A 40424-nucleotide genomic window follows, 5' to 3' on the forward strand; every position below is an offset into this window, starting at 1 on the left:
AAAAGCAGACTAGGGATGGTCTGCTTTTCTTATTTTTGGATATTTCAGAATCATTCAAATTACTATTCGAGGATTTTCACATGCGAATTATTGGATTTATATGGATTGTTGAAACATGAAAAATCTGTTCTTCTTACTAATTCTGATCCTCGGTATTACTTCTTGCTCCAACTACGAACCAGATGCACATTTTTTCGATCCCGGCATTTCTTTAGAGCTTGCTCAATTCAGAAAAAAACAAATTTCAGATATTCATTATGACTTGAATTTTTCAATCCCAAAAGAAAAAGACGCAGGAATTCATTCAATTTTAAAATTGGACTTAATTCTATCCACCATTGAGCATCCACTTATCCTAGATTTTAATGAAAAGTCTGAAAACATAAAATCAATCCAGGTAAATGGAAAAAGTATAGAAATTAGACATGAATCAGAACATATCATTATTGACCAAAACTATCTCGACAAAGGCTCTAATAACATAGAAATTGACTTCACCGCTGGAGATCTATCCTTAAATAGAAATAACGATTTTCTTTATACACTTTTAGTTCCTGATAGAGCAAGCACTCTATTTCCTTGTTTAGATCAACCCAATTTAAAGGCCAAATACACCTTAACTATTACTGCACCAAAAGAGTGGAAAGTACTGGCGGGTGCACCTGAAATTAATTCATTTTCCAAAGGGGATTTTACAACTCATGAATTTGAAAAATCAGATCTGATGAGCACCTACCTATTCTCTTTTGTTGTCGGAGATTTCAAAGAAGCAACTTCAGACAATGTCTTCACACAAAGAATGCTTTACAGAGAAACAAACTCAGATAAAATAGAGGCAAGTATCCCGGAAGTATTTTCACTTCACAGGAAATCAATAGCGTATTTAGAAAAATATACGAACTATCCCTTTCCTTTTAAAAAGTTAGATTTCGCTACCATACCGATTTTCCAATATGGTGGAATGGAACATGTGGGAGCAATTCAGTATCGAGAATCAGCTTTGTTATTAGATGGAAATGCAACTGATTCAGAGCTATTAAGTAGAGCAAAATTGATAGGACATGAAACTGCCCATATGTGGTTTGGGGATTTAGTTTCTATAGAATGGTTTAGTGATGTATGGATGAAAGAAGTATTTGCAGGTTTTATGGCCAGTAAAATTGTCAATCCAAACTATCCTGAAATTAATCATGAACTAGCTTTTTTGACTTCAAATTATCCTTCTGCCTATGGAGAAGACAGAACTCCAGGAACAAATCCTATTAGACAAAACCTTCCTAATCTAAAAGACGCCGGGTCTTTATACGGAAGTATCATCTATAATAAAGCACCAATTATGATGAGGCAACTGGAAACCACAATAGGAGAAGAGGCTTTTAGAAAAGGAATCCAGAATTACATCAAGAAATTTGCGAATGGGAATGCCAATTGGAATGATTTAGTAGAGATTTTGGACCAGGAAAGTTCAATTGATCTACAGAAATGGAGCTCGGTTTGGGTTAATCAAACGGGTAGGCCCATAATTTCGGAGGAGATCATAACAGATCAAGAAGGAAACATAACTTCCTTCACAATTTCTCAAGAAGCGGAAGATGGCTCAGATAAGATTTGGCCTCAGCTATTTGAAATCACTTTATTCTATCCGAACCATCAAGAAACTTTCTCTATTAATTTAAACGAACCTAGGATTTCCATTGAGGAAGTATTAGGAAAGGAAACACCTGAGTCAATTCTTTACAATAGCAATGGATTGGGGTATGGCGTTTTTCCTATTAAGGAAGATTATTTAAACCAAATTCCACTATTGGATAATGAGGTAATGCGGGGCCAAAGTTATATTAACCTTTATGAAAATACGCTACTAGGAAATATTTCAGCAGCAGAAGCCATTAAGATATATAGAAATGGGTTAGCCTCTGAAAGCAATGAGATTTTAGTAAGATTATTGGCTTCAGAAATCAATAATCTATTTTGGACATACCTAGATGAAAATAGCCGAAATAAAATTCTCCCTGAATTGGAAAATCAACTTTGGGAAAAATTAAATACAGATTTACCGACTAATATCAAGAAGAGTTTATTTTCATTATACAGCGGAATCGCTTACTCAGAAAAAGGCCAAGAAAGACTTTTTGATGTTTGGTCCAAAAAATACGAGGTGAAAGATCTAAAACTAAATCCTGATAATTTCACAAGTTTGGCGATGACTTTGGCTCTTTATGGCCATCCTGATTCAGAAGGAATCCTCGATAAAGAAAGAGAAAGAATTACTAATCCAGACAAACTAAACCGATTTGATTTCTTAAGGCCTGCACTTTCACAAAATGAAAGTGATCGAAATTCCTTATTCGAGTCTTTTAAAGAAGCCTCAAATCGAGAAAAAGAGTCATGGGTATTAGCAGCCTGCGGTTATATACATCACCCACTTCATCAAAAGAACAGCATCAAGCTGGTTCCACTTTCTTTGACTCTTCTGGAAGAGATACAAAAGACAGGAGACATTTTCTTCCCAAAACGATGGATAAGCTCAACGGTAGGCCAATATACTTCTAAAGAAGCCGCAGATCAGGTAATTAAATTCCTGAACGATAATCCAGATTTTAATCCTATTCTTAAGAACAAAATATTACAAGGTACAGATGACCTAATGCGGATTCAAAAAATTTCTCAAGATGAATCCTAATCAAAAATCTAATGGGTCTAAATGCTTGAAATGTCCATTTTGACGGATTTTCTCCTTCGCTTTTTCTATTGCTTTAATAGCTGGAATCATCCTCTTGAAATAATTTATCAAAAACTCCACCCTTAATGTTTCGGATGGCATCCTTAAAAGTTCAATCTCTTCCTCAAACTTTAATCCGATTTTATGGGCATAAGTAAAGGATGTGGTCTCATCAGGAATAACTTCTACCCGGTGACCAAGTAAGTAAAGCATTTCCTTTAAGTGAAGCAGAAATTCGAAATGCATAACATTTGAAAGAGTTAAATCATCTTCTAATAATTCTACTTCTCCTCCTGCATATAACTTTCCTTCCAGCGGATTTTCAAAGTTTTTGATTTCAAAGACTCTAACACCTTTTGTTCTGATATCCACAGTTCCATCCTCATATCTTTTATGGACTGCATCTAACCTTACTTCCGTCCCAAAACCCGTCAATTTCTCATTATAGACACAGATTCCAAAAGTCATCCCACTCGCTTCAACATCCTGAATCAACTGCTTATATCTTGGCTCAAAAATATGGAGATTGAGTTCCTCTCCAGGAAAAGCAACTAGTTTGAGTGGAAAGAATGGTATTTTCATGACATTTTCTGTTTACAGAATAAACGTAATCTAAACCCTAACTAGTTTTATCAATGATCTTTAAAAAAAAATAGCCGGTCTAAAACCGGCTATTTCTATTATTTATTTTTTGGCAATAAAGGCCAATAAATCAACTACTTTGTTGGAATACCCCCACTCGTTATCGTACCAAGAAACAACTTTCACAAAAGTTTCAGAAAGTTGAATTCCTGCTCCAGCATCAAAAATGGATGTTCTTGGGTCTCCAATAAAATCATTAGAAACGACAGCATCTTCAGTATAACCTAGAACTCCCTTCATGGTAGTTTCTGAAGCTTCTTTCATTTTTGCACATATTTCGGTGTAAGAAGCTGGCTTCTTCAATCTAACTGTTAAATCAACTACAGAAACGTCTGGAGTCGGAACTCTAAACGCCATACCAGTTAATTTACCATTCAATTCAGGGATTACTTTACCTACAGCCTTGGCAGCTCCTGTAGATGATGGAATGATATTTTGGCCAGCTCCACGTCCACCTCTCCAATCTTTTGCAGACGGACCATCTACCGTTTTCTGAGTTGCGGTAGTAGCATGAACTGTAGTCATCAAGCCTTCTTCAATTCCAAAGTTATCGTTTAATACTTTTGCAATCGGAGCTAAGCAGTTTGTTGTACAAGATGCATTAGATACAAATACCATGTCAGAAGTGTAAGAACTTTCGTTTACACCCATTACAAACATTGGAGTGTCATCCTTAGAAGGAGCTGACATGATCACTTTCTTCGCACCTGCGTCGATATGCCCCTGAGCTGTTTCTTTGGTTAAAAACAAGCCTGTTGATTCTACAATATATTCAGCACCAACATCACCCCATTTAAGATTTGCTGGGCTTCTTTCAGAAGTAACTCTGATAGCATTGCCATTGACTACCAACATACCGTCTTTTACCTCCACAGTACCTTTGAATTGGCCATGTGTAGAATCATATTTTAGCATATATGCCATATAATCTACATCGATCAAGTCATTGATACCCACCACTTGGATATCTTCTCTTTCTTGGGCCACTCTAAAAACTAGTCGACCGATTCTTCCGAATCCATTAATTCCAACTTTAATTTTGCTCATAATAATTATTGATTAGCGTATAGGTTTGAATTTTCAAACTTCTCCTTCAGGCATGCCTCTTTTGGCTAAAAATGGCTGAGGGAGGGCTAAGTTATTATAAATATTTGGCTAGCCCAAACAGATTGCATCTCAAGGAAAACAGAATGCCCAGATTTTAAAAATCAATCGATTTCGAATTCAGAATAAATTTTATTCAAAATTGTCTAAAATCTCTTTTTCATTGGAAATGGCTATTTTGGGATAAAAAAAATTAAATGTTTGCAAAAGCAATTCAAGAAGTAGCGGGTTTTACCCGTGCCATTCATACGATATCTAGAAATTTTGAAGCCCAACATGTACAAAGAGGTTCTGCTACTTTATTTTTTGTGAATGATGATGGTTATGCATTAACCTGCAAGCATGTCGCTCAATGGCTTTCTCAAGCAGACAAAATCAATAAAGTTTATTCTCAATATTTGAAAGGAAATCGGGAGGGAAACCAACCAAACCAACTCGCTTATCAACTTAATTTAAATTCGGATACGATTTCCGAGATGCGAGTAACCTTTGTGGACTGTGTTGATCAAATCAAAAATCTTAAAATCCATACGCATCCCGATTACGATCTTGCTCTTATTAAATTTGAAGGGTTCACTAAAAAACTTTATCCCAATATTCCAAGATTTCTAAAAAATTCAAGTTCTATTCATCCAGGTGAAATGCTTTGTCGACTGGGATTCCCTTTTCCTGAATTTTCCAACTTTCATCTAAATCTTGAAAAAAATGTATTGGAATGGATTCCAAAAGGAAATGCAAGATCTCCCCGCTTTCCTATTGAAGGTATGCTTACCAGGTTTCTAGGCGATAAAAGTGGGAAAGTATACGGGATCGAAATGAGTACCCCAGGCTTAAGAGGTCAAAGCGGTGGGCCATTATTTGACTCTGAAGGTAAAGTTATCGGCATGCAAAGCCGAACCAAACATCTTCATTTGGGATTTGATATAGAGGAAAAATCAATTATCGCCCACGGGAAAGAAAAAAAAGTAAATGATTACTCCTTTATCCATTTAGGTGAATGTATTCATGTTGCTGTGATTAAGGAATTTTTAAAGCAACATCAGGTATCATTTGAGGAGGAATAAAAAAAGCCCTGAACCAAAGTTGGATTCAGGGCTTCTCTAATAAATTAACTTTACTTCAAGCTTGCCAGAGTAGCATTTAAAGTAGCACTAGGTCTCATAGCAGTCGAAACCAGTTCCTCATTCAATTTATAATATCCACCGATATTTTGAGGAGTTCCTTGGCTTCCATTAAGTTCTGTCACAATCTGCTCCTCATTCTTAGTTAAGGCTTTTGCAAGTGGAGTAAATTTAGCCTTCAAGTCAGCATCTTTATTTTGATCGGCCAAAGCTTGTGCCCAATATAGAGCCAAATAAAAATGACTTCCTCTATTATCTAATTTACCTACAACTCTTGCTGGCGATTTATCATTTTCCAAAAACTTCCCAGTTGCCACATCAAGTGTTTCTCCTAGTAATAAGGCTTTATCATTATGGAACGTTCGACCTAAATGTTCCAAAGAAACAGCCAAAGCCAAGAATTCACCCAGTGAATCCCAACGCAAGTGACCTTCCTTCACAAATTGCTCTACATGTTTAGGAGCGGATCCGCCAGCACCGGTTTCAAATAAACCTCCACCATTCATTAGAGGCACAATAGAAAGCATTTTGGCACTTGTTCCTACTTCTAAGATTGGGAATAAGTCGGTAAGATAATCTCTTAATACATTTCCAGTGACAGAAATGGTATCCAAACCTTCTTTGATTCTTGCCAATGAGAAATTCGTAGCTTCTATAGGAGACATGATACGAATATCCAATCCTTCTGTATCATGATCCAATAAATAAGTATTTACTTTTTTGATTAACTCTTGATCATGCCCTCTTTTAGGATCTAACCAGAAAACTGCAGGTGTATTAGACAATCTAGCTCTTGTCACTGCAAGCTTTACCCAATCTTGAATTGGGGCATCCTTGGTCTGACACATTCTCCAGATATCACCTTTTTCAACAGGATGAGAAAGAATTACAACTCCATTTTCGTCAATCACTTCCACTACACCATCACCAGAAATTTCAAAAGTTTTATCATGAGAGCCATACTCCTCAGCTTTTTGAGCCATCAAGCCTACGTTTGGAACACTCCCCATAGTTGAGGGGTCAAAAGCTCCATGCTTCTTACAGAAATCAATAGTAGCTTGATAAACGCCCGCATAGCTTCTGTCAGGAATCACTGCTTTGGTATCTTGGGATTTCCCTTCTTTATTCCACATTTGGCCTGAAGTACGAATCATAGCAGGCATAGAGGCATCAATGATTACATCACTAGGTACATGTAGGTTTGTGATTCCTCGATCAGAGTTCACCATCGCCAAATCAGGACTATCTGCATAGCAAGCATCAATATCCGCAAGAATTTCTACTTTCTTCTCAGCGGGTAGTTTTTCAATATTTGCAAGCAAATCACCAAAACCATTATTTACATCAACTCCAAGCTGCTCAAATGTCGCAGAATGTTTTGTGAATACAGGTTCGAAGAATACTTTCACTGCATGTCCAAAAATAATCGGATCAGAAACCTTCATCATAGTTGCTTTCATGTGAATTGAAAACAACACACCCTTGGCTTTTGCATCAGCTTTTGCCTTTTTGAGGAAAGTTTTCAACGCAGAAACACTTAAAGTAGAGGCATCAATCACTTCTCCTTCCAATAACTTTAAACCTGATTTTAAAATCTCTTTTTTTCCATCTTTCCTTGTCAGTTCTATGGAAACTGTTGCAGGATTAGTCATTGTATGAGACTTTTCACTTCCATAGAAATCTCCTTCAGACATGCTATCTACATGAGATTTGGAGTCTGCAGTCCATTTACCCATAGAATGTGGGTGCTTTCTGGCATAAGCCTTAACCGCTTGAGGAGCTCTTCTATCAGAGTTTCCTTCTCTCAGAACTGGGTTAACTGCAGAGCCTTTAACCTTATCATATTTTGTCTTGATTGATTTTTCTTCTTCAGTTTTTGGCTCTTCTGGATAGTCAGGAAGTGCATAGCCCTTTTCTTGGAGTTCTTTAATTGCAGCTTTCAACTGAGGAACTGATGCGGAAATATTTGGGAGCTTTACAATATTAGCTTCTGGTGTTTTTGCGATATCACCTAATTCAGCCAATGCATCATTTATCCTTTGTTCAGGCTTGAGATATTCCGGAAAACTTGAAATAATTCTTCCCGAAAGGGAAATGTCTCTGGTTTCGACTTGAACACCAGCAGAACTAGTGAATGCCTGAACGATGGGAAGTAAAGAATACGTGGCTAAAGCTGGTGCCTCGTCTGTCAGGGTGTAAAGGATTTTTGGAGTTTGATTACTCATGGTTTGATCTGGATTCTTAAAAAGAGTGCTAAGACCCCAATTTAAAGAAATGGCATAAATTTCCATTTCATAATCTCAATTTTCAAAACAGGAAACTCAAGAAAAACAGGGTCAGAAAATATTGCGGCTAAATTACAGAAAATATCCTTGTTTCAAATCCGATTCATATAATGTGTTAAGCCCTTCATCACTTGAATTTACCGGATTTTAAAAGCATCAGCATCCCGCCAGGCAGGAAATTTTTGTCTGTAGGACTCAAGAACAGCTGCTTCCAACTGAAAAATTTCGGTTTTTTCAACTTCTTTCTCAGTTTGAGAAAGCTCAATCCCTTTAAAATCGAAAACTCCTGAATGACCTAAATAATCAATCCCGTTCCCATCTTTTCCAACCCTATTCACTCCAGCTACATAGCACAGATTTTCTATTGCTCTAGCCGGTAAGAGTGCATCCCAAGCTGAGGTTCTAACAGCAGGCCAAGAGGCCACAAAAAACATAAAATCGTAAGTTGCCTCCCCTCCCTCCCAAGTGTTTCTAGAAAATACGGGGAAACGCAAATCATAACATATTTGAGGAAAGATTTTCCAGCCTTTTAAGTTGAATATGGGACGTTCCTTACCAGATGAAAAAGTTTCATCCTCCTTAGCCATTCTAAATAAATGTCTTTTATCATAATGCAGAATCTGGCCAAGAGGAGTCGCCCAAAGTAGTCTGTTAAAATAATTCCCTTTCTCGGTAATTATAGCACTTCCCGTAATGACTGATCCTGTTTGAGCTGCCATTTGTTTCATCCATTTACAGATGCCAAGATTCATCGGCTCAGCAAGCTCACTCGCATCCATACTAAATCCAGTCGGAAACATTTCCGGAAGGATGATAAGGTCAACAGATTCTTTTATCTCCCAGATTTTCTCTTCGAGCATAGCAAGATTAGCCGTCTTATCTTTCCAATAAAGATCGGATTGTATCAGGGCGATTTTTAACTGGGGAGATTTGCTCATCTGAGCGGATATATCATTCTATAATCTGTGGATACTTTACCTTTGCTGACATCTATTAGCTTTGACTGAACCAATCGCTTTTTCAAGCCTTTCAGGTAATCAACAAACAAGATCCCTTCCAAATGATCATATTCATGTTGTATCACGCGGGCAGTCATACCGGAAAACTCTTCTTCATGTAACTTCCAATTTTCATCAAAATATTCGATGGTAAGTTTTTCAGGCCGGGTAATCTCCGCTCTTACTTCAGGTATACTTAAGCAGCCTTCTTCAAAGCTATAATCATCACCATATTCATCTAAAATAATCGGATTTATAAAGGCTTTCCGAATTCCTTTTTCTTCATCTTCTTCATCCAACATTAGGGTACTGTCTATTACAAAAAGTCTTACTCCTTGATTGATCTGGGGTGCAGCCAAACCAACTCCACTAGCATTATCCATTGTGGCGAACATGTCTTTGATCATGCCATCTAACGCTGTTCCCTCGTTTATTTCCTCTGCCTCCTTTTTCAAAATAGGATTTCCGTAGGCTACTATAGGATAAATCATTGTCTTTCTAAATACGATTGTAAAATAATTGCTGCACTAACCTTGTCGAGATTACCGGACTTTTCCCGCCTATCCTTCTTTTTACTTCCCATAGCTATCAAACTTTGCATTGCCATTTTAGAAGTAAATCTTTCATCAATTAGTTCAATTTTTTGAGCTGGAAAAGATTTCTCCAAGGTCTCTTTCATCGCCAAGACTTTTGGAGTCATTTCATTATCTTTTCCATTCAGTCTGGTTGGAAATCCTAAAACTATTGTGTCTACTTCTTCTTTTAGAATATAAGTCTTGATGTACTCTAATAGTCTAGGTGTTTCGATTGTCTCCAATGGATTTGCCAACATCTTGAGCGGATCAGTAACAGCCAAACCTGTTCGTTTGGTTCCTAAGTCAATTGCTAATATTCTTGGCATCAGTTTGTCCTGATTTTATTGCGGATTTTGCGAAGAGCTTCACGTTCCAACTGAATAGCTTTCGGAAAAAGTAATTCATCCTCAATTTGAGCATGTATAGTGAGTTCAGTTTCAAAATTCTGAAGCTCGTGATACAACACCTTCATCGTTAAAGGCGCCTCTTGGGGTAGGGTATAATCAGTAGTCAGTTTGCGGATCCCCTCCATTTCATCATCGTGTACTTCATGCGCATCTGCCAATAAATGAACAGGATCTCGCTCTAAAATTTTCAAGGCATCGACCAAACTATAGCTCCCTGCCTCCACATCCTGAAGTAATTCAATTCTTTTGAAAAGTCTATTTTCTTCCTCATGAATGTGATGAATGAAATCTTCAACGAATAGCGGAAACATGATTCGTAAATCTGCCATCAAAGCAGAATATTCAGGCTCGGGGTTGATACCAGAAATAATGTTCGCTAAAAAAGGAAGCTCCTGCCTTACAAAATAATAATGCTTCCTTTTAAGATATGCTACCAAAACTTCTATAGGATTAAGATATAATTCCTCATTGGTAGGCTCTTTCCTTAGTGCCCAAGACTCCAGCTCTGCAATGAGTTGGTTTGGATGAACTTTATGTTTTTTACAAACCTCTTCTAATGATTGAGTTTGATATTGATAGAAACTGATCCCAAAGTAGTGCAACACAGATGCGAAAACATAGTTTTCGGACACTAAATCACCTACTAAAGCTTTGTTATATTCACTTTCAGCTCCCATATCACAAAAATAATTTTTTTTAACATAAAAAAGGATAATAAAATGATTCATTATCGTATCCCCTCGTATAAACATTCGTTAACTTTATAAAAAGACTCTTTTAAACACTAACCAATTGCGCTAGTTTACATTTAATTAGCAATAAATAAAGATAGGAAAAGACGTGAGCGATACTAAAAACACAAAGGCACAAATCAGGCTTCCAATTATTCTCGCACTGGCTATTTCAGCGGGCATCTGGATTGGAGCTACATTTGCTGAGCCTAAAAGCAATCAAAATGATCTAAGAGCCGCACTTTACAAGATGCAGGAAATCATGACATATATCAACAGGGATTACGTTGATAGTGTCAATACCAATGAATTAGTAGAGTATGGAATCACGAAGATGCTTGAAAATCTGGACCCCCATTCAAGTTATATTCCGGCCAGGGATGCTTCTTTAGCACAATCGCAACTTGATGGAGAATTTGATGGTATTGGAGTAGAATTTGGAATCATACGAGATACAATTTATGTGGTGGCGCCACTAACAGGCGGACCATCCGAGGCATTAGGTATTCAATCAGGAGATCAAATAATCGCAGTTGATGGTAAAACAGTTGCTGGAATTGGTGTTACAAACAGAGATGTTTTTGATTTATTGAGAGGCCCTAAAGGGTCAAAAGTAAAAGTTGATATCAAAAGGAAAAATCAAGACGAATTGATTCCTTATGAAATTACCAGAGACAAAATCCCTCAGTATAGCATTAATGCTTCCTACATGGTAAATAATGAAATTGGGTATATAAAAGTCACTCGATTTGCAGCAACTACCTATGATGAGTTTAAGTCTTCCATTGAGGATTTAAAATCGAAAGGAATGAAAAAACTGATTGTTGACCTGCAGGGAAATCCCGGTGGATATATGGGCGCTGCCATTAATATGGCAGACGAACTTTTAGGGCAAAGAGCTCTAATTGTTTCACAAGAAGGAAAAGTAGATCAATACAGTCAAAAAGCATTTGCTTATAAACCAGGGTTGTTTGAAGAAGGTCCGGTAATTGTCCTGATAAACGAAGGAAGTGCTTCTGCTTCTGAAATTCTTGCTGGAGCAATTCAAGATAATGATCGAGGGTTAATCGTAGGAAGAAGGTCATTCGGAAAAGGTTTGGTCCAATTACCAATTGATCTTTCTGACGGAGGAGAACTTAGATTAACCATCGCAAGATACTATACTCCTTCAGGTAGATCCATTCAAAAGCCTTATGGTGCCAATTATGAGGACTACGAAAGGGATTTTACCAAGAGGTATGAGCATGGTGAATTTTTCTCTGCAGATAGTATCAAGTTTAATGATAGTTTGAAGTATGAAACACTGAAAGGCAGAGCTGTCTATGGTGGTGGTGGAATAATGCCTGATTACTTCGTGCCATTGGATACAACTATGAGCAGCGCCTATATAAATAGATTATTCAATTCAGATTCTAATAGAGAGTTTGTTCTTGAATATGCTAATGATAACAAATCAAAGTTTGAGAATATGCCTGTAGAGGAATACCGGGGAAATTTTGAAGTTTCAGACGCGATGCTTAAAGAATTGATTGCCATTGGTGAGAAAAACAAGGTGAAGTTTGACGAAGCAGATTTTGAAAAATCCAAGGAGTATTTAAAAATCTTAGTTAAGGCACATCTTGGTCGTCAATTATATGATGATAGTGCATTCTACATGGTCGTTAACGATATCAATGAAGTGTATGTTCAAGCTTTAAAACTCTTTGATCAAGCAGAGCAAATTGCATTAGCAAAAGATCTCAGTAACGTAAAGGAAGAAGAATAAATTCCATTAAATTTTAAGAATCAGAGCAATTCGAAAGAGTTGCTCTTTTTTTATATCCGATTTTACTTTCAATCTTTTTATAAAAACATGACCTTGGAAATATATCAGCTATATAATTGAGTAAATACCGTATTATCATAAATCCAAAATCCAATGAAACATCTTTTAACCTTCCTTTTATTTTCGGGAATTATTATGAGCACAGCAGCCCAGATTAAAGTCAATCATATCGCAGCGCATGTTTCCAATCTTGAAACAAGTAAAGAATTTTATAAAAATATAGTTGGGCTCAAGGAAATTGAAGAACCATTTAAAGATGGCTTACATGCTTGGTATGACATAGGTGGTGGAGCAGCTCTACATATTATTGAAGCTCCAAATGTACCTACCCAAATATCCAAAGTAAATCACCTTTGCTTTAGCATGGAAGACATGGATTCATTTATCAAAACGCTTCAAGAAACTAATTATCCTTTCGAAAGCTGGGTAGGCGAAAAAGGGAAGGTTACCATCCGCGTAGACGGCATCAGACAGATTTATATTCAAGATCCTGATGGCATGTGGCTAGAAATAAATGATGATTATTGATTCTACTTATTAAAAAAGAAAGCCCGGAATTAATCAATCCCGGGCTTTTGAGTTTAGTTATCATAGATTTTTTGCGGCCAACTATCATTTGCAATATTTATATCCGGAGTGATTTTTTCTGGATCTATCACTACCGCCTTTACTTTTTTGGTCGTCTTGATTAAGTAATTCCATGTATCACCTCTTTGCCAGATTTCTACGGGCAAAGTGAATTGCTCTTTAGAATCATCTTCATAAGTGACCTCAAGTAATACAGGCATTGGCATGTCCCCTTTATTGGATAGACTCACCAAATAATTTCCTGCATAAGGGAATACACCATTTATGCCTATATCAATATTTCCATTTCCATAAAACCATCCTTGCCAAAACCAAGAAAGATTCTCCCCTCCTACATTCTCCATATGATTGAAAAAATCAGTCGGCTGTGGATGTTTATATGCCCAAGTTTTGATGTAAGATTTGAAAGCATTGTCAAATCTCTCTGGACCTAAAATATACTCTCTCAACATGTACAAACCGAAAGCCGGCTTATTGTACGCTACCATTCCCAAATTAGAGGTATTGGCTACATCGGGATACGTATTAATTCCTTCTCTTGTCTCGCTATTAAAATAGTTTAAATACCTTCTGCTTTGATTAAGATTGGAAGGATATTCCCCATTGTTAAATTCAAGCGTACTGTAATGGTTTATGAATGTATTAAACCCTTCATCCATCCAGGCATATCTTCTTTCATTAGAACCAACAATCATAGGGAACCAATTATGTCCAAATTCATGATCGGTTACTCCCCAAAGGCTAGCACCTTTTGATCTGTAATGACAAAAATTTAATCCGGGGTATTCCATTCCACCAATTTCAGCAGCAACATTAGTTGCCGTTGCATATGGGAACTCAAACCATTTTTGAGAGTAGTGTTCAATTGAAGCTTTAGAATATTCGGTAGACCTCGACCAAGCTTCTTGTCCATTAGACTCTTTTGGATAAACTGATTGAGCTAAGACTTTATTCCCACTTGGCAGATTGATTTTTGCAGCATCCCAAATAAAGGCCTTTGAAGAAGCAAATGCTATATCTCTACTATTTTGAATAGAAAAATGCCAAGTCACAACTCCATCTTGCTTAGGTCTTGTCAACTCAGTATTCCCTATTTCCTCAGGTGAAACCAAATAAACTGTTTCATCACTTTCTTTTGCCTTAGCATAGCGTTCCTGAAGTTCTTTACTCAATACCTCTTTAGGGTTTAGTAACTCCCCAGACCCCACAACAATGTGATCATAAGGAACTGTAATTTTATAATCGAAATCCCCGTATTCTAAATAGAATTCTCCAGCTCCCAAATATGGCTCCACATTCCATCCCTCGATCTGATCAAATACTGCAACTTTCGGGTACCATTGCGCCAAGGCATATATTGTTCCATCTTCCACGTCCAACCTTCCCATTCTATCCATTCCTTTTTCCGGAATCTTAAAAGAAAAATTCATAGAAACGGTAGCTTTCCCACCTTTTGAAGGAATAGGTTCTGGAAACCAAACCTGCATTCTGGTGTCAGAGATAATATATTTGTTTGAAGCAGTTCCTTTTGAACCAACTTTTGCTTCCAGATTACTGATATCAAAGCCGCCATCAGTATCGCCATTGTAGCGATTACCTTGAATCGGAGTGGTTAAAGTACCTCTTGAATCTTCTGTAAATCTGTTTTGCTCCAACTGCATCCAAATAAAATCCAGTTGTTCCGGACTATTATTTGTATAAGTCATGGTGACTTTCCCTGTGAGCGTGTGTGCTTGATCATCTAAGGTGGCTTCGATTTCATAATCGGCAGCATTTTGCCAATATCCGACACCCGGTTTTCCTGAGGCTGTTCTGGAAAAAGTCCCTCGACGGTCAGTAAACTCACCAAATTCTTTTTGATTATTTTCTTTTACTTCCTGGGCAAATAAATTTGTCACCTCTGCAAAACCGAGCCCTGCAATAAGAAGTGATACTATAATTTTTCTTTTCATACTAATTTTAAATAACAGGCGCCTAAATTAGGAATAACCTTTGGTTATGCCAGTTTGTTTTTTCAGGACAAACTCTCGTTTAACTTACTTTCACAGTAAATGAAAGTTGTAATTCGCCTATTTTCACCTGTTCTTTGGGTTGGGTTTTTAAAAATTCATATGAAAAAAATACTCTTATGTATTTTGGTTTTTGGGATTTTTTTAAGTCTCAAAGCTCAAAATGACACCATCACCCAAAATCTTGATGAGGTAATTATTCAAGAAAACAGGATCCAAATTCCATTTTCAAAGCAAAGTAGAAAAATCACACTGATAGATAAGCAAGAGCTAGAAACTACTCCTGCGAGGAGTTTACAAGAGGTTCTATCTTTTGTGCCTGGAGTAAATGTAAGGCAAAGAGGCGTGACTGGAGTATAGGCAGACATTGGGATCCGAGGAGGATCGTTTGCCCAAACACTTATGCTTCTCAACGGTATCAAATTAACAGATCCTCAAACAGGCCATCACATGATGAATATCCCTGTTCCATTGGTAAATGTGGATAGAGTAGAAGTTCTAAAAGGTCCAGGCTCCAGGATTTTTGGTCAGAATGCCTACGCTGGAGCCATAAATGTTATTACGGCTTTGAATGATGAACAGTATCTAAGATTGCAAGGTTATGCAGGTGACTTTGGGATGAAAGGTGTCAATTTTGCGGGTTCACTCCCAATGGGAAAATACAGGCAAAACCTTGCCCTTTCCTACGATGATTCAAATGGCTATCAATACAATTCAGCCAATAAAGTCAGTAATATATTTTACGAGGGAGGAATTGACATCAATAACAATAGTGCAATTCGTGGAATGCTGGCTTATACGGACAGAACTTTTAGCGCTAATGGGTTTTATTCAAGCTCCTTTCCTGATCAATGGGAAAGTATACAGACGACTTTGGCTTCATTTACTCACACACTAAACCTTTCAAGTTTTTACCTCAACACCAGAACTTATTACAGGCATAATACAGATGAATATCGTCTGAGACGAAATGAAACTGAATTTTACCAAAACAATCATACCTCTGAAGTCTTTGCTTTGGAAGCAAATGGGAATTTAAAAAGCTCCCTAGGGACCACAGGATTTGGTTTGAAAACAAGAAAGAAATCTCTGGTAAGTAACAACCTTGGAAATAGAGAAAGAAATCTCAGTGGAATTTTTCTAGAGCACTTAGTGAATTTGGGATCAAAAGTAGACCTGAGAGCAGGTGTTTATTCAATTACAATTCAGGATATGGCTGGAAGCATTTCCCTGTAGCATAAATTGGTTTTCAGGCGAATGATGAAGCCTTGTGCTTTTTTTCCGGTTATGGAGTCAGTTATAGAACCCCAAGTTTTACAGACCTTTATTATGTTGGTCCAACGAATATTGGAAATGATCAACTAAAACCAGAAGAAGCCCAAAACTTTGAAGTAGGAGCCAAGTGGGCCAAATCAGGATTTAGAGTTGAACTGGTTTATTTCCTAAGAAATACTGACAATTTGATTGAATGGACTAGGCCAGATAAAAGTACACCTTGGCAACCTCAAAACTTCAATGAAGTCAAATTTAATGGAATTGAAGCATCTCTTTTTTACAGAGTAAACCCAAGCAATTGGCTGGTTCAGGTAAGAGAATTTAGCTTTTCCTACATTTTTATCAAGCTGATCTAATCCAACAACCAGGCATTGAAACAAGATATGCTTTAACTTTTTTAAAAAACCATGTAATTGGCGGTGTCCTTTTTGGAATAGGAAAAAAAATTGAATGGAATACGAAATTCCGATATGTGGATCGGATGAATCAGGATCCTTATTTTTTGATGGACATGAGAGTAGATTACAATCGAATTGGTAAAATTGGGTTCTTTGCTGAAGCTTCAAATTTAACCGATACCGAATATATTGAAGCAGCGACAATCCAAATGCCTGGAAGATGGTTTCGGGCAGGTTTTATGCTAAACATCCAATAAGCAAAAGGAGAGTTTTTGATCAAACTTTCCTTTTCATTTTTATGACAAAAAATATAAAATGCGAAAGAAACTGATAAGCTTGTTCGCTCTATAAACAATTTTGAACTGATTAATTTTTATTTATTAATTCCTAATTAAATTAATCAGGGATTTTTCAATAAATGACCTAGACTATGAAAGCTTAAATAGTTGGTAGTTTATTTTAGGCTATCGGGTTACTTGTTTGAAAGTATACCCAAATATTTTGGCTGGGTTTAACAGATTATACCAAAATGAAAGAGAAAATGCCGAGAATAACGGTTAACAGTTTTATGCTTCTCTATTTAATAATGTAATGCTAATTGTGATTCTATTAGGATACCCTTTTTCAATTTGGCTTGATCAGCTAAATCTGAAGATCCATAAAACAAAAAATCCCGAGGATATCGGAATTGAAAGTGGGAGTTGAGGGATTCGAACCCCCGACCCTCTGCTTGTAAGGCAGATGCTCTGAACCAACTGAGCTAAACTCCCATTGTATCTCAAATGGATTGCAAAGGTAATTTCTATTTTCTTTTAGCCAAACATTTTCTTTGACAAAAGCTATAAGCTATTGAAAATGAGCTATAATATTTTTCCCTAATCTTCCAAAAGACACTCTACTGCTGTAAAGAAGCCAGTATTTTCAATTAAATATCAAACTTAATCCCTTGAGCCAAAGGTAAATTAGAGCTATAATTGATCGTATTGGTCTGACGACGCATATAGGCTTTCCAGGCATCCGAACCAGACTCCCTTCCTCCTCCTGTTTCTTTTTCCCCACCAAAAGCTCCTCCAATTTCAGCTCCTGAAGTACCAATATTGACGTTAGCTATCCCACAATCCGATCCAGCGACTGAAAGGAATGCCTCTGCTTCTCGCATATTCAAGGTCATAATTGCTGAAGATAGGCCTTGTGGAACTCCATTCTGTATAGCAATTGCTTCCTCGATCGTATCGTATTTTATCAAATATAAGATTGGAGCGAACGTTTCATGCTGGACGATTTCGAATTGATTTTCAGCTTCAAAAATCGCAGGTTTTACATAGCAACCTGACTCATATCCATCTCCCTCTAAAACCCCTCCTGCTACCACTACTTTCCCACCTTCTTCGATTATTTTTTTTGTAGCAGCCAAATACATGTTAACCGCATCCTTATCGATCACTGGTCCAACATGATTTTTCTCATCCAAGGGATTTCCGATTACCAGTTTTGAATAGGCTTTTGCCAACCTGGTTTTTACTTCCTCAAAAATACTCGAATGAACTATCAGTCTTCGGGTTGAAGTACATCGCTGTCCGGCTGTGCCAACTGCTCCAAACAAAGCTCCTCTAATTGCTATGTCCATATCAGCTTCAGGGGTAATAATAATTGCATTGTTCCCCCCTAATTCTAATAAGGATCTCCCTAACCGACCGCCTACTGCTTGTCCAACTAACTTGCCCATTCGGGTAGATCCTGTCGCAGAAATCAATGGAATACGGGGATCGTGTGACATCAACTCTCCAACTTTATAATCACCAATGATCAATGAACAAATTCCTTCTGGCATCCCGTGTTTTTCAAAAACCTTTGCTGCGATTTTCTGACAGGCAATCCCTGAAAGTGGCGCTTTTTCAGAAGGTTTCCAAAGACAAACATCTCCGCAAACCCAAGCTAAAGCAGCATTCCAAGACCAAACCGCAACTGGAAAATTAAAAGCAGAAATTATACCTACAATCCCCAATGGGTGCCACTGTTCGTACATTCTATGTCCAGGGCGCTCAGAATGCATTGTAAGACCATATAACTGACGAGATAAACCTACAGCAAAATCACAGATATCAATCATCTCCTGCACTTCACCCAATCCTTCCTGGTAAGACTTTCCCATTTCATAAGAGACAAGCTTTCCCAAATCTGCTTTTATTTCCCTTAACGCATTTCCGATTTCCCGTACAATTTCTCCTCTTTGGGGAGCAGGAACAAGCCTCCAAGTTTCGAATGCCTTTTGAGCTTGAGAAATTATCGCATCATAAGTTTCCTTATTGGAGATTTGAACTTCGGCAATTAATTTTCCATCGGCTGGAGAAAATGATGATATAAAAGCTTCTCCTGAATCCTGCCATTGGATTCCAGTAGAATTTCCCAAATTCTTTGATTTAATACCAAGTCGCTCTAATGATTTCTTAATTCCAAATTGATCTGACATACTTTTTGAATTTATACTTAAACTCGTAATTGTTTTGTTCTTATTTAATGAGGGAGATTTTTATTGATTATTCGCATTGGATTTATTTTATAAAACCAATCTGAAAATTCTTTACTCACCTTGAATTTATAAATGAGGTTCAAACGATAATTCCCAGTATTTACCGCTTGATCAAAAGGTCTTTGAAGTACAAGATTAAGATTTTTATAAACATAATTTACATTGATCGAAAATCGCTTATTATTATAGCCAAAAAAACCTCTAAGCAGATAAGTTGGTACTCCCCCCCATTTTTTAAATTCCACATCTTCCCTTTCCCATCGGGCGAAGCCAACGCTATAATTAACCGAAGCAACTCCAGTCAAAAAAAATCCATTCCAAAAAACTAAGGTGCCTGCTAGCCCTACATTGGGCCCAAATTGGAAATAGTTTGCTTTTTTAAAATTCAAATCGTTCACTGATTCATTTTCGGGAATCAACAAAGAGTCCCCTTTCATACTTCCAACATAACTCTCAAATCCTATAAAGGGAGAAAAAGCAGACTTCTTCTGAATTGCTACCTGATTAAAGGCAGCAGCCAAAGTAAGTTTTTCTCCTCCAAACAAATAATTAGCATTAAGTCCTATGGAATTCAATTTCATATCTTTTCTCAAGTATTTCGTATCTGAATTCTCAAGAAATTTCTGATCCATAGTATACCCCCGATAAAACTGAGCATATAAATCAAAGATCCATTTTTGAGGATATGCATGAGCCTGAAGATCCAAATACGTAGGCCAATTCTTCTGTCTGTCAGGATTCATAAACCCAAAAGGCACTGCAACATTTAACGTGAAAAACTGATACGTGAATCCTAATCCAAGATTGATCCCAGAATTTGGTTCAAAAACATAATTTCGTTCTTGATCTGGAACACGGATTAATAAATTGGTGTACTTACGGGACAAGTAAAGTCTGGAAATAAATAATTTTTCTTGTACATCAATATAGTTAGTGTCGAGTTTTGGATTATCGACTTGGGCAAGAAGGGGAGCAAGTCCTATAATGCAAAATAAGAAAGAAAAAATAAGCTTCCGGGATAAGACCATGCATCAAAGAAATGAAATTTTAATTCAAAATTTTACTAAAAATCATCAAAAAAAAATCCGGATTTTCATCCGGATTTTTGAAAACTGATAGAGTTCGAAAAATGAATCCTTACCGAATTCAAAGTCTTAAAAAATCAAATAATAGAGAAAAGTTGTTTAATCACCTCTATAAATTTATTACTTCTATTTAATTAAACAAATTATTGTTTGGATTTTTTCAGTTTATTCTAATAAAAAAAGTCTTAATCACCGATAAATAGAACAATATAAAAATGTCAGAAAAACGAATAATTAGTTTTTAATTTGTACCTATGGAACGTCCAAAACCTTTGGTGAGTGTTATAATTCCTTGTTACAATCAAGCCCAATATTTAAAGGAAACTGTATTATCCGCTCTAAATTCAGATTATTCTGCTTTAGAAATTATCATAGTAAATGATGGATCTACGGACGGAAGCAAAGAATTAGCTGAACAATTGGCTAATCAGTATCAAGAGATTAAAGTTCTTAATCAGCAGAACCAAGGTGTAACTGTTGCTCGTAATCGGGGAATTGAATCATCAAAAGGGGTTTTTATTTTGTGTTTAGATGGGGACGACCTTATTTCGAAAAATTACTTAGAGGAAGCTGCAAATACCCTAACGAAAAGACCTGAAGTAAAAGTGGTTTATTGTAAAGCATTAAAATTCAACAAAAAGAAGAAAAAGCTATGGAAACTTAAACCATTTACAAGGAATCTTTTGGCAAGAGATAATATGATTTTTGTATCGGCGTTATTTAGGAAATCCGATTGGGAGGCCTGCGGAGGATTTTCGGAGGACATGAACTATGGCCGTGAGGATTGGGAGTTTTGGATAAAAATGTTAAAAGATGGGGGTGAAGTAATTCAACTTCCATTTGTAGGCTTTTTCTATAGGCTTACTCCAAGTAGCAAAAGAAAGAAAACTGGCACAAATGAGAAAAAAAGGGCGAGAATAGCTTATTTAAATTCTAAACATCAGGATTTCTTCGAGCGAGAATTAAATGGACCTTTACGCTTTCAGCGAACATGGTCAAAGCCATATAACACTTTATTGAAGTTTTTGGGCTTACCTTTAAGAAAATAAATAATTCAAGTATTTTATAAGAACTACTCTAAATTATTTCTTTAATTCGCTCCGTAACTAGAACAGTGTTGATGAAAAACGCATTAAAGAATTTAATTAAAAATAGTTGGAAGAAGAAACGTTTTGAATTAAGTGCCTCTAATCATCCATTTTTCACATTTTATTATAAAAATCTTTATTCCCCAAAAAAGGGGAGCTTAGCAGAGTTCCTATCGGAGTATTCCAAGTCAAAAATTGGAAAGTTTTTTGTCATCCAAATAGGTGCAAATGACGGAATCACAAATGATCCCATTCATAAATTTATTAAAAGAGATCATTGGAAAGGTGTTTTGCTTGAGCCACAGCCCAATGTTTTCACGAATGAATTATCCAAAATCTATCAATATGATAAGGGAATATATCCTATTTGTGCAGCAATAGGTTCATTAGACGGGAGTCAAAAATTATACAAAATCGCATTTAGTGAAGATAGATGGGCCACTGGATTGGCATCTTTTTCTTTGGAAAAAATTGAATTAGCCTTTAAAAATGGAGTTGTAGAAAAAAACTGCAGCAAAGAAGGTATCCTAATACCAGAAAACCCAAAGGATAGAATCAGTTTCACAGAAGTATTGGTAATCTCCCCCGATACTCTAATACAAAAGTATCAGATTTCAAAAATTGATTTGCTTCAAATCGATGCAGAGGGCTATGATTTAGAAGTGATAAAAATCTTTGACATTGCTAGAACGCAACCAGAAGCAATTATTTTTGAGAATGAAAATCTGGACCCAAATGATCTAGAAGCTTGTTATGAGTTACTTCGATCTAATGGGTATTTATTGAAGGAATTTGGAAGGGACACTCTTGCTTTGAAATCTACCAATCAGAAGATGCTTCAATTCATGGACTGAAAAATTATATTTTATCCAAGCCTTTCCAGAATTTCAAGAAATAGTACTTAATAGGATTCGAGTATTTCAATTGTTTCCAAGGTCGACTTGCATGGGGACGATGCCAGACCGGAGCATTCATCAGCACATAATTCTCAAAACCCAATTCAATTGCCTTCTTCGAAATAAAGGTATCATACCAATCTTTTGCCTCATCTAATTCAGTAAAGTCAAATGCCTTCAAAAATGGCAATGAAAACAAGGTACAGCAAAAACTAAGACTTCTTTGGGTAGAAATAACGGATTCTTTAACTCCCTTAAACTTCAAATATGGAAAGTTAACAACCCCTTTTTCATCCACTGTCACAGAACCAACCAAACCGGAATTTAAGTGCGTCTGTTGATAATTTAATAGAGTGGAAATTGTATCAGGCTTAACCACAACATCAGATTCCACTACTAAAACTGGTATTCCTTTTTCTAACCCCATTTTTTGGGAAAGTTGCAATACCAATTTGTAATTGGGAGAAGGATGATCCGTCAGGTCTTCAATGTGGATTAATTCATATCCAATGCTGGATATATTTTCTTCTAACTTTTGCTTGGTTTCAACCGTACTAAAATCATTGAAAATTACGTGATGAACTTTTACATCCGAAGCAGCGATTGCTTTTGCCGTGTCCAGAGTAGTTTCTATGGAATTTTTGACGGGTGTTATTACTATTACTTCGGCCATAAAAAAGATTTGCCCAAAATTAAGTCTTTCCGGCTAGGCAAAAAAATAACCCCGAAAATCTTCAGGGTTATCCTCAATTTTAAAATGGGGATTAGGCTAATTCACCCAGTGCTTTTTTCATTCTCCCCAAAGCTTCTTTCAAATCCTCTTCAGATGCTGCATAAGACAAACGCACGCATGAAGGAGCCCCAAAAGCAGCTCCAGTCACCAACGATACATTCGCTACTTCCAACAAGTATAAACAAAGATCATCTGCATTGTTGATGGTATGTCCATGTGCAGACTTGCCAAAAAATGCTGTCACATCTGGGAAGAAATAAAATGCTCCTTCAGGAACGTGGGTCTTAATTCCCGGGATTTCTTTTAGTAAACCCATAACCAACTCTCTCCTTTTAAAATAAGCCTTTGCCATTTCTTTTGAAGGAGTTTGATCATGGGATATAGCAGTCAAGGCTGCTCTTTGGGCAATACCTGTTCCTCCAGAAGTAAATTGTCCCTGAATTTTTTCTACTGCTTTAGCTATATATAAAGGTCCGCAAATATATCCCACTCTCCAGCCTGTCATCGCATATCCTTTTGAGAATCCATTGACTGTAATTGTTCTTTCAAACATCCCAGGGAAGGATGCAATACTATAATTTCTTCCGGCGAAATTAATCAATTCGTAAATCTCATCAGCAATCACCATAAGATTATCATTCTTCAAGATCACTTGAGCTATTTCTTCTAATTCCTCTTTACTAAAAACAGATCCAGTTGGATTACATGGAGATGAATAGATTACAGCTTTTGTTTTTGGAGTAATAGCCTCTTCCAATTGTGCTGCTGTAGCCTTGAAGTTATTTTCTAACGTACCCTCGATCAAAACCGGTACTCCTCCCGCCAATTTGATGATTTCAGCATAACTCACCCAGTAAGGCGAAAAGATTACCACCTCATCTCCTTCATTGATCAAACACATGAATACATTGGCAATAGAATGCTTTGCTCCGGTGGATACCACTATATTTTCAGCCTTTGCTTCAGAAATTTCATTTTCCTCTCTTAGCTTTTTTGCTATTGCCTCTCTCAAATCCTGATATCCTGCCACAGGAGGGTAAGAAAAGTATTTCCCTTCATCAATCGCATCCTTTGCAGCTTCCTGAATATGCTTAGGGGTTTTAAAATCAGGTTCACCGAGACTTAACCCAATGATGTCAATACCTTTGGATTTCAGCTCTCTGGCTTTTTTTGCCATTGCCAGCGTAGCTGATTCTTCCATATTAATAATCCGATCTGATAGAATAGATTTCATTTTTTCCTGTGGTTTATTCAAAATCTCCCAAAAATAGAGAGAAGATTATAAAATCTAAACAAATGTCAGCATTTGATATTGAAATGTTATTTTTGAAATGAAATACAAGCAAAGAGATGGCGTTTAAAATATACAATGAATAAGTTTTCTTTATTTCTATTATTCATCCTAATACTGCAAGAAACTGCTTTTGCTCAAAAAGCTGAATCAGATCCCGATTCTTCAGGAGTTGTGAATTCCAATCTTTTGCCTACGACCATGCCCTTGTTACTTTTTGATGACGGTGCTGAAAAAGAAGAGAAAAAAGAAAAAAAGAAAAAAGCGAGAAAAAACATCTGGTTCGGTGTCAAAACAAAAAGAGGCTTGGCTAAAAGAAATATTCGTGGACAAGAAATCTATGAGTTTTTTAATTATACCGAACAGGAAAGGCCTTTAGATCCATACATCCGTGACGTGTATTGGTTTGATGCCCAAGAGAGAAACATTCGAACTTCTGGATATCAAGAAGGAAAAGGCTATTTACTTCATGGTCCTTATGAAAGGAAAATCAATGAGACAGTAGTAGAGAGCGGTATGTTTTATTTTGGTACGAAGCACAAAACTTGGATGCTTTTTGATTCAAAAAATGTACTTCTCGATAAAAATCACTTCAATGAAGGGTGGCCAAGAGAATCAAGGGTTTCATTCTATGATAGAACTACCCAAAAAGTTGAGGAAATTACCCCGATCCAATATGGGTTGGAAGAGGGAAATTATTTTTATTTCTATGATGATAGGCAAGTTGCGGTCACTGGTGAATATCAATATGGGGAAAAAGTAGGTCTTTGGACAGAATATTGGGACACTGGAAATACCAAAGCCATCAGAAAGCGTGAAATTCAATATCAGGAGGAAGCATACACAAAAAATTTCCGCCCATATATCCGCGCAGAATGGGATAAGGACGGAAATTTAGTCTACAGGAAGGAAATGTAATTTTCTATTTCTCCCTGTATTTGAACTGTTGACCTCCTACAGAAGCTTCATACATCAAGCCTCCTTTTGTTCTTGTAAATACCGCTACACCATCTACATATTCTGCATTTAATGAAGCACCAGAAGCTGCTGCCACCGCTGACACCTGTGCCGCCATTTCAATTTTATTTTCTTTAAATCTATCAAACTCCTCTTCAGATTCGAAAAAAACCACCTCGCTGTAAACTTGACCACCTGCTTGAAAACCAATGGTCACCTGCGTCATTTTTGCAAACCCAATCATTTCACCTTTTTCATAAGCCACTCCATTTCCTGCTGCACCGCCAATTCCCAATCCGCCCTTTCCTACGTTTGGAAGTATGATATAAGCATAAGATTCGTCAAAAAACTTAGCCATGTCAGGATCATCTTTTAAAAAAGCCTCTTTGGCGTCCTGGCTATCTTCTATGATTTGATCATCTTTTTTACTTGTTTGAGCTACAACAGCAAAAGCAAAAATTGAAAGGATAAAAGAGACTAAAAACTTTTTCATATCTGTAAATCTTTTTGGGTTGATTTTCAATAAAAGGCGTCTTCAAAATGTTTGAAATTGTAAGCACCAGTCCTGTCTCTGTAAACGCCAACAATATCAAAACGGATATCAAAATCCCAATTATTCTCATAAATGTACTGATCCGCTGCTTTAATTATTAGTTTCCTTTTAGTGTAGTCAACAAATTCTTCTGCATACCCAAAGCCAGTACCGGAACGAAACTTAACTTCCACAAATACCAAAAGCTTTTTATAGGTTAAAATAAGATCGATTTCAGCATACCCATGGCGATAATTTTGCTCTTGAAGTTCAAAACCTTTTTCGATCAGCCATTTCGAAGCTAATTCTTCTGCCAATCGCCCACTGTCGTTATGTTCAGCCATCTTGAATAATTGCTTAATTTTGAAAAATAATAGAACGGAAAGCCAAAAAAAGGAGTTGATTAAAAACTCCATAGGCATCAGATGAACGAAATTATTAATAAAAAAGTTGAATTCCGAGATCTCGGAAAGATGGACTATCAAGAAGCTTGGGATTTTCAGGAGTCAATTTTTGCAGAGATTGTTTCTAAAAAAATTAAGAATAGAAATTTGACTCTTGATTTGCAGGAAAAGACTGAAAATTATGTCTTTTTTGTAGAGCACCCACATGTGTATACCTTGGGGAAAAGCGGAAAGGAAGAAAATTTACTATTGGACGAGCAAGGTCTCCAAAATCACGAGGCACGTTATTATAAGATCAATCGTGGTGGGGATATTACTTATCATGGCCCAGGACAGTTGGTGGGATATCCTATCTTGGACCTTGATAATTTTTTCACAGATATCCATAAATATTTAAGATTTCTTGAAGAAGCAATCATCCGTACCCTGTTGGATTATCAAATTGAATCAGGTAGAATTGAAGGATTGACCGGGGTATGGATTGATCATATTGAACAGAAAAATCCAAGAAAAATTTGTGCAATGGGAGTAAAATCCAGCCGTTGGGTTACGATGCATGGTTTTGCATTTAATATCAACACTGATTTGAATTTCTTTAACCATATTATCCCCTGTGGAATTGATGATAAAGCCGTTACTTCCCTAAGCAAAGAACTCGAAAGAGAAATCAATCTAAACGAGGTAAAAGAAAAAGTTAAAAACCATCTTGTAGATCTATTTGAGATGGAATTAGTTAATTAATAAATGAAAAAGGATATTGATTTTCAACCAGTAACTGGTGTTAAACTGGCTATTGTAAAAGAAAAAAACAATACGGATTGGAATGTATATATTCTCAATCTGAACTTAATTGAATTAAGAACAGTCATGATCACCTCGAAAGGTTATGGGATGCTAAAAGGAGAAAAGAGGCTTACTTCAACCTTGAGGCATATGATCGAGGAATTGGGTCCACAATCCTTTGCAAAAGTTGAACCGATTGATCCGGGAGTATTTTCATTGACGAATGAATTTTGGGTGAGTTATTATATCCTTGATCAGATTTTTGATAAAAAGTTTATATTTACTCCAGGTAGTTTTAACCCTACCAACTTTCAGGAAATCCCGGAGCTGGGCCTGGAAGGGATTCTTCATAGTTAAATCCACTGTTTATGGCTAACTTTTTTGATCAATTAGGGGATATTCTTTTTTTGGACATTGAAACAGCATCATTGACCGAAAAATTTGAGGACCTGAGTCCGAGGTTAAGGGATGAGTGGATCAAAAAAGAAAAACTGATTCAAACAGACCATGGAAAAGTAGAACCAGGAGCACTATACTTTGATAAAGCTGGGATACATGCTGAATTTGGTCAGGTTATTTGCGTTGGTGTAGGGTATTTTCAATGGAAAAAAAAGGATAAAAAACTCGTTTTTAGATCTAAAGTTTTCTCAAATGAAGACGAAAGGGAACTTCTTTTGTCATTAAATGGATTATTAGAGAAGAAAAAATGGATTCTTTGTGCACATAACGGGAAAGAATTTGATTTCCCTTACTTATGTAGAAGAATGCTAGTGCAAGGAGTTTCATTGCCAGAACCTCTACAAATCGCAGGGAAAAAGCCTTGGGAGGTAAGGCATTTGGACACCCTTGAGCTTTGGAAATTTGGGGATTATAAGCATTACACCCGACTGGAACTTTTAGCTGCAGTTTTTGGCATTCCCACTTCCAAAGAAGACCTAGATGGCAGTCAGGTCAATACCACTTTTCACCTAGAAAAAGATATAAATCGAATCAAAACTTATTGCCGAAAAGACGTAGAAGTAACTGCCCGCGTTTATTTAGCTATGCACCCTCAACTTGACGAAATGGAAATTGAGATGGTGCACCTAGAAGATTCACCAAAAGATCGTAAAGGTTAATGCAAAAAGGCATATAAATCTTTATACATTGGATTAACACAACAACCCCGACAAATGGGAAGAAAATCAGACAGAAAAAAATCAAAAAACAGTAAAAGAGGACATAGTAACGATCAGGCCAATTTGACCAGGCGCATCCTCCAATTTTTAGACGCTAATTATGGAGATGAATTCAACTCCAAACAAATAATAAAGAAGTTAGAAATTCGCGACTCACTAAGCAAAGGTGCCGTAGAACCCATTTTATCGAAACTGGTTGATAGCGGTCACGTTTCAAAAAACCCCAGAAATTATTATTCATCTACAAAGGATCCAAATTTTATCATCGGTACTGTCGACTATGTAAATCCAAGATTTGCATTTATCATACCGGATGATCCAACCCAAAATGACGGGGATATTCTTGTGAAAGAGGCAGATATGAAACAAGCCTTAGATGGGGATAAAGTCAGAATAATGGTCTATCCATTAAAAGGGAAATTTGGAAAGTCCGAAGGCAAAGTCTTAGAGGTCCTTGAAAGAGATAGAGACGAGTTTGTAGGTAGAGTTGAAATTTCACCTCGCTTTGCATTTGTGGTTCCTGATTTTAAGAAAATGCACAAGGATATCTTTGTGCATAGAGGTGATTTAATGGGAGCCCAGCATAATGAAAAAGTAATTGTAAAGATTTCCGAATGGAGAGATGGAGATAAAAACCCCAGTGGAAAAGTCATTCGAGTCTTAGGTCAGGCTGGCTTGCATGAAGTGGAAATCCACTCAATCATGGCTGAGTTTGGACTTCCTTTTGAATATCCAAAAGAGCCCGAAGCTGAAGCCAATTCCATTTCTGATAAGATTCCAGAAAAGGAAATTAAGAAGCGGAAGGACTTTAGAGAAATCTCTACTTTTACAATCGATCCTGCTGATGCAAAAGACTTTGATGATGCTATTTCTTATCAAGTACTTCCAAATGGAAATCTTGAGGTTGGAGTACATATTGCAGATGTAACTCACTATGTTCAACCAAAAACAGCATTAGAAAAAGAGGCATATGACAGAGCAACCTCCGTTTATTTGGTTGATAGAACCATCCCAATGCTACCGGAAAAATTGAGTAACGGCTTGTGCTCTTTAAGACCAAATGAGGATAAGCTTACCTTCTCCTGTGTTTTTGAAATGGATAGAGATGCCAATGTGATTAAACATTGGATAGGAAGAACCATTATCCATTCCGATAGAAGATTTGCTTATGAAGAGGCACAAGAAAACATTGACAACCAATCTGGAGATTTCTTTAGCGAATTGACTCTATTGAACAATCTTGCCAAAAAAGTGCGAAAACGAAGATTTGACCACGGAGCTGTAAATTTTGAGACAGTGGAAGTTAAATTTAAGCTAGACGAAAAAGGAACGCCTCTTGGATTGATAGTCAAAGAGAGAAAAGACATCCATAAACTGATTGAGGAGTTCATGCTTTTAGCGAATAAATATGTAGCAGAATTCGTGTTCAAAAAAGGAAAGGGAAAAGACACATTTGTTTATAGAACTCATGATTCTCCTGACATGGAAAGACTGGAGACTTTTTCAGGTTTTGCGAAACGATTCGGACATGAATTTGATATAGAAAATGAGAGGAAAGTCTCAGGAGCGTTGAATAAATTGATGGATGAAATTCAAGGTAAGCCCGAACAAAATGTTTTGGAACAGCTTGCTATCAGGAGTATGGCAAAAGCAAAATATACCACCGATCCAAAAGGGCACTTTGGTTTAGCATTTGCGCATTATACTCACTTCACTTCTCCTATTCGAAGGTATCCAGACATGATGGTGCATCGATTATTGGATCATTATCTTCAAGGTGGAAAAACTCCTGATGCAGAAGACTGGGAACCAAAATGTGTTCATTCTTCTGAACGGGAAAAAAGAGCTGCTGATGCTGAAAGGGCGTCGATCAAGTATAAGCAAGTGGAATTTATGTCTCTTGCCGAACAGAAAGATTACGAAGGTTTAGTAAGTGGAATTACTGAATGGGGAGTTTTTGTAGAAATCACAGAAACCAAATGTGAAGGAATGATCCGTGTTCAGGATATGAATGATGATTATTACGAATTCGACCAGAAAAATATGAGACTGGTTGGATCTAAAACAAAAAAAATGATCACTTTGGGCGACAAAGTGAAGGTCAGAGTAGTTAATACTGATATTGACCGAAGAACTATAGATTTGGAATTTGCAGACAATGATGGGAAAAAGCCACGCGGCAGAGCTATTAGATAAACTAGAGACTTTTTTGAAGTCTCAAAATTTCGGAGAATCACCAATAGAATTATACAAGCCAATTGAATATATTCTAAGCTTAGGAGGTAAAAGGATTAGGCCATTATTGAGCCTCCTGACCTATGGAATGTATCAAAATGCCCCGGAAAAAATCCTGAAGCAAGCTTCAGCAATCGAAGTGTTTCACAACTTCACCTTAATGCATGATGACATCATGGATCAGGCTCCTCTAAGAAGAGGTAAAGATACCGTTCATGAGAAGTGGAATGAAAACATAGCTATTTTATCAGGTGATGTAATGCTTGTTAGAGCATATGATCTTCTTCTTGAAACCGACAAAAGTCTTTTACCAGAAATAATAAAAATTTTCAATAAGACTGCTGCGGAAGTTTGTGAAGGTCAACAATTTGATATGAACTTCGAAAGTCTTCCAAAAGTATCAGAGGAGGAATATATAAATATGATCCGACTTAAAACTGCAGTTTTATTAGGTTGTGCTTTAAAGATTGGAGCCGTATTAGGAGGAGCTGAAGAAGTTGAGGCAAATAAGCTTTATGATTTCGGAGTAAATATTGGGATTGGTTTTCAACTCAAAGATGATTTATTAGATGTTTATGCAGATCAGGCAAAATTCGGCAAGCAAGTAGGTGGTGACATTATCTCCAACAAAAAAACATTTTTGCTCATCAAGGCATTAGAACTTGCAAAGGGAAAGGATTCTCAGGAATTGAATCATTGGTTATCCCAGACAGAATTTGATAAAGCGGAAAAGGTAGATTCAGTAAAAGCTATTTACGGAAAACTTGGCATCAAAAAACTTACGGAGGATAAGATGAACAGTTATTTTCAGGCGGGTTTTCATCAGCTGGAAAATATTAAGTTCAATAACCAATCCTATTTTGATGAACTCAAGCAAATTACCGTGGACTTGATCCATCGAGAAAAATAAATATGAATTTATCAATTACGGTGGTGCTGATAATCATCACAGCAATTTCAAGTATTTCCGGATTCAATAAACCAGTGTTTATTAACCGTTGGATGTTTGTGCCCTATTTAATCAAGAGAAGAAATCAATGGGACCGATTTATAACCTCTGGATTGATTCACAAGGATTACATGCATTTATTGTTCAACATGTTTACATTCTATTTTTTTGGAGGATTCGTTGAACAATTTCTGAGGTATAAGTTTGGAGTGCTTTTGGGAGGCTTCATTTTTGTGCTTTTCTATTTATTGGGAATAATACTATCAGATATTCCTACCTATTTAAAAAACCAAGATAATAGCCACTATCGTGCATTAGGGGCATCTGGTGGAACAGCCGCAACAGTGTTTGCTAGTATTATCATTATGCCTTTGTCTGATATTTGCCTATTTGGGATCCTTTGCTTGCCAGGCTTTATTCTAGGTGGTTTATTTTTAATCTATTCCTATGTAAAAGGTAAAAACGGGGAAGATGCGATCAACCATGATGCCCATTTGTACGGAGCAATTTTTGGAATAATTTTTATTTTGATTATTTCCCCTCAAAGTACACTTCAGTTCTTTGATCAAATAAAATCATACAGACCGTTTTAAAAAAAAACTCCCGATTTCTCGGGAGTTTTTAATCTATTTTTTCTTATCCAATTTTGTCCGCATCTCTTCAATATTGAAAATCTGTGAAATCTGGGTTTGTTCTAACTTCTTGAACCGTGCCAACTGCACATCGATTTTCTCTGTAAGTTCTTCTTTTACTTCATAAGATTGATCTGTTGGAGCCCAATCTCCATTTCCAACTACAGAGCTAAGATGAGCCAATTTATTATTCAATCTGATAGGGAAATTTAAAGGATCCTGACGGCTTTGGTTCTGAGTTTGGTAAAGTGTTTTTTCAATCTCATCCATTTCTGCCTTTATCATTTCTATATTTTCTGGCTTTGTATCCAGACTATCCATCTCAGATCTATACTGACGAATAAGCTTGATCACTTTATGTGTCTCTGTTAACTTATCCCTCACATCAATCAAGTAATTATATTGAGCTACCAGATCCTCTTGAGTAGCTTCATATCTTGGATCAGCTAATACTTTAAATGACTCTTCTTGAGCTTCTCCATCAAGGGTTACCTTTACTTTGTAGGTTCCAGGGACCACTTTGGGGCCGGTTAGGTTTCCTGACCACATGATGAGACCTTCAAAGCCTTCTGCTTCTTCAACACGAAGATTCCAATTAAACTCATTACTTCCCTCTTTAACTTTTAAAGTGTCCCCATCAATCCCTTTGGTAGAAAAAACTCTTAAAGGTTGATCATTGGAATCAAAAAATTCAATTTTCAATTCTTCTTGAGGCTTTTCATTAATATAGTAATACACAAGCACACCACCTGGCCTATTAGTACCTGCTGTTAAACTCTTTCGTTTTGAGCCATCCATTCTATAGGAATCCTGTGGTTTGAATAGTGTTAAATTACTATTCTCCATTCCTGGCTCAGCCTGATGTAAAACTGTTAAATCATCTATTATCCAAAAAGACCTACCCTGAGTGGCTGCAATCAAATTATTTTCTTTAATCGCCAAATCCGTAATGGGAACGATAGGAAGATTCAACTGTAAAGAATGCCAAGAAGCTCCATCATCTTCGGAATAATACATTCCTGTTTCAGTTCCTGCATATAGCATCCCTCTTTTCACAGGGTCGGCCCGAATTACCCGGGTAAAATGCTCTTCATTTATGCCCGAAGTGATTTTAGTCCATGTCTTTCCGTAATCCTTTGTAGTATACAAATAAGGTTCATAGTTACCACTTTTATATCCAGTTGCAGCAAAATATGCTTCAGCTGGATCAAAGGGACTTGCTTCAATACTATTTATTTGCAACCATTCTGGCATATCTGTAGGGGTTACATTTTGCCAAGAAGCACCATTATCTTGGGTAACGTGCACCAATCCATCATCAGATCCAGCCCAAAGAACTCCAGCTTTAACTGGTGATTCAGCAGCTGTAAAAATAGTCGCATAATATTCTACAGAGGTATTATCCTTGGTGATTGGTCCACCTGAAGGACCTAATTTACTTTTATCATTTCTAGTCAAATCAGGAGAAAAGACCTCCCATCTTTGGCCTTCATTTGTAGATCGATGAAATTGGTTACTGGTAGTATAAAGAAGTTTTGGATTATGAGGAGAAAAGAAAATAGGGAAGTTCCATTGGAATCTATACTTCATATCTTCTGCCCCATGCCCCATTGGATTGTTTGGGTAAACATTTACTGATCTTGAAGTTCTATTATCATGGTTAACCCTAGTTAAATATCCACCATATGACCCTCCATAAACAATATCATTATTTAGTGGGTCAGGAGCAATCCATCCACTTTCACCTCCAGCTGTTCGCTCCCAGTCTGATTCAGAAATCGATCTTCCATCATTTCTATGCCGGATCCGTACTGTCGAATTATCCTGCTGGGCTCCATATATTCTATAAGGAAAGCTATTATCTGTTGTTACCCTATAAAATTGGGAAGTTGGCTGGTTCATTAAACTTGACCAATTATTTCCTCCGTCATCAGTTATTTGAGCACCTCCATCATCAGCGATAATCATCCTTTGATTATTATCCGGATCTATCCAAAGGTCATGATGATCTCCGTGAGGAGCATTTGCACTCTTAAAGGTCTTGCCTCCATCTGTCGATTTATGATAACTGACATTCAATACATAAACCGTTTCTTCATCCTTAGGATCAGCAAATATCCTGGTGTAATACCAAGCTCTTTGTCTTAAGTTTCGATCTTCGTTTGTTTTTTCCCAAGATTCGCCTCCATCTTTAGATACAAAAACACCTCCATTTTCATTTTCTATTATGGCATAAACTCTTTCTGAATTTACAGGGGATATGGAGACGCCCATGATTCCAAGGATTCCCTCGGGGAAACCTTCTTTTTTCGTTAAATCCTCCCATGTTTTTCCACCATCGGTAGTTCTAAACATTTTGGAACCGGGCCCGCCACTTTCCAAACTATAGGGAGTTCGCTTGATATCCCAGGTTGTTGCAAAAAGTATATTCGGGTTGTTTGGATCCATCACTAAATCCACAGCCCCAGCTACATCGCTTGAAAAAAGAATATTCTCCCAAGTTATTCCTCCGTCGACCGTCTTATAGACTCCTCTTGTTTCATCCGGTTTGAAAATATCACCCATCACTGCAGCATAGACAACATCTGGGTTTTCTGGATGAATTCTCATTCTGGAAATAAATCTACTTTTCTCCAACCCAGCTTGCTCCCAGTTTTCTCCGGCATCAGTGCTTTTCCATACCCCATAACCAAAAGAAACATTTCCCCTGACAGTTTTTTCTCCACCTCCTGCATAAACGACGCTTGTATCACTTTTTGAAACTGCTACCGCTCCTATTGACCCTCCGAAAAACCCATCAGAAACAGGTTTCCATGTATTCCCAGAATCAACGGTTTTCCAAACACCTCCTCCGGTCGACGCGAAATAATAAGAGTGGTCGCTGCCAGCGACTCCGGTTACTCCATCAGATCGCCCACCTCTATGTGGACCTACTAAGCGCCATTCAAGGGCATCATAAATTTCAGGCTTAGGAACATCTTGTGCAAAAGAAATTCCTGATAGCCCCATCAGAATACACAGTATTCCGTAACGTATCAATTTGCTCATAATAATTAATTTGGTGGTTTTCCAAGTTAATAATTTAGGCAAAGTCTTTGGAACTTAAATTGAAAAAATGACTATTGGCAGAAGGAAATAATAAAGGCACAAAAAAAGCCCCTCTTTTGGAGGGGCTTTTGAATGATATAATTAAAAGATTATGCTTCAGCTGGTAACACACTTACGTATGACTTACCATCGAATTTCTTTTTAAATGTCACAACTCCATCAGAAAGAGCAAATAATGTATGGTCTTTACCTACCCCTACATTTTCTCCAGCATGATGCTTTGTACCTCTTTGTCTAATGATGATATTTCCAGCAATTACTTGCTCACCACCAAATTTCTTCACACCCAATCTTTTGGAATGTGACTCTCTTCCGTTTTTGGAACTACCGACGCCTTTTTTGTGTGCCATGGTTTTATTCTTTTATGTTTTCAGAGAGAAAACTTATAGTACAATATTTTCGATCAATACTTTAGTAAAGTCTTGTCTATGACCGTTCTTCTTTTTGTAGCCTTTACGACGCTTCTTTTTGAAGACGATGACTTTATCACCTTTTACATGATCTAGGATTTTCCCAGATACCTTTGCTCCTGATAATAGAGGAGCTCCTACTGACACAGAGCCATCAGCTTCAGCTAATAAAACTTGGTCAAATTCCACGGAAGCGCCAGCTTCACCTTCTAGCTTGGGAGCGAAGACGAACTGATCTTTTGTTACTTTGAACTGCTTTCCTGCGATGTTTACAATTGCGTACATGAGTATTTTGAATTCTTAGTCGAAATCGGAGTGCAAATATAAGGAAGATGATTGGAAGAAAAAAACAGTCTCCAAAAATATATACCCCCTTCTAACTCCACTTTTTTATATAATGAATATTCACAGGTGGTTAATATTCCAAAAAATTGGATATCGCACATATTCTTGTTTTCAAATTTGTATTTTAAAACCTAAAAAATCCTCTTTACATATTGATATTCAATTAATTGAATAAAACAGTAGAAACCAAAAATAATTTGACCATGGTTCAAAAACGTACTTGAATTTTGGTAAAAAAAATTTTTTTCAAGTTTATAAAAAAAATTTAAAGGGTCGATATTGGCTTATTTAGCTAATCTTTTACTTTTTATAAGTACATTTATCATCCTGAATTATAGCTTTTTAAACACTATTTGACTATAGTTCAAAAACTTGGTTTAAGTACACCTTTAGGTATTTTATTTGTCCAAATTGGTTCACATATTTGTTCAAAGGCTGTTCTGAAAAGGCAGCCTTTCTCATCCCCGCACCGTGAGATATCAAAAATAGGAAGCCAATTAATTTTAATACGAAATAATTATTTAGAGAGAAAGATGCAGCAAGAACCAATTTTATCAGAAAACAAAAACAGATTTGTATTATTTCCTATCCAACACACAGACATTTGGCAATTTTATAAAAAGGCTGAGGCAAGTTTTTGGACAGCAGAAGAGATTGACCTGGGTCAGGATATGGTTGATTGGAAAAGTTTAAACGATGGAGAAAGACATTTTATATCTCATGTATTAGCATTTTTTGCGGCGAGTGATGGAATTGTAAACGAAAACCTAGCAGAACATTTTGTGGCAGAAGTCCAATATACAGAGGCCAAGTTTTTCTACGGATTTCAAATTGCGATGGAGAACATCCACTCGGAAACCTACAGTCTTTTAATTGATACATATATTAAAGACGGTGCTGAGAGGGATAAATTACTAAATGCAATAGAACATATAGATTGTGTTAAGAAGAAAGCTGATTGGGCCCTTAGATGGATTGATAATGGTTCCTTCCAGGAAAGGCTGATTGCTTTTGCTGCTGTTGAAGGGATTTTCTTCTCTGGCTCATTTTGCTCTATTTTTTGGTTAAAGAAAAGAGGATTGATGCCTGGGCTTACTTTCTCAAATGAGTTGATTTCAAGAGACGAAGGTTTGCATTGTGATTTTGCCTGCCATCTATATACCAAACATGTGGTTAATCCATTACCAAAAGAAACTGTTAGAGAGATTATAATTGATGCAGTGACAATTGAAAAGGAATTTGTAACCGACGCTTTGCCTGTTAGGCTAATAGGAATGAATGCCGATTTAATGTGTCAATATATTGAATTTGTAGCTGATAGATTATTAGTGGAATTAGATTGTGAAAAGGTATGGAACAGTACCAATCCCTTTGATTTCATGGATATGATTTCACTTCAAGGTAAAACCAACTTCTTTGAAAAAAGAGTAGGCGACTATCAAAAAGCTGGAGTTATGAAATCAACTGAAGCGACAGATTCATCTCCAAGATTCTCCATAGGAGAGGACTTTTAATTTTATCCCATAACCCACTTACCCTAAATCTCCAAAGTATATGTTAGTAATAAAAAGAGACGGAAGAAGAGAGTCAGTAAGATTTGACAAAATCACTGCTCGTATTGAAAATCTTTGCTATGGATTAGATCCCAAATTCATTCAGCCAATAGAAGTTGCTAAAAAAGTAATCGATGGTTTATACGATGGTGTCACAACAACCGAGCTAGATAATCTTGCTGCTGAGGTTTGTGCTTCCCTGACAGTTAAGCATCCTGACTACGCTGTTTTAGCAGCTAGAATTGCTATATCTAACCTTCACAAAACCACCAGTCAGTCCTTCTCAAATACGATGAAGAGACTATATACTTACATCAATCCTAAGACTGGAGCAAATGCGTCTTTGATTGATCCGGAAGTTTATGGTGTGATAAAGAAAAATGCTGCAAAATTTGATGCTGCAATTGACTATAAAAGAGATTTTGACTACGATTACTTTGGGTATAAAACTTTGGAGAGAAGTTACCTGATTCGACTTGATGGTAAAGTAGTGGAGAGACCTCAGCATATGCTAATGAGAGTAGCGGTTGGAATCCATAAGGGAGATATAGATTCAGTTTTGGAGACTTATAATCTGCTTTCTCAGAAATGGTTTACTCATGCTACTCCAACGCTCTTTAACGCAGGAACTCCGAAACCACAACTTTCTTCATGTTTCTTATTGACCATGAAGGATGATAGTATTGATGGAATTTATGACACATTAAAGCAATGCGCCAAGATTTCTCAGTCAGCTGGAGGTATTGGACTTTCTATACATCATGTTAGGGCCAAAGGATCGTATATCAAAGGGACGAATGGAGTTTCTAACGGAATAGTGCCTATGCTCAGGAATTTTGACATGACGGCTCGCTATGTGGATCAAGGTGGTGGAAAAAGAAAAGGAAGTTTTGCAATTTATCTTGAGCCTTGGCATGCAGATGTAAAAGACTTTTTGGAATTGAAGAGAAACCATGGTAAAGAGGAGATGAGAGCAAGAGATTTATTCTATGCTCTTTGGATCCCAGATTTATTCATGAAGCGGGTTGAGCAAAATGAAAATTGGTCCCTCTTTTGCCCAAATGAAGCTCCAGGATTATCCGAATGTCATGGTGAAGAGTTCGAAAGACTGTATGAAAAGTATGAGAGAGAAGGAAGAGCAAGAGAGACGATAAAAGCTCAGGAACTTTGGTTTGAGATATTAGAATCCCAGATCGAAACAGGTACACCATACATGCTTTATAAAGATGCTGCTAATGGAAAGTCAAATCAAAAAAATCTGGGCACAATTAAATCATCAAACCTCTGTACTGAAATAATAGAATACACTTCTCCAGATGAAGTTGCCGTTTGTAATCTGGCCTCATTGGCTCTACCAAAATTTGTGAGAATGGGCCCTGATGGTAAGTTATTCTTTGACCATCAAAAATTATATGAGATCACGAAAGTGGCAACGAGAAACTTAAATAAAGTTATTGATGTCAATTATTACCCTGTTGAAGAAGCAAGAAGATCAAACTTTAGACATAGACCAATAGGCTTAGGAGTTCAGGGATTGGCAGATGCTTTCATCATGTTAAGAATGCCATTTGAATCAGCAGAAGCAAAAGGATTAAATGAAGATATCTTCGAAACGATTTATTACGCTGCAGCTGAAACTTCCATGGAGCTTGCAATGCTTGAAGGAACCTATGAAACATATGAAGGCTCCCCTGCTTCTCAAGGTATTTTACAATTTGATATGTGGGGAGTGACTCCAAAATCAGGAAGGTGGGATTGGAATACATTAAAAGAAAAAATCAAAAAGAATGGTATGAGAAACTCTCTATTGGTTGCTCCTATGCCGACTGCTTCAACCTCCCAAATTCTTGGAAATAACGAATGCTTTGAGCCATATACCACAAATATCTACACAAGAAGGACTCTTTCCGGTGAATTCATAGTAGTGAATAAGCATTTAATGAAAGATTTGATCCGATTAGGTCTTTGGGATGATACTATGAGAAATAGATTGATTTCAACAAATGGATCTGTACAAACTCTTCCAGGAGTTCCTCAAAACATCAAGGATATTTATAAGACAGTTTGGGAAATTTCACAAAAGGTCGTGATTGACATGGCTGCAGACAGAGGGGCTTACATTTGTCAATCTCAAAGTATGAATGTCTTTTTACAAGATCCTAACTTTGGAAAGCTTACTTCTATGCATTTTTATGCATGGAAAAAAGGACTAAAAACCGGAATGTATTACCTGAGATCTCAAGCTGCTACAAGTGCTATTAAGTTCACATTGGACAAGAGTAATTTTGAGCCTAAAGTGGACAAAGCAATGCAGGAAGAGATGGATGCTAAATCACAAAAACAAGATGCTATTTCTTGTTCATTGGATGATCCTGATGGATGCGAAATGTGCGGTAGTTAAAAATTTAGAGTTCGTTAAATGGTAAAAGGCGTTTGATTCTATCAAACGCTTTTTTTTGCCTTAATTACTAAAAATAAACACATGAATAGTTCAGAAATAAACCAAAAGCTTAAACGCTTAAATGAAGAAACTCAAGCTAAATTTGGGATAATGTCCCCTCAACATATGGTGGAACATTTAACAATTACTGTTAAGCTTTCTAGCGGAAGAATTTCCTATCCTCCTTTCTCGCCCAATGAGAAACAATTAGCACAAAAAGAAACACTAATTTATACTGAAATAGAATTCCCAAAGGGCATTAAGGCACCTGGGTTAGGAGATAATCTTATGCCTCTTAAAAATAAAACGTTAGATCAGGCAAAGGAGCAACTGATTAATAGCTTAAATGCATATGAGGAATATTTCAAAGAAAATCCAGACGCTAGGACAATCCATCCCCGCTTTGGATTATTGACATTTAAAGAATGGGAACTATTCCATCCGAAGCATTTTAAACATCACTTTAGCCAGTTTAATATCTGGTAAGCAGATCATTGTTTAAAACGAAATAGGCAAAAAGGTTTGAACAACTAAAGGTCATTTTTATATAAATCTTCCAAATAAGTTAAACAAAAAAAAGCCAGCTGATGTAGCT

The 40424-nt window shown here is 36.8% G+C and carries 37 protein-coding genes and 1 tRNA gene; 20 read left to right on the plus strand and 18 right to left on the minus strand.

The window, feature by feature from the left end; genetic code table 11:
• Positions 1-115 precede the first annotated feature (115 nt).
• Positions 116-2683, plus strand: coding sequence for a M1 family aminopeptidase (locus tag AAGF08_RS19115; RefSeq protein ID WP_343513008.1), 2568 nt, complete (start codon positions 116-118; stop codon positions 2681-2683).
• Here the strand turns inward: AAGF08_RS19115 and AAGF08_RS19120 are convergent, their stop codons facing one another.
• Positions 2684-3304, minus strand: a complete 621-nt coding sequence (locus tag AAGF08_RS19120) for an LON peptidase substrate-binding domain-containing protein (RefSeq protein ID WP_343513009.1) — start codon at positions 3302-3304, stop codon at positions 2684-2686.
• A gap of 102 nt (positions 3305-3406) precedes the next feature.
• Complete coding sequence (gap, locus tag AAGF08_RS19125; protein ID WP_343513010.1) at positions 3407-4411, minus strand: type I glyceraldehyde-3-phosphate dehydrogenase; 1005 nt, start codon at positions 4409-4411, stop codon at positions 3407-3409.
• A 254-nt stretch (positions 4412-4665) separates the two neighbouring features.
• Here gap and AAGF08_RS19130 point away from each other — a divergent pair, with 254 nt between their 5' ends.
• Positions 4666-5532, plus strand: a complete 867-nt coding sequence (locus AAGF08_RS19130; protein WP_343513011.1) for a serine protease — start codon at positions 4666-4668, stop codon at positions 5530-5532.
• A gap of 50 nt (positions 5533-5582) precedes the next feature.
• Here AAGF08_RS19130 and AAGF08_RS19135 read toward each other — a convergent pair whose 3' ends face one another.
• From AAGF08_RS19135 to AAGF08_RS19155, 5 genes are all read right to left on the minus strand, one after another.
• A complete protein-coding gene (locus AAGF08_RS19135; RefSeq protein WP_343513012.1) occupies positions 5583-7814 on the minus strand; it encodes an NADP-dependent isocitrate dehydrogenase in 2232 nt (743 codons plus the stop codon).
• A 197-nt stretch (positions 7815-8011) separates the two neighbouring features.
• Entirely contained in the window at positions 8012-8812 is an 801-nt protein-coding gene (locus tag AAGF08_RS19140; protein WP_343513013.1) for an amidohydrolase, read from the minus strand.
• The gene (gene def / locus AAGF08_RS19145; protein WP_343513014.1) at positions 8809-9363 is read right to left on the minus strand and encodes a peptide deformylase; all 555 of its coding nucleotides are present in this window, start codon (positions 9361-9363) and stop codon (positions 8809-8811) included. The genes AAGF08_RS19140 and def overlap by 4 nt, the downstream gene beginning before the upstream one ends.
• On the minus strand, positions 9360-9773 hold the full coding sequence (gene ruvX / locus AAGF08_RS19150) for a Holliday junction resolvase RuvX (RefSeq protein WP_343513015.1): 414 nt from the start codon (positions 9771-9773) through the stop codon (positions 9360-9362). The genes def and ruvX overlap by 4 nt, the downstream gene beginning before the upstream one ends.
• On the minus strand, positions 9773-10531 hold the full coding sequence (locus tag AAGF08_RS19155) for a hemerythrin HHE cation-binding protein (RefSeq protein ID WP_343513016.1): 759 nt from the start codon (positions 10529-10531) through the stop codon (positions 9773-9775). Before AAGF08_RS19155 ends, ruvX begins: the two co-directional genes overlap by 1 nt.
• A 163-nt stretch (positions 10532-10694) precedes the next feature.
• Between AAGF08_RS19155 and AAGF08_RS19160 the strand changes: the two genes are divergently transcribed.
• Both AAGF08_RS19160 and AAGF08_RS19165 read left to right on the plus strand, forming a co-directional pair.
• A complete protein-coding gene (locus tag AAGF08_RS19160; RefSeq protein ID WP_343513017.1) occupies positions 10695-12350 on the plus strand; it encodes a S41 family peptidase in 1656 nt (551 codons plus the stop codon).
• A 153-nt stretch (positions 12351-12503) separates the two neighbouring features.
• Positions 12504-12938 carry a VOC family protein gene (locus AAGF08_RS19165; RefSeq protein WP_343513018.1) on the plus strand — a complete coding sequence of 145 codons (435 nt, stop codon included), beginning with the start codon at positions 12504-12506 and terminating at the stop codon, positions 12936-12938.
• A gap of 53 nt (positions 12939-12991) precedes the next feature.
• Here AAGF08_RS19165 and AAGF08_RS19170 read toward each other — a convergent pair whose 3' ends face one another.
• The gene (locus AAGF08_RS19170) at positions 12992-14950 is read right to left on the minus strand and encodes a M1 family metallopeptidase (protein WP_343513019.1); all 1959 of its coding nucleotides are present in this window, start codon (positions 14948-14950) and stop codon (positions 12992-12994) included.
• A gap of 159 nt (positions 14951-15109) precedes the next feature.
• Here AAGF08_RS19170 and AAGF08_RS19175 point away from each other — a divergent pair, with 159 nt between their 5' ends.
• The 4 genes from AAGF08_RS19175 to AAGF08_RS19190 all read left to right on the plus strand — a co-directional run bounded on the left by AAGF08_RS19175 (position 15110) and on the right by AAGF08_RS19190 (position 16937).
• Entirely contained in the window at positions 15110-15367 is a 258-nt protein-coding gene (locus AAGF08_RS19175) for a TonB-dependent receptor plug domain-containing protein (RefSeq protein WP_343513020.1), read from the plus strand.
• A 42-nt stretch (positions 15368-15409) separates the two neighbouring features.
• Positions 15410-16243, plus strand: a complete 834-nt coding sequence (locus AAGF08_RS19180; RefSeq protein ID WP_343513021.1) for a TonB-dependent receptor plug domain-containing protein — start codon at positions 15410-15412, stop codon at positions 16241-16243.
• A 32-nt stretch (positions 16244-16275) separates the two neighbouring features.
• Complete coding sequence (locus AAGF08_RS19185) at positions 16276-16638, plus strand: TonB-dependent receptor (protein WP_343513022.1); 363 nt, start codon at positions 16276-16278, stop codon at positions 16636-16638.
• 125 nt (positions 16639-16763) lie between these two features.
• Positions 16764-16937 (plus strand): hypothetical protein, encoded by a 174-nt coding sequence (locus tag AAGF08_RS19190; protein WP_343513023.1) that lies wholly within the window; start codon positions 16764-16766, stop codon positions 16935-16937.
• 438 nt (positions 16938-17375) lie between these two features.
• Here the strand turns inward: AAGF08_RS19190 and AAGF08_RS19195 are convergent.
• The 3 genes from AAGF08_RS19195 to AAGF08_RS19205 all read right to left on the minus strand — a co-directional run bounded on the left by AAGF08_RS19195 (position 17376) and on the right by AAGF08_RS19205 (position 20238).
• Positions 17376-17450 (minus strand) — tRNA-Val (locus AAGF08_RS19195).
• Between the two features lie 155 nt (positions 17451-17605).
• Entirely contained in the window at positions 17606-19150 is a 1545-nt protein-coding gene (locus tag AAGF08_RS19200; RefSeq protein ID WP_343513024.1) for an aldehyde dehydrogenase family protein, read from the minus strand.
• Positions 19151-19194: 44 nt separating this feature from the next.
• Positions 19195-20238, minus strand: coding sequence for a DUF4421 domain-containing protein (locus AAGF08_RS19205; RefSeq protein WP_343513025.1), 1044 nt, complete (start codon positions 20236-20238; stop codon positions 19195-19197).
• 311 nt (positions 20239-20549) lie between these two features.
• On the opposite strand from AAGF08_RS19205, the gene AAGF08_RS19210 reads away from it, so the two are divergent.
• Together AAGF08_RS19210 and AAGF08_RS19215 are read left to right on the plus strand one after the other, a co-directional pair.
• Positions 20550-21344 carry a glycosyltransferase family A protein gene (locus AAGF08_RS19210; RefSeq protein WP_343513026.1) on the plus strand — a complete coding sequence of 265 codons (795 nt, stop codon included), beginning with the start codon at positions 20550-20552 and terminating at the stop codon, positions 21342-21344.
• A 71-nt stretch (positions 21345-21415) separates the two neighbouring features.
• Positions 21416-22237, plus strand: coding sequence for an FkbM family methyltransferase (locus AAGF08_RS19215; protein ID WP_343513027.1), 822 nt, complete (start codon positions 21416-21418; stop codon positions 22235-22237).
• 4 nt (positions 22238-22241) lie between these two features.
• On the opposite strand, the gene AAGF08_RS19220 is transcribed toward AAGF08_RS19215, so the two are convergent.
• Together AAGF08_RS19220 and AAGF08_RS19225 are read right to left on the minus strand one after the other, a co-directional pair.
• Positions 22242-22952, minus strand: coding sequence for a glycosyltransferase family 2 protein (locus tag AAGF08_RS19220; RefSeq protein ID WP_343513028.1), 711 nt, complete (start codon positions 22950-22952; stop codon positions 22242-22244).
• A gap of 91 nt (positions 22953-23043) precedes the next feature.
• Positions 23044-24246, minus strand: a complete 1203-nt coding sequence (locus tag AAGF08_RS19225; protein WP_343513030.1) for a pyridoxal phosphate-dependent aminotransferase — start codon at positions 24244-24246, stop codon at positions 23044-23046.
• A 135-nt stretch (positions 24247-24381) separates the two neighbouring features.
• Between AAGF08_RS19225 and AAGF08_RS19230 the strand changes: the two genes are divergently transcribed.
• Positions 24382-25221 (plus strand): hypothetical protein, encoded by an 840-nt coding sequence (locus AAGF08_RS19230; RefSeq protein WP_343513032.1) that lies wholly within the window; start codon positions 24382-24384, stop codon positions 25219-25221.
• 4 nt (positions 25222-25225) lie between these two features.
• On the opposite strand, the gene AAGF08_RS19235 is transcribed toward AAGF08_RS19230, so the two are convergent.
• Together AAGF08_RS19235 and AAGF08_RS19240 are read right to left on the minus strand one after the other, a co-directional pair.
• Positions 25226-25753: a YSC84-related protein gene (locus tag AAGF08_RS19235; protein WP_343513033.1), complete on the minus strand. Its 528-nt coding sequence runs from the start codon at positions 25751-25753 to the stop codon at positions 25226-25228.
• A 26-nt stretch (positions 25754-25779) separates the two neighbouring features.
• Positions 25780-26136, minus strand: coding sequence for a YraN family protein (locus AAGF08_RS19240; RefSeq protein WP_343513034.1), 357 nt, complete (start codon positions 26134-26136; stop codon positions 25780-25782).
• 81 nt (positions 26137-26217) lie between these two features.
• On the opposite strand from AAGF08_RS19240, the gene lipB reads away from it, so the two are divergent.
• Genes lipB through AAGF08_RS19270 form a run of 6 tightly spaced genes read left to right on the plus strand, consistent with a single transcriptional unit; the run spans position 26218 to position 31934 of the window.
• Positions 26218-26937, plus strand: a complete 720-nt coding sequence (gene lipB / locus AAGF08_RS19245) for a lipoyl(octanoyl) transferase LipB (protein WP_343513035.1) — start codon at positions 26218-26220, stop codon at positions 26935-26937.
• Positions 26938-26940: 3 nt separating this feature from the next.
• On the plus strand, positions 26941-27336 hold the full coding sequence (locus AAGF08_RS19250; protein ID WP_343513036.1) for a hypothetical protein: 396 nt from the start codon (positions 26941-26943) through the stop codon (positions 27334-27336).
• An 11-nt stretch (positions 27337-27347) separates the two neighbouring features.
• Positions 27348-28097 carry a 3'-5' exonuclease gene (locus tag AAGF08_RS19255; RefSeq protein WP_343513037.1) on the plus strand — a complete coding sequence of 250 codons (750 nt, stop codon included), beginning with the start codon at positions 27348-27350 and terminating at the stop codon, positions 28095-28097.
• Positions 28098-28151: 54 nt separating this feature from the next.
• Positions 28152-30353, plus strand: a complete 2202-nt coding sequence (gene rnr, locus AAGF08_RS19260) for a ribonuclease R (RefSeq protein WP_343513038.1) — start codon at positions 28152-28154, stop codon at positions 30351-30353.
• The gene (locus AAGF08_RS19265) at positions 30316-31302 is read left to right on the plus strand and encodes a polyprenyl synthetase family protein (protein WP_343513039.1); all 987 of its coding nucleotides are present in this window, start codon (positions 30316-30318) and stop codon (positions 31300-31302) included. The genes rnr and AAGF08_RS19265 overlap by 38 nt, the downstream gene beginning before the upstream one ends.
• 2 nt (positions 31303-31304) lie before the next feature.
• A complete protein-coding gene (locus AAGF08_RS19270; protein WP_343513040.1) occupies positions 31305-31934 on the plus strand; it encodes a rhomboid family intramembrane serine protease in 630 nt (209 codons plus the stop codon).
• Between the two features lie 33 nt (positions 31935-31967).
• Here AAGF08_RS19270 and AAGF08_RS19275 read toward each other — a convergent pair whose 3' ends face one another.
• The 3 genes from AAGF08_RS19275 to rplU all read right to left on the minus strand — a co-directional run bounded on the left by AAGF08_RS19275 (position 31968) and on the right by rplU (position 35776).
• Positions 31968-35021, minus strand: coding sequence for a glycosyl hydrolase (locus AAGF08_RS19275; protein ID WP_343513041.1), 3054 nt, complete (start codon positions 35019-35021; stop codon positions 31968-31970).
• 149 nt (positions 35022-35170) lie between these two features.
• Positions 35171-35431, minus strand: a complete 261-nt coding sequence (gene rpmA / locus AAGF08_RS19280) for a 50S ribosomal protein L27 (RefSeq protein ID WP_074222821.1) — start codon at positions 35429-35431, stop codon at positions 35171-35173.
• Between the two features lie 33 nt (positions 35432-35464).
• Positions 35465-35776 carry a 50S ribosomal protein L21 gene (gene rplU / locus AAGF08_RS19285; RefSeq protein WP_343513042.1) on the minus strand — a complete coding sequence of 104 codons (312 nt, stop codon included), beginning with the start codon at positions 35774-35776 and terminating at the stop codon, positions 35465-35467.
• Positions 35777-36369: 593 nt separating this feature from the next.
• Between rplU and AAGF08_RS19290 the strand changes: the two genes are divergently transcribed.
• The 3 genes from AAGF08_RS19290 (at position 36370) to AAGF08_RS19300 (ending at position 40315) form a co-directional block, all read left to right on the plus strand.
• Positions 36370-37350 (plus strand): ribonucleotide-diphosphate reductase subunit beta, encoded by a 981-nt coding sequence (locus AAGF08_RS19290; protein ID WP_343513043.1) that lies wholly within the window; start codon positions 36370-36372, stop codon positions 37348-37350.
• A 40-nt stretch (positions 37351-37390) separates the two neighbouring features.
• Entirely contained in the window at positions 37391-39790 is a 2400-nt protein-coding gene (locus AAGF08_RS19295) for a ribonucleoside-diphosphate reductase subunit alpha (RefSeq protein ID WP_343513044.1), read from the plus strand.
• An 81-nt stretch (positions 39791-39871) separates the two neighbouring features.
• On the plus strand, positions 39872-40315 hold the full coding sequence (locus AAGF08_RS19300) for a hypothetical protein (protein ID WP_343513046.1): 444 nt from the start codon (positions 39872-39874) through the stop codon (positions 40313-40315).
• Positions 40316-40424: the final 109 nt, after the last annotated feature.

Origin of the sequence: Algoriphagus sp. SE2 (assembly GCF_039563885.1) — a bacterium.
Lineage (GTDB): Bacteria > Bacteroidota > Bacteroidia > Cytophagales > Cyclobacteriaceae > Algoriphagus.

Excerpts from the sequence above, each read along its gene's own strand:
- AAGF08_RS19205 (WP_343513025.1), bottom strand. The coding sequence starts at position 20,238 with ATGGTCTTATCCCGGAAGCTTATTTTTTCTTTCTTATTTTGCATTATA.
- ruvX (WP_343513015.1), bottom strand. The coding sequence starts at position 9,773 with ATGCCAAGAATATTAGCAATTGACTTAGGAACCAAACGAACAGGTTTG.
- AAGF08_RS19230 (WP_343513032.1), top strand. The coding sequence starts at position 24,382 with ATGAATAAGTTTTCTTTATTTCTATTATTCATCCTAATACTGCAAGAA.
- rnr (WP_343513038.1), top strand. The coding sequence starts at position 28,152 with ATGGGAAGAAAATCAGACAGAAAAAAATCAAAAAACAGTAAAAGAGGA.
- AAGF08_RS19220 (WP_343513028.1), bottom strand. The coding sequence starts at position 22,952 with ATGGCCGAAGTAATAGTAATAACACCCGTCAAAAATTCCATAGAAACT.
- AAGF08_RS19250 (WP_343513036.1), top strand. The coding sequence starts at position 26,941 with ATGAAAAAGGATATTGATTTTCAACCAGTAACTGGTGTTAAACTGGCT.
- AAGF08_RS19235 (WP_343513033.1), bottom strand. The coding sequence starts at position 25,753 with ATGAAAAAGTTTTTAGTCTCTTTTATCCTTTCAATTTTTGCTTTTGCT.
- AAGF08_RS19270 (WP_343513040.1), top strand. The coding sequence starts at position 31,305 with ATGAATTTATCAATTACGGTGGTGCTGATAATCATCACAGCAATTTCA.
- AAGF08_RS19290 (WP_343513043.1), top strand. The coding sequence starts at position 36,370 with ATGCAGCAAGAACCAATTTTATCAGAAAACAAAAACAGATTTGTATTA.
- AAGF08_RS19255 (WP_343513037.1), top strand. The coding sequence starts at position 27,348 with ATGGCTAACTTTTTTGATCAATTAGGGGATATTCTTTTTTTGGACATT.
- AAGF08_RS19135 (WP_343513012.1), bottom strand. The coding sequence starts at position 7,814 with ATGAGTAATCAAACTCCAAAAATCCTTTACACCCTGACAGACGAGGCA.
- lipB (WP_343513035.1), top strand. The coding sequence starts at position 26,218 with ATGAACGAAATTATTAATAAAAAAGTTGAATTCCGAGATCTCGGAAAG.
- AAGF08_RS19140 (WP_343513013.1), bottom strand. The coding sequence starts at position 8,812 with ATGAGCAAATCTCCCCAGTTAAAAATCGCCCTGATACAATCCGATCTT.
- gap (WP_343513010.1), bottom strand. The coding sequence starts at position 4,411 with ATGAGCAAAATTAAAGTTGGAATTAATGGATTCGGAAGAATCGGTCGA.
- AAGF08_RS19295 (WP_343513044.1), top strand. The coding sequence starts at position 37,391 with ATGTTAGTAATAAAAAGAGACGGAAGAAGAGAGTCAGTAAGATTTGAC.
- AAGF08_RS19240 (WP_343513034.1), bottom strand. The coding sequence starts at position 26,136 with ATGGCTGAACATAACGACAGTGGGCGATTGGCAGAAGAATTAGCTTCG.
- AAGF08_RS19300 (WP_343513046.1), top strand. The coding sequence starts at position 39,872 with ATGAATAGTTCAGAAATAAACCAAAAGCTTAAACGCTTAAATGAAGAA.
- AAGF08_RS19175 (WP_343513020.1), top strand. The coding sequence starts at position 15,110 with ATGAAAAAAATACTCTTATGTATTTTGGTTTTTGGGATTTTTTTAAGT.
- AAGF08_RS19165 (WP_343513018.1), top strand. The coding sequence starts at position 12,504 with ATGAAACATCTTTTAACCTTCCTTTTATTTTCGGGAATTATTATGAGC.
- AAGF08_RS19180 (WP_343513021.1), top strand. The coding sequence starts at position 15,410 with ATGCTTCTCAACGGTATCAAATTAACAGATCCTCAAACAGGCCATCAC.
- AAGF08_RS19200 (WP_343513024.1), bottom strand. The coding sequence starts at position 19,150 with ATGTCAGATCAATTTGGAATTAAGAAATCATTAGAGCGACTTGGTATT.
- AAGF08_RS19130 (WP_343513011.1), top strand. The coding sequence starts at position 4,666 with ATGTTTGCAAAAGCAATTCAAGAAGTAGCGGGTTTTACCCGTGCCATT.
- AAGF08_RS19265 (WP_343513039.1), top strand. The coding sequence starts at position 30,316 with ATGATGGGAAAAAGCCACGCGGCAGAGCTATTAGATAAACTAGAGACT.
- AAGF08_RS19275 (WP_343513041.1), bottom strand. The coding sequence starts at position 35,021 with ATGAGCAAATTGATACGTTACGGAATACTGTGTATTCTGATGGGGCTA.
- AAGF08_RS19190 (WP_343513023.1), top strand. The coding sequence starts at position 16,764 with ATGAATCAGGATCCTTATTTTTTGATGGACATGAGAGTAGATTACAAT.
- AAGF08_RS19115 (WP_343513008.1), top strand. The coding sequence starts at position 116 with ATGAAAAATCTGTTCTTCTTACTAATTCTGATCCTCGGTATTACTTCT.
- AAGF08_RS19210 (WP_343513026.1), top strand. The coding sequence starts at position 20,550 with ATGGAACGTCCAAAACCTTTGGTGAGTGTTATAATTCCTTGTTACAAT.
- AAGF08_RS19215 (WP_343513027.1), top strand. The coding sequence starts at position 21,416 with ATGAAAAACGCATTAAAGAATTTAATTAAAAATAGTTGGAAGAAGAAA.
- AAGF08_RS19120 (WP_343513009.1), bottom strand. The coding sequence starts at position 3,304 with ATGAAAATACCATTCTTTCCACTCAAACTAGTTGCTTTTCCTGGAGAG.
- rplU (WP_343513042.1), bottom strand. The coding sequence starts at position 35,776 with ATGTACGCAATTGTAAACATCGCAGGAAAGCAGTTCAAAGTAACAAAA.
- AAGF08_RS19155 (WP_343513016.1), bottom strand. The coding sequence starts at position 10,531 with ATGGGAGCTGAAAGTGAATATAACAAAGCTTTAGTAGGTGATTTAGTG.
- def (WP_343513014.1), bottom strand. The coding sequence starts at position 9,363 with ATGATTTATCCTATAGTAGCCTACGGAAATCCTATTTTGAAAAAGGAG.
- AAGF08_RS19170 (WP_343513019.1), bottom strand. The coding sequence starts at position 14,950 with ATGAAAAGAAAAATTATAGTATCACTTCTTATTGCAGGGCTCGGTTTT.
- AAGF08_RS19225 (WP_343513030.1), bottom strand. The coding sequence starts at position 24,246 with ATGAAATCTATTCTATCAGATCGGATTATTAATATGGAAGAATCAGCT.
- rpmA (WP_074222821.1), bottom strand. The coding sequence starts at position 35,431 with ATGGCACACAAAAAAGGCGTCGGTAGTTCCAAAAACGGAAGAGAGTCA.